The sequence below is a fragment of the Mesorhizobium sp. M9A.F.Ca.ET.002.03.1.2 genome (genome assembly GCF_003952365.1).
GTDB lineage: Bacteria > Pseudomonadota > Alphaproteobacteria > Rhizobiales > Rhizobiaceae > Mesorhizobium.
In genome coordinates this window covers 675,001-731,358 of sequence record NZ_CP034443.1, presented here as the reverse complement: position 1 = coordinate 731,358, position 56,358 = coordinate 675,001, and the positions used below count along the sequence as shown (strand labels likewise).

Annotated in this window: 54 protein-coding genes, 1 tRNA gene and 1 pseudogene (2 of these 56 cut by a window edge); 32 read left to right on the top strand and 24 right to left on the bottom strand. The window is 63.9% G+C overall.

Features of this window, described 5'->3' with window-relative positions; genetic code table 11:
* The 3 genes from EJ066_RS03605 to EJ066_RS03595 form a co-directional block, all read right to left on the bottom strand.
* On the bottom strand, positions 1–531 hold the 5' portion of the coding sequence (locus EJ066_RS03605) for an ABC transporter ATP-binding protein (protein ID WP_126034973.1). The gene continues 552 nt to the left of window position 1, outside the view; 531 of the gene's 1,083 nt are visible here — the first part of the coding sequence; its start codon is at positions 529–531; the stop codon falls past the left edge of the window.
* Complete coding sequence (locus tag EJ066_RS03600; protein ID WP_189644424.1) at positions 528–2,114, bottom strand: iron ABC transporter permease; 1,587 nt, start codon at positions 2,112–2,114, stop codon at positions 528–530. Before EJ066_RS03600 ends, EJ066_RS03605 begins: the two co-directional genes overlap by 4 nt.
* Before the next feature lie 190 nt (positions 2,115–2,304).
* Positions 2,305–3,312 carry an iron ABC transporter substrate-binding protein gene (locus EJ066_RS03595; protein ID WP_126034970.1) on the bottom strand — a complete coding sequence of 336 codons (1,008 nt, stop codon included), beginning with the start codon at positions 3,310–3,312 and terminating at the stop codon, positions 2,305–2,307.
* A 207-nt stretch (positions 3,313–3,519) separates the two neighbouring features.
* Between EJ066_RS03595 and EJ066_RS03590 the strand changes: the two genes are divergently transcribed.
* Together EJ066_RS03590 and EJ066_RS03585 are read left to right on the top strand one after the other, a co-directional pair.
* Positions 3,520–4,071: a sigma-70 family RNA polymerase sigma factor gene (locus EJ066_RS03590; protein ID WP_126034968.1), complete on the top strand. Its 552-nt coding sequence runs from the start codon at positions 3,520–3,522 to the stop codon at positions 4,069–4,071.
* Between the two features lies 1 nt (position 4,072).
* Entirely contained in the window at positions 4,073–4,711 is a 639-nt protein-coding gene (locus tag EJ066_RS03585; RefSeq protein WP_126034966.1) for an NrsF family protein, read from the top strand.
* Between the two features lie 291 nt (positions 4,712–5,002).
* On the opposite strand, the gene EJ066_RS03575 is transcribed toward EJ066_RS03585, so the two are convergent.
* On the bottom strand, positions 5,003–5,830 hold the full coding sequence (locus EJ066_RS03575; protein WP_126034965.1) for an alpha/beta hydrolase: 828 nt from the start codon (positions 5,828–5,830) through the stop codon (positions 5,003–5,005).
* 75 nt (positions 5,831–5,905) lie between these two features.
* On the opposite strand from EJ066_RS03575, the gene EJ066_RS03570 reads away from it, so the two are divergent.
* Positions 5,906–6,538, top strand: coding sequence for a TetR/AcrR family transcriptional regulator (locus EJ066_RS03570; RefSeq protein ID WP_126034963.1), 633 nt, complete (start codon positions 5,906–5,908; stop codon positions 6,536–6,538).
* 383 nt (positions 6,539–6,921) lie between these two features.
* Here EJ066_RS03570 and EJ066_RS03565 read toward each other — a convergent pair whose 3' ends face one another.
* The 7 genes from EJ066_RS03565 to EJ066_RS03535 all read right to left on the bottom strand — a co-directional run bounded on the left by EJ066_RS03565 (position 6,922) and on the right by EJ066_RS03535 (position 12,326).
* Positions 6,922–7,800 carry a 3-hydroxybutyryl-CoA dehydrogenase gene (locus tag EJ066_RS03565; protein WP_126034962.1) on the bottom strand — a complete coding sequence of 293 codons (879 nt, stop codon included), beginning with the start codon at positions 7,798–7,800 and terminating at the stop codon, positions 6,922–6,924.
* A gap of 117 nt (positions 7,801–7,917) precedes the next feature.
* A complete protein-coding gene (locus EJ066_RS03560; protein ID WP_126034961.1) occupies positions 7,918–8,847 on the bottom strand; it encodes an electron transfer flavoprotein subunit alpha/FixB family protein in 930 nt (309 codons plus the stop codon).
* A 23-nt stretch (positions 8,848–8,870) separates the two neighbouring features.
* Positions 8,871–9,620, bottom strand: a complete 750-nt coding sequence (locus EJ066_RS03555; RefSeq protein WP_126034959.1) for an electron transfer flavoprotein subunit beta/FixA family protein — start codon at positions 9,618–9,620, stop codon at positions 8,871–8,873.
* A 179-nt stretch (positions 9,621–9,799) separates the two neighbouring features.
* Complete coding sequence (locus tag EJ066_RS03550) at positions 9,800–10,597, bottom strand: rhomboid family intramembrane serine protease (RefSeq protein WP_126034957.1); 798 nt, start codon at positions 10,595–10,597, stop codon at positions 9,800–9,802.
* Between the two features lie 37 nt (positions 10,598–10,634).
* Positions 10,635–11,216 carry a cob(I)yrinic acid a,c-diamide adenosyltransferase gene (locus EJ066_RS03545; protein ID WP_126034955.1) on the bottom strand — a complete coding sequence of 194 codons (582 nt, stop codon included), beginning with the start codon at positions 11,214–11,216 and terminating at the stop codon, positions 10,635–10,637.
* 28 nt (positions 11,217–11,244) lie between these two features.
* Positions 11,245–11,436, bottom strand: coding sequence for a twin transmembrane helix small protein (locus EJ066_RS03540; protein ID WP_023797244.1), 192 nt, complete (start codon positions 11,434–11,436; stop codon positions 11,245–11,247).
* Positions 11,437–11,459: 23 nt separating this feature from the next.
* On the bottom strand, positions 11,460–12,326 hold the full coding sequence (locus EJ066_RS03535) for an SDR family oxidoreductase (RefSeq protein ID WP_126034953.1): 867 nt from the start codon (positions 12,324–12,326) through the stop codon (positions 11,460–11,462).
* 56 nt (positions 12,327–12,382) lie between these two features.
* Between EJ066_RS03535 and EJ066_RS03530 the strand changes: the two genes are divergently transcribed.
* Positions 12,383–13,234, top strand: coding sequence for a YihY/virulence factor BrkB family protein (locus EJ066_RS03530; RefSeq protein ID WP_126034951.1), 852 nt, complete (start codon positions 12,383–12,385; stop codon positions 13,232–13,234).
* Positions 13,235–13,243: 9 nt separating this feature from the next.
* Here EJ066_RS03530 and EJ066_RS03525 read toward each other — a convergent pair whose 3' ends face one another.
* A complete protein-coding gene (locus EJ066_RS03525) occupies positions 13,244–14,161 on the bottom strand; it encodes a DMT family transporter (protein WP_126034949.1) in 918 nt (305 codons plus the stop codon).
* A gap of 155 nt (positions 14,162–14,316) precedes the next feature.
* Positions 14,317–15,192, bottom strand: coding sequence for a tRNA glutamyl-Q(34) synthetase GluQRS (gluQRS, locus tag EJ066_RS03520; protein ID WP_126034947.1), 876 nt, complete (start codon positions 15,190–15,192; stop codon positions 14,317–14,319).
* 131 nt (positions 15,193–15,323) lie between these two features.
* On the opposite strand from gluQRS, the gene EJ066_RS03515 reads away from it, so the two are divergent.
* Both EJ066_RS03515 and EJ066_RS03510 read left to right on the top strand, forming a co-directional pair.
* Entirely contained in the window at positions 15,324–15,965 is a 642-nt protein-coding gene (locus EJ066_RS03515) for a DNA-3-methyladenine glycosylase (protein ID WP_126034945.1), read from the top strand.
* A 129-nt stretch (positions 15,966–16,094) separates the two neighbouring features.
* Positions 16,095–16,652 (top strand): HNH endonuclease, encoded by a 558-nt coding sequence (locus EJ066_RS03510; protein WP_126034943.1) that lies wholly within the window; start codon positions 16,095–16,097, stop codon positions 16,650–16,652.
* Positions 16,653–17,004: 352 nt separating this feature from the next.
* On the opposite strand, the gene EJ066_RS03505 is transcribed toward EJ066_RS03510, so the two are convergent.
* Together EJ066_RS03505 and EJ066_RS03500 are read right to left on the bottom strand one after the other, a co-directional pair.
* Complete coding sequence (locus EJ066_RS03505; protein ID WP_126034941.1) at positions 17,005–17,523, bottom strand: disulfide bond formation protein B; 519 nt, start codon at positions 17,521–17,523, stop codon at positions 17,005–17,007.
* A gap of 21 nt (positions 17,524–17,544) precedes the next feature.
* Entirely contained in the window at positions 17,545–18,132 is a 588-nt protein-coding gene (locus EJ066_RS03500) for a YqaA family protein (protein WP_126034939.1), read from the bottom strand.
* Positions 18,133–18,443: 311 nt separating this feature from the next.
* Here EJ066_RS03500 and EJ066_RS03495 point away from each other — a divergent pair.
* The 4 genes from EJ066_RS03495 to EJ066_RS03480 all read left to right on the top strand — a co-directional run bounded on the left by EJ066_RS03495 (position 18,444) and on the right by EJ066_RS03480 (position 20,590).
* A tRNA-Leu gene (locus EJ066_RS03495) sits at positions 18,444–18,528 on the top strand.
* Between the two features lie 291 nt (positions 18,529–18,819).
* Complete coding sequence (locus tag EJ066_RS03490) at positions 18,820–19,101, top strand: hypothetical protein (RefSeq protein ID WP_126034937.1); 282 nt, start codon at positions 18,820–18,822, stop codon at positions 19,099–19,101.
* A gap of 180 nt (positions 19,102–19,281) precedes the next feature.
* A complete protein-coding gene (locus EJ066_RS03485) occupies positions 19,282–19,998 on the top strand; it encodes a Crp/Fnr family transcriptional regulator (RefSeq protein WP_126043735.1) in 717 nt (238 codons plus the stop codon).
* A 265-nt stretch (positions 19,999–20,263) separates the two neighbouring features.
* Positions 20,264–20,590, top strand: coding sequence for a hypothetical protein (locus EJ066_RS03480; protein WP_126034936.1), 327 nt, complete (start codon positions 20,264–20,266; stop codon positions 20,588–20,590).
* 94 nt (positions 20,591–20,684) lie between these two features.
* Here EJ066_RS03480 and EJ066_RS03475 read toward each other — a convergent pair whose 3' ends face one another.
* The 3 genes from EJ066_RS03475 to EJ066_RS03465 all read right to left on the bottom strand — a co-directional run bounded on the left by EJ066_RS03475 (position 20,685) and on the right by EJ066_RS03465 (position 24,295).
* Positions 20,685–21,965: a GNAT family N-acetyltransferase gene (locus EJ066_RS03475; protein WP_126034934.1), complete on the bottom strand. Its 1,281-nt coding sequence runs from the start codon at positions 21,963–21,965 to the stop codon at positions 20,685–20,687.
* Positions 21,965–23,365, bottom strand: coding sequence for a lipopolysaccharide biosynthesis protein (locus EJ066_RS03470; protein ID WP_126034932.1), 1,401 nt, complete (start codon positions 23,363–23,365; stop codon positions 21,965–21,967). Before EJ066_RS03470 ends, EJ066_RS03475 begins: the two co-directional genes overlap by 1 nt.
* A 657-nt stretch (positions 23,366–24,022) precedes the next feature.
* A complete protein-coding gene (locus EJ066_RS03465) occupies positions 24,023–24,295 on the bottom strand; it encodes a DUF4242 domain-containing protein (protein WP_126034930.1) in 273 nt (90 codons plus the stop codon).
* A gap of 115 nt (positions 24,296–24,410) precedes the next feature.
* Between EJ066_RS03465 and EJ066_RS03460 the strand changes: the two genes are divergently transcribed.
* Entirely contained in the window at positions 24,411–27,116 is a 2,706-nt protein-coding gene (locus tag EJ066_RS03460) for an AAA family ATPase (RefSeq protein ID WP_245455067.1), read from the top strand.
* A gap of 104 nt (positions 27,117–27,220) precedes the next feature.
* On the opposite strand, the gene secA is transcribed toward EJ066_RS03460, so the two are convergent.
* Entirely contained in the window at positions 27,221–29,953 is a 2,733-nt protein-coding gene (gene secA, locus EJ066_RS03455; RefSeq protein WP_126034928.1) for a preprotein translocase subunit SecA, read from the bottom strand.
* Between the two features lie 250 nt (positions 29,954–30,203).
* On the opposite strand from secA, the gene EJ066_RS03450 reads away from it, so the two are divergent.
* The gene (locus EJ066_RS03450) at positions 30,204–31,121 is read left to right on the top strand and encodes a peptidylprolyl isomerase (RefSeq protein WP_126034926.1); all 918 of its coding nucleotides are present in this window, start codon (positions 30,204–30,206) and stop codon (positions 31,119–31,121) included.
* Between the two features lie 43 nt (positions 31,122–31,164).
* Here the strand turns inward: EJ066_RS03450 and EJ066_RS03445 are convergent, their stop codons facing one another.
* Entirely contained in the window at positions 31,165–31,800 is a 636-nt protein-coding gene (locus EJ066_RS03445) for a TetR/AcrR family transcriptional regulator (protein WP_126034924.1), read from the bottom strand.
* Positions 31,801–31,996: 196 nt separating this feature from the next.
* Between EJ066_RS03445 and argJ the strand changes: the two genes are divergently transcribed.
* The 5 genes and pseudogenes from argJ (at position 31,997) to EJ066_RS03420 (ending at position 35,180) form a co-directional block, all read left to right on the top strand.
* The gene (argJ, locus tag EJ066_RS03440) at positions 31,997–33,238 is read left to right on the top strand and encodes a bifunctional glutamate N-acetyltransferase/amino-acid acetyltransferase ArgJ (protein WP_126034921.1); all 1,242 of its coding nucleotides are present in this window, start codon (positions 31,997–31,999) and stop codon (positions 33,236–33,238) included.
* Positions 33,238–34,017, top strand: coding sequence for a GNAT family N-acetyltransferase (locus tag EJ066_RS03435; protein ID WP_189644422.1), 780 nt, complete (start codon positions 33,238–33,240; stop codon positions 34,015–34,017). The genes argJ and EJ066_RS03435 overlap by 1 nt, the downstream gene beginning before the upstream one ends.
* Positions 34,014–34,435, top strand: a pseudogene (locus EJ066_RS03430) ((deoxy)nucleoside triphosphate pyrophosphohydrolase). Before EJ066_RS03435 ends, EJ066_RS03430 begins: the two are co-directional and overlap by 4 nt.
* Positions 34,436–34,557: 122 nt before the next feature.
* Positions 34,558–34,890 (top strand): hypothetical protein, encoded by a 333-nt coding sequence (locus EJ066_RS03425; protein WP_126034919.1) that lies wholly within the window; start codon positions 34,558–34,560, stop codon positions 34,888–34,890.
* Positions 34,891–34,988: 98 nt separating this feature from the next.
* Positions 34,989–35,180 carry a Flp family type IVb pilin gene (locus EJ066_RS03420; RefSeq protein WP_126034917.1) on the top strand — a complete coding sequence of 64 codons (192 nt, stop codon included), beginning with the start codon at positions 34,989–34,991 and terminating at the stop codon, positions 35,178–35,180.
* An 8-nt stretch (positions 35,181–35,188) separates the two neighbouring features.
* On the opposite strand, the gene EJ066_RS03415 is transcribed toward EJ066_RS03420, so the two are convergent.
* The gene (locus EJ066_RS03415) at positions 35,189–36,073 is read right to left on the bottom strand and encodes a methyltransferase domain-containing protein (RefSeq protein WP_126034915.1); all 885 of its coding nucleotides are present in this window, start codon (positions 36,071–36,073) and stop codon (positions 35,189–35,191) included.
* 53 nt (positions 36,074–36,126) lie between these two features.
* Here EJ066_RS03415 and EJ066_RS03410 point away from each other — a divergent pair, with 53 nt between their 5' ends.
* From EJ066_RS03410 to EJ066_RS03390, 5 genes are read left to right on the top strand one after another with little or no spacing between them, the layout of a single operon-like run.
* The gene (locus EJ066_RS03410; protein WP_126034913.1) at positions 36,127–36,927 is read left to right on the top strand and encodes a ComF family protein; all 801 of its coding nucleotides are present in this window, start codon (positions 36,127–36,129) and stop codon (positions 36,925–36,927) included.
* A 28-nt stretch (positions 36,928–36,955) separates the two neighbouring features.
* Complete coding sequence (grxC, locus tag EJ066_RS03405; protein ID WP_126034910.1) at positions 36,956–37,234, top strand: glutaredoxin 3; 279 nt, start codon at positions 36,956–36,958, stop codon at positions 37,232–37,234.
* A gap of 2 nt (positions 37,235–37,236) precedes the next feature.
* Positions 37,237–38,118: a carbon-nitrogen hydrolase family protein gene (locus EJ066_RS03400; protein ID WP_126034908.1), complete on the top strand. Its 882-nt coding sequence runs from the start codon at positions 37,237–37,239 to the stop codon at positions 38,116–38,118.
* Complete coding sequence (locus EJ066_RS03395) at positions 38,115–38,540, top strand: DUF1178 family protein (protein ID WP_126034906.1); 426 nt, start codon at positions 38,115–38,117, stop codon at positions 38,538–38,540. Before EJ066_RS03400 ends, EJ066_RS03395 begins: the two co-directional genes overlap by 4 nt.
* 9 nt (positions 38,541–38,549) lie before the next feature.
* Positions 38,550–39,245, top strand: a complete 696-nt coding sequence (locus EJ066_RS03390) for a hypothetical protein (protein WP_126034904.1) — start codon at positions 38,550–38,552, stop codon at positions 39,243–39,245.
* Positions 39,246–39,319: 74 nt separating this feature from the next.
* On the opposite strand, the gene EJ066_RS03385 is transcribed toward EJ066_RS03390, so the two are convergent.
* Positions 39,320–39,805, bottom strand: coding sequence for a MarR family transcriptional regulator (locus tag EJ066_RS03385; RefSeq protein WP_126034902.1), 486 nt, complete (start codon positions 39,803–39,805; stop codon positions 39,320–39,322).
* Between the two features lie 102 nt (positions 39,806–39,907).
* Here EJ066_RS03385 and EJ066_RS03380 point away from each other — a divergent pair, with 102 nt between their 5' ends.
* On the top strand, positions 39,908–40,837 hold the full coding sequence (locus EJ066_RS03380) for a DMT family transporter (RefSeq protein WP_126034899.1): 930 nt from the start codon (positions 39,908–39,910) through the stop codon (positions 40,835–40,837).
* Between the two features lie 7 nt (positions 40,838–40,844).
* On the opposite strand, the gene ubiG is transcribed toward EJ066_RS03380, so the two are convergent.
* A complete protein-coding gene (gene ubiG, locus EJ066_RS03375) occupies positions 40,845–41,594 on the bottom strand; it encodes a bifunctional 2-polyprenyl-6-hydroxyphenol methylase/3-demethylubiquinol 3-O-methyltransferase UbiG (protein ID WP_126034898.1) in 750 nt (249 codons plus the stop codon).
* Between the two features lie 312 nt (positions 41,595–41,906).
* Between ubiG and EJ066_RS03370 the strand changes: the two genes are divergently transcribed.
* From EJ066_RS03370 to EJ066_RS03330, 9 genes are all read left to right on the top strand, one after another.
* The gene (locus tag EJ066_RS03370; protein WP_126034896.1) at positions 41,907–43,160 is read left to right on the top strand and encodes an aspartate kinase; all 1,254 of its coding nucleotides are present in this window, start codon (positions 41,907–41,909) and stop codon (positions 43,158–43,160) included.
* 202 nt (positions 43,161–43,362) lie between these two features.
* Entirely contained in the window at positions 43,363–45,633 is a 2,271-nt protein-coding gene (ptsP, locus tag EJ066_RS03365) for a phosphoenolpyruvate--protein phosphotransferase (protein WP_126034894.1), read from the top strand.
* Positions 45,634–45,642: 9 nt separating this feature from the next.
* The gene (gene prfA / locus EJ066_RS03360; protein WP_126034892.1) at positions 45,643–46,722 is read left to right on the top strand and encodes a peptide chain release factor 1; all 1,080 of its coding nucleotides are present in this window, start codon (positions 45,643–45,645) and stop codon (positions 46,720–46,722) included.
* On the top strand, positions 46,715–47,593 hold the full coding sequence (gene prmC, locus EJ066_RS03355; RefSeq protein WP_126034890.1) for a peptide chain release factor N(5)-glutamine methyltransferase: 879 nt from the start codon (positions 46,715–46,717) through the stop codon (positions 47,591–47,593). Before prfA ends, prmC begins: the two co-directional genes overlap by 8 nt.
* A gap of 329 nt (positions 47,594–47,922) precedes the next feature.
* Positions 47,923–48,807 (top strand): DUF4167 domain-containing protein, encoded by an 885-nt coding sequence (locus tag EJ066_RS03350; protein WP_245455066.1) that lies wholly within the window; start codon positions 47,923–47,925, stop codon positions 48,805–48,807.
* A gap of 222 nt (positions 48,808–49,029) precedes the next feature.
* Positions 49,030–51,636: an ATP-dependent chaperone ClpB gene (clpB, locus tag EJ066_RS03345; protein WP_126034886.1), complete on the top strand. Its 2,607-nt coding sequence runs from the start codon at positions 49,030–49,032 to the stop codon at positions 51,634–51,636.
* Between the two features lie 36 nt (positions 51,637–51,672).
* Entirely contained in the window at positions 51,673–52,038 is a 366-nt protein-coding gene (locus tag EJ066_RS03340) for an MmcQ/YjbR family DNA-binding protein (RefSeq protein ID WP_126034885.1), read from the top strand.
* A gap of 150 nt (positions 52,039–52,188) precedes the next feature.
* Positions 52,189–53,655, top strand: coding sequence for a L,D-transpeptidase family protein (locus EJ066_RS03335; protein ID WP_126034883.1), 1,467 nt, complete (start codon positions 52,189–52,191; stop codon positions 53,653–53,655).
* Between the two features lie 147 nt (positions 53,656–53,802).
* On the top strand, positions 53,803–55,356 hold the full coding sequence (locus EJ066_RS03330; RefSeq protein ID WP_126034881.1) for an MFS transporter: 1,554 nt from the start codon (positions 53,803–53,805) through the stop codon (positions 55,354–55,356).
* Between the two features lie 23 nt (positions 55,357–55,379).
* Here EJ066_RS03330 and EJ066_RS03325 read toward each other — a convergent pair whose 3' ends face one another.
* Positions 55,380–56,358: the 3' end of a M23 family metallopeptidase gene (locus EJ066_RS03325; RefSeq protein ID WP_189644421.1), read on the bottom strand. 989 nt of this gene lie beyond the right edge of the window; the window shows 979 of its 1,968 coding nt (coding positions 990–1,968); its start codon lies off the right edge, out of view; the stop codon is at positions 55,380–55,382.

Sequence of the window (56,358 nt, the reverse complement as noted above, 5' to 3'; positions counted from 1 at the left end):
CGCCTTGCGCATCGAGGCGCGCAAGCCCGTGTCGAGCGCCGAGAACGGCTCGTCGAGCAGCATCAGCCGCGGCTTCATGGCCATGGCGCGGGCCAGCGCCACGCGCTGCTGCTGACCGCCGGAGAGCTCGTGCGGCCGCCGTTTCAGGATAGCCTTGTCCAGCCCGACGATATAGGCGAGCTCGACGATGCGCTCGGTGCGCTTGTCCTCGTGGCGTCCCATGCCGAAACCGATATTGTCGGCGATGCTCAGATGCGGGAACAGGGCGCCGTCCTGCGCCACCACGCCGATGCCGCGCCGATATGCGGGCACGGCGGCGCCGCCATTGGCCAGCACCTCGCCGTCGAGCACGATGCGACCCTGGTCGGGCGCCTCGAAGCCGGCGATCAGCCGCAGCAAGGTCGTCTTGCCGCAGCCGGACGGCCCGACGATCGCGGTGCGGCTGCCGCTGGCCACGCTGAGGTCGATGCCGGCCAGTGCTGCCACCGGGCCGTAGTGCTTGTGCACATCGGTGAGTTCGAGGAAGCTCATCGCCCGGCCATCCGCTTCGACTGGACATAGAGCAGCCATGTCAGGGGCAGCGACATTGCCACCATGATGAGGGCGTAAGGTGCCGCCGCCGCGTAGTCGATCTCACCGCTGTGGGACCAGAACGCCATCGCCAGCGTGCGGGTGCCGTTGGGGGCCAGCATCTGCGTGGCGGTCAATTCGTTCATGATGCCGAGCGCCACTAGCGCCATGCCCGCCGCGGCACCTGGCGCCGACAGGCGGATCGTCGTCGACCACAGCGCCTTGAGCGGTGATCGGCCGAGGCTGGCGGCGGCGCGTTCGAGTTCGACCGGCGCCTGCGCGATCGATGCCCTGAGGCTGATCAGAGCGCGCGGCAGGAACATCAGCGTGTAGGCGACCAGGATGGTGAACAGGGTCTGATAGAGCGGCAAGGCGACGCGCACGGTGATGGTGACCAGCGCCAGCGCCACGACGACGCCGGGCAGCGAGCCGGCGATGTAGTTGCAGCCTTCCAGAACGCGCTGCAGCGGTCCCGGCGCGCGGATCGAGATCCAGGCCATCGGCATGGCGGCGATGGTGGCGAGCAGGGCGCCGGCAAGCGCCAGGAGCAGGGTCTGGCCAAGCGCCAGGCCGATCTCGGGGAGCCGCCAGACATCGGCACCGCCGGCCACAAGCCAGCGGCTGATGGTGACGAACGGCACGCCAAGCGCCAGCAGCGCGGCGATGGCCGGCAGCAGCAGGCATGGGATCGTGGCGCGACCGAGCCTTGTGCGTTGCTGCTGGCGCGCCGCGCCCGAGCCGACGCGGGCATAGCGCTCCTCGCCGCGCACGAGCACTTCGATCGCAAGCAGCACGAAGCAGCATGTCACCAGCACGGCGGCCAGCATGTTGGCGGCCGGGCCATTGAAGGTCGACTGGAACTGGTCGACGATCGCCGTGGTGAAGGTGTCGAAGCGGATGAACACGTAGAGGCCGTACTCGGCCAGGAGATGCAGGCCGACCAGCAGCGAACCGCCGCAGATGGCGAGCCTGAGCTGCGGCAGCACGACACGCCAAAACACGCGCCACGGTCCGTGACCGAGGGTCGCCGCGGCATCCTCGAGAGCGGGATCGAGCCGGCGCAAAGCTGCCGCCACCGGCAAATAGAGAAACGGGAAATAGGCGACGACGGAAATCAGGACGCCGGCCCACAGGCCGTGCAATCCCGGCACCAGGCTGATCCAGGCGTAGCTGTGCACGAAGGCGGGGATGGCGAGCGGCGCCACCGACAGCCAGGCCCACAGGCGGGCACCAGGAAGATTGCTGCGTTCGGTCAGCCAGGCCAGCGCCACCGAGAGCACGATGCAGGTCGGCACGGCCAGTGCCACCAGAAGCAGGGTGTTGGTCAGCAGCTCGCCGACGCGCGGCCGGAAGACCAGTGCCGACACGGTTTCCCATCCGGTCTGCACGGCAATCCAGATGATGAAGGCGAGCGGCAGCAGTGAAAAAAGCGAGATGAGGATGGCGGCGAGCGAAATCCAGGATATCGGCCGCCGGCGTGTCGATTGCCCAGCCGCCATGCCGGTCGGCAAGCCTGAACGCGCAAGATCGGCCGCGGACTGCATCAGCTCAGACGCCCCGCCGCTGCGGCCCGGTGGCGGAGACGATCGAAGGGCCGCAAACGCGGCCAAAAACGCAGCTTGTCGTCATGCTGATCGTCATGGGGACGAATGCCACCTCGAAAAACAGAGCGCTCCCGCGGAAAGCGAATTCCCGCAGGAGCGCAGTCGGTTGCCCTTTTAGGACGAACGCGGACTAAAGCAAGCCGGCTGCCGTCATCAGATCGGTCACCTTCTTGGAGTTCAGCGTCGTCGCGTCGACTTTCGGCGCCTGCAGATCAGCCAGCGGCACGAGCGCCGGATTGGACTCCGCGCCCTTGCCGACTGCGTATTCAAAGGAATCACCGGTCTTCAGCACGTCCTGACCGCCTTTGCCGGTCACCCATTTCAGGAACGCCTGGGCTTCCTTCGGGTGCTTGCTCGAGGCCAGCACACCGCCGCCGGAAACCGAGACGAACGCGCCCGGGTCCTGGTTCCTGAAATAGTGGAGTCCGATATTCTTGCTGTTCTCACCGGTCTTGGCCTGGTCGCCGTAGTAGTAATAGTGATAGATCACGCCGCCTTCGACTTCGCCGGCATTGACTGCCTTCATCACCGTGCTGTTGCCCTTGTAGGCGGTGAAGTTCTCCTTCATCGCCTTCAGCCAGTCGGTCGTTGCGGCCTTACCCTTGAGCTGCAAAAGCGCGCTGACGATCGCCTGGAAATCGGCGCCGGAGGGCGAAGCGGCCCAGCGTCCCTTCCAACTCGGATCGGCGAGATCGAGCAGCGACTTGGGCAATTGCTCGGCGGTCAGCTTGGTCTTGTCGTAAACAAAGACGGTGCTGCGCGCGGCGACGCCCACCCATTTGCCGCTGGCCGGCTGGTAATCCTGCGGAACCTGCGCCTGCGTGTCGGCGTCGACCGGCGCGAACAGGCCGGATGACTCGACCAGCGCCATGGCGGGCGAGTTCTCCGTCAGGAACACGTCGGCCGGCGAGGCGGCGCCTTCGGCGACGATCTGGTTGGAGAAATCGCTGTCGCCGCCATGGCGAACGGTGACCTTGATGCCGGTTTCCTTGGTGAAACCTTCAACCCAGGCATTGGTCAGGCTCTCATGCTGGGCGTTGTAGACGACGATGCCGCCGTCCTGGGCCATTGCCGGACCGGCGGTCAGGCTGATTGCAAGCGCTGTGGCACCGGCAAGGGCGGAAAGAGCATATTTCATGGACATCATCCCTCTCGATCTCGATGGTCTTGGTTTAGCACGGCTGCACCTATCAATACATGATCGTCATAGTCAACATTCGTGAGCTGCTTCAATCGGTCGCCCAGGGGTGCAAACTTTCGTATTTCCCGTAGTTTGGCTTGGACATTATTTCGTCGGCCACGTAACAAACCAGCGCCGAGTGCGAATATCGGGGAGTGAACTCTTGTGACCGGCAAGGACGAGGCCGAGCTTTCCCGGCTGATGCGGGCCGCAATCGCGGGAGATGAAAGGGCTTACGCCGACTTTCTGCACCAGACGGCTGCTCTCGTTCGCGGCTTCGCCCGGCGCAAGATCGTGCAGGGCGGGGTCGACCCCGAGGATGTCGTGCAGGAAACCTTGCTGGCCATTCATGTGAAGCGGCATACCTGGCGCCAGGACTTGGCTGTGTTGCCCTGGATCTACGCCATCGCGCGCTTCAAGCTGATCGATGCCTTCCGGCGGCGCGGGCGGCGCATCGAGATCGAGATCGACGGCATCGCCGAGACCCTCGCCGAACCGGAAGCGGAGACGGTCAGCGAGCGCGACATCAACCGGGCCCTGGATGGCCTGCCGCCGGCGCAGCGTTCCGTGGTATCGGCCATATCGGTCGAAGGCCGCTCCATCGGCGAAACGGCAGCGAAATTCGGCATCAGCGAGACGGCGGTGCGCGTGTCGCTTCATCGCGGGCTTGCCGCCATTGCCAAGCGGTTCGGGGCCAAACGATTCGGGCAGGAATGACATGAGGACCGACGATCTCATCAAGGCGCTTGACGCCGATGCCCGCAGCATGGCGATGCCGCTGGGTTTGGCCTGGTGGGTGGCCGCCGGGGCGGCTACCGTCATCGCGGCGGCGGTCTTCTGGCTGGCGATCGGCCCACGCGCCGACATCGCGACCGCCATGCATACGATGCGTTTCCTCGCCAAATTCGTCTTCACGATTGCCCTAGCCGCCAGCGCCTTCGCCTTAGTCCGCGCCTTGTCGATACCGGGTGCATCGACGAGCAGGGCGGCGGCCTGGATGATTGCCGCACCGCTGATGGTGGCTGGGGCCGTGGTGCTGGAACTCTTCGCCGTGCCGTCGACGGAGTGGGGCACGCGTCTGATCGGCAGCAATCTGGTTATCTGCCTGACCTTCATTCCGCTGATCGGCATCGGTCCGCTGGCGATCTTCCTAGCGGTGCTGCGCTATGGCGCGCCAACGCGGCCGGTCCTTGCCGGAACGCTGGCGGGCCTGCTCGCCGGCGGGCTGGCGGCAACTTTCTATGCCGCGCACTGCTTCGACGACTCGCCGCTTTTCGTCGCCACCTGGTATACGATCGCGATTGCCATCCTTACCGTGCTCGGCGCGCTCGGCGGGCGGCTTTTCGTGCGCTGGTAGCGGCGGCCCGCGATCGGAGACCGTGATGCTCCAACGTCAAAACTCATTCATTTCTGAACGACCTGGTTCGACCCATTGCGGAAGTTCGTTCGGCCGTGCCGAATTCACGCCCTTGACCCGAAGGCGACACCCACACGCTGCGAAGATGAACGCGTCGGTGACCTGATAGCAGACTGTTTGGCATAAGCAGCTCCCCAGCAATCGGCGCTTACGGTTCGTCTCGCTCATCTGGTTCTCCGTACGTCGTCATCATTGACTCCTCGCAGCCGGCTGCGTCGCCGCGACCGCCAGCTACTGGTCATCGGTCCGAACCGAGATCGATACCTTGGCTATGAAGGCAAGGACCGTCGCGTTGAATTCGTCCGGACGCTGTAGCGGCGCAAAGTGACTAACGCCGGGCAAAATGATTAATGCGGCCCCCGGAATAGCGTCGGCCAGGTAGTTGGCATGCTCTCGCTTGATGAATTCGTCATGCTCGCCGAGTGCGACGGTGACAGGCACCTCGATGGCGCCAAGGTCCTCTTTGGTATAGTTCGGCTGGGTTCGCATCATCAGCCCCACCGCGCTGACGAACTGGTCGAAGTCGGCTGGCGTGGCGGAGAGCATGGCGTAGTCTTTCCTGTGGCGACTGAAGCAGCGATCGAGAAGCGGACTCGGTTCGATCTGCATTGTGCCACCAGGATCCATGTTGCAGGCAAAAAAGAAGACGCCTGCCACGCGTGCTGGTGCCTTGGAGGCAAGTACCAGAGCGACGCAGGCACCGTCACTCCAGCCGACGAAGGCAGCCTTGTCGAGGGAAAGGTGGTCCATCACAGCCACGACGTCAGAAGCCATGAGTTCATAGGAATATGGCCTGTCATCGCGGGTGCTGCGGCCGTGCCCGCGACTGTCGATCGTCACGACGCGGTGGCCCGCCGCTACCAAGGCCGGCACCTGATATCCCCAATTGCCGCTGTGGCCGAGTCCGCCGTGCAACAGGATGACGGGAGGACCGCTGCCAAATGATGCATACCAGATCAGGGCTCCGTCATGCTCCACGCGATCCTCGCGATCGGGGGCGGGGAGAAGGGCGGCTCCATGCTCGGCAAACTGGGTAAGGTCGTCGTCATATAAATTCATATCGGGTTCCGTGTTTTCGAGAGCTACGCGCGCTCTACTGTTGACACATACCAACCGTAAGGTATGAATATTCGCATGTCTAGGCCAACCAAACATGCTCCCGAGCGCGGTGATGCCCGAACCCGGCTCCTGGAAGCTGCAAGGGACACCATCCGCGCCAAAGGCTTCGCCTCGGCCAGCATTGATGATCTTTGCAGGGCGGCTGAGGTAACCAAGGGGGCGTTCTTCCACAGCTTCGGTAGCAAGGAAGCCCTGGGAGTTGCAGCTGCGGAATTTTGGGCCAGGACCACCTCGGACTTTTTCGCCGCGGCTCCCTATCATCACCCTCCCGATGCGTTGGAGCGGGTGCTTGCCTATGTCGCATTTCGCAAAGCGATCATCACGGAGGATCTGGCGGAGTCCAGCTGTCTGGTCGGAACGATGGCTCAAGAGACCTACATGACCTTCCCCAGCATCCGCGATGCGTGCGGAGCCAGCATGTTCGATCATGCATCGACGCTAGAGGCCGACATTGAACTGGCCCGCCGTGAGCGCGGTGTTACGGATGATTGGACTGCCGAAAGTCTGGCTCGATACACGCAGACTGTTATCCAAGGAGGATTCGTCCTTGCTAAAGCAGGGAATGACGCGGAGCTGGCGCGCGAAAGTCTTGCTCATTTGGAGCGGTATATTCGGCTTCTGTTTCGCGTTGCTGAGGACGAGACGTGAGCGAGATCGATCAGAACGCAATCGAGCGCGTGTTCTGCCGGCTTGAGGATGTCCGTCGCCCACAGCCCGGTGCGACCGCAAACGCCGTCAGTCTGTGAGTCCGAATTCCAAGGCCGAACCAATTTTGTTGATCGAACGGCAAACATGATCGCTGAGCAACAACCAGCCGCATCTCTGTCGGGGAGTGCGCGTCTGCTTGGTCGAACTCAACGTTGGTCTAAATGGCTGGATGACCGCTATTCGCTTTGCGACCTCCGAAGCCGACAGTCCGCTTCCGGCCCCGATGCGGTCTACGATCCGCGGCCACGAAGCTGTCGACAGAACAGCCGCATGGTGTTCACTCAGCGCGACCGCGCGCGATGTCGGTTGGCTCGTATCGCCGGTCAGCGCGTCGGAACGGGATGCTCGCCGCGATAATCGTAGAAGCCGCGCCCGGTCTTGCGGCCGAGCCAGCCGGCCTCGACATATTTCACCAGCAGCGGGCAGGGGCGGTATTTCGAATCCGACAAGCCGTCATGCAGCACCTGCATGATCGACAGGCAGGTGTCCAGCCCGATGAAATCGGCAAGCTGCAGCGGTCCCATCGGATGGTTGGCGCCGAGCCTCATGGCGGTGTCGATCGCGTCGACCGAGCCGACACCTTCATACAGCGTGTAGATCGCCTCGTTGATCATCGGCAGCAGGATGCGGTTGACGATGAAGGCCGGAAAATCCTCCGAGACCGTGATCGTCTTGTCGAGATGGTTCACATAGGCCTTTGCCGCTTCGAAGGTCTGGTCCTCGGTGGCGATGCCGCGCACCAGTTCGACCAGCTTCATCACAGGAACCGGATTCATAAAGTGGATGCCGATGAAACGCTCCGGCCTGTCGGTCTGCGCGGCGAGACGCGTGATCGAGATCGACGAGGTGTTCGTCGCCAGGATGGCTTCGGGATTGAGCTGCGGGCACAGCTGGGCGTAGATCTTGCGCTTGACCGTCTCGTCCTCGGTCGCTGCTTCGATCACCAGATCGGCACCCGCAAGGTCGGCCATGGTGGGCGCCGCCGAAATGCGCGCCATCGCCTGGTTGCGCAGCTTTTCCTCGAGTTTGCCGGAGCCGACCTGGCGGGCCATGTTGCCGCTGATCGTGGCGATGCCCTTTTCGATGCGGTCGGGCGAGATGTCGTAGACCAGCACCTTGTAACCTGAAAGCGCGGAAACATGGGCGATACCGCCGCCCATCTGGCCCGCCCCGATGATGCCGATCGTCTCGATCTTGCTCATTACACCGATCCCGTCAAAAGGCCTTTGCAGCCTGCTTTTTGTGCGGTGCAAACTAAAAGGGCGGGGCGACTTCGTCTACCCCGCCTCTCACAATTTAATACGCTTCAGCAGAAAGCGTCAAAGCGCCTTTTGCAGTTCCGGCAGGATGACGAAGAGGTCGCCGACGAGGCCGTAATCGGCGACCTGGAAGATCGGCGCTTCCTCGTCCTTGTTGATGGCGACGATGACCTTCGAATCCTTCATGCCGGCGAGGTGCTGGATGGCGCCTGAGATGCCGACGGCGATGTAGAGATCGGGCGCCACCACCTTGCCGGTCTGGCCGACCTGCCAGTCGTTCGGCGCATAGCCGGCATCGACGGCGGCGCGAGAGGCGCCGACGGCGGCGCCGAGCTTGTCGGCGATCGGCAGGATGACTTCCTGGAATTTCTCCGAAGAGCCCAGCGCGCGGCCTCCCGAGATGATGATCTTGGCCGAAGTCAGCTCCGGACGGTCGGTCTCGGAAAGCTTGTTCTCGACGAAGCTCGACAGGCCGGGATTGGCCGCCGCATTGACGGTTTCGACCGGAGCGGAACCGCCTTCGGGTGCCGCCTGGAAGGAGGCGGTGCGCACCGTGATAACTTTCTTGGCGTCGCTCGACTGCACCGTCTGGATGGCGTTGCCGGCATAGATCGGCCGTTTGAAGGTGTCTGGCGAGACAACCTCGATGATCTCGGACACTTGCGCGGTGTCGAGCAGGGCTGCCACGCGCGGCGCGACATTCTTGCCCGACGAGGTCGCCGGCGCGATGATCGTGTCATAGGCGCCGGCTATGCCGACGACGAGTGCGGCCAGCGGTTCGGCGAGCCGCTCGGTCAGTTCGTCGGCTTCGGCGAGCAGCACCTTGCCCACGCCCTTGAGCTTGGCGGCGGCATCGGCCGCGCCCTTGGCGCCCTTGCCGGCAACCAGCACATGCACGTCCGAACCGATCTGCAGCGCTGCCGAAAGCGCCTTGGCGGTCTGCTCGGAAAGGGTGGCGTTGTCGTGTTCCGCGATGAGGAGAATAGTCATTTTCTTGTTCCTTTCCCGATCGCTTAGAGCACGCCGGCTTCGTTCTTGAGCTTGTCGATCAGTTCGGCGACGCTCTTGACCTTGACGCCTGCCTTGCGGCCACCCGGCTCCTCGGTCTTGATCACCTTCAGCCGCGGCTTGACGTCGGCGCCGTAGTCGGCAGGGCTCTTCTCGTCGAGAGGCTTCTTCTTGGCCTTCATGATGTTGGGCAGCGAGGCATAGCGCGGCTGGTTGAGGCGAAGATCCGCGGTGACAATCGCCGGCATCTTCAGCTCCACCGTCTGCAGGCCGCCGTCGACCTCGCGCGTCACCTTGGCCTTGTCGCCGTCGAGCACCACCTTGGAGGCGAAGGTGCCCTGCGCCCAGCCCAGAAGTGCGGCCAGCATCTGGCCGGTCTGGTTGGAATCGTCGTCGATCGCCTGCTTGCCGAGAATGACGAGGCCGGGCTGTTCCGCCTCGACGACGCCCTTCAGCACCTTGGCGACGCCGAGCGGCTCGGTCTGCTCGTCGGTCTTGACCAGGATGGCGCGGTCGGCGCCCATGGCGAGCGCGGTGCGCAAGGTCTCCTGCGCCTGCTGCGGGCCGATCGAGACAACGATGATCTCTTCCGCTTTGCCGGCCTCCTTCAGCCGGATCGCTTCTTCGACCGCGATCTCGTCGAACGGGTTCATCGCCATCTTGACGTTGGCGAGCTCCACCGCTGAACCGTCAGCCTTCACACGAACCTTGACGTTCGCATCCACAACCCGCTTCACGGGCACAAGGATCTTCATTTGCCTGTCACCTCTCCTGAGATAGTTGGGCGCGCTATAACAGCGTGCGCCTCTTCAGAGTTGTCGAAAGCCGACATTCCGGACGGAATTCTGTTCTTCAACCGCCTAGGCGGTGGCGGAAACGCTTCCGTAGTTGCGGCAAACCCGCACGTCAATATCCACTAGCTACTCAAATCGGTTCAGTCCGGAGCCGAGGCGCGGCCCCAGCGCGGCGCCGGCTGCGCGGCAGGCGGTTCGCTGGCGACCGGGCCGGCAGGAACCGGCGTCTGGCCGGCTGCCGCCGCGGGCTCCCCGTCAGCGCCGGCAAGCAGAGGTACGCCGCGGTTGCGCAAGATGAGCACCAGCACGGCTCCGGCGATGATGCCGCCGACATGGCAGGCCCAGGAAACCTGATCCTCGCCACCTGCGGCGAACATCACGATCTGGAAGAGGATCCACAGGATGAGCGGGATATAGGCCGGAATGCGCAGCGGAATGCGGGCAAAGGCCAGCACCCATACTTTCACCCTGGGATAGAGGATCAGATAGGCGGCGACCACGCCGGCGATGGCACCTGAGGCGCCGATCAGCGGAACCTGCGAATCCCACGCGACCAGACCCTGGAAGAAGGCACCGGCGATGGCGCAAAGCAGGTAGAAGACGAAAAAGCGGATATGGCCGAGCGCGTCCTCGACATTGTCGCCGAACACCCAGAGGAACAGCATGTTGCCGCCGAGGTGGAAGATATCCGCATGCAGGAAGGAATAGGTGATGTAGCTCAGGCTCTCCGGGATCACGACGAACTGCGGAGCCAGTTCCACGCTGTCGTGGACGACCGACGGGATGAAGCCGAGGCCCAGCACAGCGGCGTTGGAGAACTGCTCGCCGCCAAGCGCGGTGGCGAAGTAGATGAGCGTGTTGAACGCGATCAGGCCGATCGTCACATATTGCTGCTTGATGTGGCGCAACCGGTTGGTGTCGTAAAGCGGGATGAACATGAGGTTCTGACCTGGCCCTTGCCGCTTTCGGCAAAATTCAGCGGTTCTTGCCGGGAACCCATAGCACGTCGGCGTTTCCATTGTCATTGACGGCGCGTGCGGCGACGAACAGAAAGTCCGATACGCGGTTGATGTATCTTATCGCCTCGCGGTTGAGGGGCTCGTTTGGGTCTTGCGCCAGCGCCACCATGACGCGCTCAGCCCGCCGTGCCACCGTGCGGGCGAGGTGAAGGGCGGCGGCGGCCGGCGTGCCGCCGTTGAGCACGAAGGATTTGAGCGGCTGCAGGTCCTTGTTGAGCAGGTCGATGTCCCTTTCGACGCGGTCGGTCTGCGAGGCCACGATACGCAGCGGCTCATAGCCGAGCGGCTTGCCGTCGTCCGGCACGGCCAGATCGGCGCCGAGGTCGAAAAGATCGTTCTGGATGCGGCCAAGCATCGCGTCGATTGCCGGATGTGTTGCCGCAGTGTGGATGCGGGCCATGCCGATGCAGGCATTGGCCTCGTCGACCGTGCCATAGGCGTCGACGCGCAGATCGGATTTCAGCCGCCGTTCGCCGGTGCCAAGGCCGGTGGTGCCGTCGTCGCCGGTGCGGGTGTAGATCTTGTTGAGCTTGACCACGCTCTGCCTCCCGAAATCGCCACCCTCGTCACTTGCGGGTGAAATACACCGCCAGCATGATCAGCACTAACGCCACGAACTGCAGCAGGACACGCGTCTGCATCAGCTTGTTGGAAGTCATGCCGGAGCCGCCGCGCATCATGTTGATGAGGCCGCGGATCAGCACGATCACCACGGCGACCATGACGAGGACAGCGAGGATGTTGAAGACGGTTGCCATAGTGTGTTTCCAGTCGGTTGCGTTCAGGCGCGTTTGGCAAGCAGGCGGTAGAGCATCGCTGCCGGCAGAATGCGTTTGAGGATCACGCCGATCCTGGCCGGCACCGTTACCACATAGTGCGGGCGCGGGCGCCGCGACAGAAGCGCATGGCGCAAGGCCGCATGAACCACCTCCGGCCCGGGCTTCAGCCGTGAGGTGCTGCCGCCGGCCCGCAGCCGTTCCAGCTGCGCCTCGTAGGCAAGGCGATGGACGGAATTCTCATGGTCGATATTCCTGAGGAACCACTCAAGGCCGTTGCTGGCGATCTTCGATCTCACCGGCCCCGGTTCGATCAGCGAGACATGGATGCTGCTGCCTTCGAGTTCCTGATGCATGCACAGCATCAGCCCCTCGATCGCGTGCTTCGACGCCGAATAGGCGCCGCGAAAGCGCAGCGGCGCCAGGCCGAGGATCGAGGAGCAATGGACGAGGCGGCCATGGCCCTGACGGCGCATCACCGGCACGATACGGCGGGTGAGGTCGTGCCAGCCGAAGACATTCGCCTCGAACTGCTCCCTGAGTGCCGCGACCGGCAGGTCCTCGACGGCGCCTGGCTGTGCATAAGCGCCGTTGTTGAACAGGGCATCGAGCCGTCCGCCCGTCCGTTCCAGCACCGACGCCACCAGCGTCTCGATGGAACCGGCTTGGCGGTAGTCAAGATAGAAGGCCTCGATGCCATCGGCTTCGAGGGCAGCGATATCGGCGGGCTGGCGCGCCGTCGCGAACACCCGCCAGCCTTCCGCCTTCAGCGCCCGGGCGCAATAGGCGCCTATCCCGGAAGAGGCGCCGGTGACGATGATGGTGCGCAATTCCTTCGCCGGAGCAGAAGCGGTTTGACTTAGGCTTGTCATTTGCCGCAATCCCTTCCCATATTCGCGGCGTCGAGACAATCGAAGGAACGCGGTTCTTGTTGCGGACGATCGTAGCCGTCAAACGCGTGCTCTACGATGCGCTTGGCCATTTCAATGCGGACGATGGCTGGGCAATGGCCAGCCATCTGGCGATCACGGCGCTGATGGCGCTTTTCCCCTTTCTGATTTTTGCCACGACACTGGCCAGCTTCCTTGGCGCACAGGCTTTCGCCGACACCGCCGTGCATCTCGTCTTCGACACCTGGCCCGAGCAGATCGCCAAGCCGATCGCGCGTGAAGTGCTCAACGTGCTCACCGTCCAGCGCACCGACCTGTTGACCTATGGCGTGCTGCTCGCCGGCTTCTTCGCCTCCAACGGCATCGAGGCGCTGCGCACCTCGCTCAACCGCGCCTACCGGGTTTCCGAGACGCGCGGCATCATCTACCGCCGGGTGCAGAGCATCGCCTTCGTCCTGATCGCCACCGCAGGCTTTCTGGCGATCAGCGTGCTGCTGGTCTTCGCGCCACTGCTGGGCCGGCTGGCCGTAGCCAATTTCGAATGGATAGAACCCTATATGGGCACGATCACGCTGTGGCGGTACATCATCGCCTCCGTCGTCATCGTCGGTGGGCTGTTCGCGGTGCATTTTTGGCTGCCGGCGGGCAACCGCCGGTTCGTCTCGATCATACCTGGCATCATCTTCACGCTGATTGCCTGGCTCATCGGGTCGACCATCTTCGCCGCCTATCTCGACCGTTTTTCGTCCTATGTGACGACCTATGCCGGCCTTGCCTCGATCATGATCGCAGTCGTCTTCCTCTACATCGTCTCGGCGATCTTCATCCTCGGTGGCGAGCTCAATGCCGCGATCAGCCGCTATCTGGAGGCACGCGCGCGAGTTGGCTGAGATTCGTGCTTAAGCATGATCTTTCCGAAAACCGGGTCCCACTTTTCGGGATCCTGCTTTTGTCGGCTGAGCGGTTGCCAGCCCGACGCCGAGCGTCGCGATCGCCATGCCGACGATCTGGACCAGGTTCAACTGTTCGCCGAACAATAGCCAGGCGATGACGGCGGTGACGGCGGGGACCAGATAGAACAGCGACGCGACCTTCGACATCTCGCCGTCGCGGATCATCACCATCAAGAGGAAGATGGCGCCGATCGACAGCACCAGCACCAGCCATGCCATGGCAAAGATCAGCTCGCCATTGACGACGACCGTTCGCGTCTCGAAAGCCAGCGAGGCCAGGACCATCAGCGACGCGCCGCCAACATATTGCCACATGGTGGCCGCCACGAGGTCGCCACCGGAGGCGAAGCGCTTCTGCCAGATCGTGCCGGCGCTCATGCCAAGCACCGAGACGAGCGAGGCGGCCAGCGTCTCGGCCGTCACGCCGCCGCCAAGCGCTCCGAGCTTCGGCCAGAGCACGATGACCACGCCGGCAAGTCCGACAGTGAGGCCGGCCCAATGGCGTGGCAGGATGGCCTCGCCGAGAAACCTGCCCGCCATCACCGCCGTGATCAGCGGCTGCAGCCCGACGATCAACGCCGAAAGCCCGGCCGGCATGCCCCGGTGAATGGCCCAGAACACGCCGCCGAGATAGACGCCATGCATCAGGATGCCGGCGCCGGTCGCATGGAGCGCTTCCGTGCGCGTCGCCCGCCTGGAGCCAAGCGCCATCATCAAGACGGCCAAGAGGACGGCCGCCAGAACGAAGCGCACGGCCAGGAAGGTGAAAGGCTCGGCCCACGGCATGGCATAGCGAGCGCCAATGAAGCCGGTCGCCCACAGGACGACAAAGGAGGCGGGGATGAACCGCTTGACGCTGTGCATTTTCTGGAGGCCGCCCGTGAATCCGGTGAAGGTCGACTGTCGCGCCTGCTGTAATGTGGTTCAACCTGGCAAGCAAAACGAAACGGTTGATCCATAGGCTCATCCGATTTGAAGAGGCGCGCTGGGTCAGTGAGAGTTTCAAGACCAAACGTGATCTAGAACCCAATCAGCCGCCTGACGTCGTCGGGCGACACGCCGGCCTCGCGCAAGGCGGCAAGGCCGGTATCCCTGGCGCTCTTCGACAGTTTTCGTCCGTCGGGGCCGAGGATGAGACGATGGTGGAAGTAGCTTGGCTGCGGCAAGCCAAGTACTGCCTGAAGCAGGCGCTGCACGCCGGTGGCGCAATAGAGGTCCTGGCCGCGCACCACGTGACTGATGTCTTGCAACGCGTCGTCGACGACGACGGCGAGATGATAGCTGGTCGGAATATCGCGGCGCGCGACGATCACGTCGCCCCAGTCCTGCGGGCGGGCTTCTACGGCGTGTGTTGCGGAAAGCCTCTCATCCGAAAATTCCACCCATGACAGGTCCGCGCCGACGCGCGCCATTGCGACATCGACGTCCAGCCGCCAGGCGAATGGCGCATTCTCGGCAATCCGTCGCTTGCGTTCCCTGGTCGGCAACGCCTTGTCGAGGGCGGGATAGAACGGCACGCCGTCCGGGTCGCGCGGCCAGTCGCGCCCGCGTCCTTCGCTGTCGGCAATGAAGGCGCGGATTTCGCCACGGCTCATGAAGGCCGGGTAGACGAGCTCTTCGTCGATCAGCCGATCGAGCACCGCCTGATAGTCCGCGAAATGCTCGGACTGGCGGCGTACCGGTTCTTCCCAGCCAAGCCCGAGCCATTTCAGGTCGCGAATAATGCCGGCTTCGAATTCCGGCGTGCAGCGCGTCGTGTCGATGTCCTCGATGCGCAGCAACAGGCGCCCGCCCGTCGCCTTCGCCAATTTCTGATTGAGCAGCGCCGAATAGGCATGGCCGAGATGCAGTTCGCCATTCGGGCTTGGCGCGAAGCGGAATGTCAGGAGTGTCATCCTTCGGCGGCAATCGGGTTGTGCGGAACTTTCGCCAATTGCTACTTTGCACCTGCAGCGCCGCGCGTCCATCGGTGCGCGCAAGGGACGCTGTGGAACTTGATTTTGCGCGGTCCAGGGAACAAGCAGACATGCAACGCATCGCCACGCTCAACGACATCTCGCAAGGGCTCGACGCGCTTTGCCTGCTCGATCCGCGCCTCGAAAAGGTGCGCGGCATGGCCGGCGAGGTGCCGCTCAGGCTGTCGGAGCCGGGGTTCAGAAGCCTTGCCTCGATCGTCGTCTCGCAGCAGGTTTCCCGCGCCAGCGCCGACGCCATCTTCGGGCGGCTGACAAAACTCGTCGATCCGCTGACGCCGCAAGCGATCCTTGCCGCCGATGAGGCGATTTTTCGCGAGGCCGGACTGTCGCGGCCGAAGCAGCGCGGCCTGATCGCCGTGGCCCAGGCGGTGGTCGACGGGCTCGACCTCGATCATCTCTGCCTGCTCGATGCCGCGGACGCGATCACGGCGATGACCAGGGTGCCCGGCATCGGCCCGTGGACGGCACAAGTCTATCTTTTGTTCGCCGCCGGCCACCCCGATGTCTTCCCGGCGCGCGACGTTGCCCTGCAGAGCGCGGTCGGCCACGCGCTCGGCATCGACCCGCGTCCGCCAGAGAAAACGCTGATCCAGCTCGCCGAATCATGGAGCCCATGGCGAGGTGTCGCATCGCGGCTTTTCTGGGCGTATTATCGCGAATTGAAGGGCAGGGACGCCGCACCCCCTGCCTAAATCCGCAAAAAAGTATGAAAATCATGCATTTTGGGCCCTTCGTTTGATCGACAAGCCGCTTCACATCCCTGTCATGTCGGGCTTACAGTATCCGCGCCGACCGGTTGTAGAGCCAAGGAGGTGAATGACGTGACGGTTGCCGTATCTCCGGATGGGCTTCCAGCGCTGGTGCTGAATGCGGATTACCGTCCGCTCAGCTATTACCCCCTGTCGCTCTGGTCGTGGCAGGACGCCATCAAGGCGGTGTTCCTCGAGCGGGTGAATATCGTTGCCGAATACGAGCACGCCGTGTCGTCGCCGACCTTCTCGATGAAGCTGCCGAGCGTCGTCAGCCTGAAGGCCTATGTGAAGCCGTCGCGGCATCCGGCCTTCACCCGCTTCAATGTCTTCCTGCGCGATCGTTTCCAGTGCCAGTATTGCGGCACGCCGGAGGATCTGACCTTCGACCACGTCATTCCCCGCCATCGCGGCGGCGCGACGACGTGGGAGAATGTCGTCGCCGCCTGCTCGCCCTGCAATCTGAGGAAGGGCGGCATGATGCCGGCGCACGCCAAGATGTGGCCGCTGCAGAAGCCCTACCAGCCGACAGTGCATGACCTGCACAACAATGGCCGCCTGTTCCCGCCCAATCACCTGCATGAAAGCTGGATGGACTATCTGTACTGGGATGTCGAACTGGAACCTTGAGATCGTCCGATAATTCGGGAGGCTGGTCCTATCTCCCCTCCTTCGTCATCCCAGGGCGGAGCAGGAGCGAAGCGACGTCGCGGAGACCCTGGGATCCATGCCGTGACATTTATGGCATACGAAGATGGAGCAGAATCGAGTGCTTTCGCGCCGACAGGCAGCGTTGCTCGTGCCGTTGCGTCTATAGGCTCATCCGAGCCGCTGCAATACTTGGTTGAGGTTACGGCATGGATCCCAGGGTCTGCGCTCCGCTTCGCGTTCGCTCCGCCCTGGGATGACGAGGGCATGGTGGCCTGCGGCAAATCGCCGACGTTGGAGATTGGCGGCTTGGGACTGCCCCGTCTCGCACCGTTCAATCGCCGGCAAACGCACCGCGGAACGCGATGACCGCCAGGACAAAGCTGGCGATGGCGTTCCAGCCGGCCAGCGACAGGCCGAGGATGCGCAGCGCCGCCTTGTCGCAGGAGGGCGGCACGAATTTGTCGAGCGCGTCGAGCACGCCCTTGCCGCCGGTGTCCACCGGTCCTGCCGCCGCGGCACAATCGGTCGGTCCCGCCCACCACGCCCATTCGACGCCGGAGTGATAGACGCCGAGATAGAGGCCGTACACCATCAGCAGGCCGCCGACGGCCAGCAGGCCGCGTGTCAGCCAGGCCGGCCAGCGCAGCACCGACGACAGCGCCGCCAGCAGCATCAGCGGCACGCCGACATAATAGGGGGTGCGTTGCTCGAAGCAGAGCTTGCAGGGGATGTAGCCGCCGAGGTGCTGGAAGGCCAATGCCGAGCCGACGGTTGCGGCCATGGCGATGGCCAGAAACAACGCCGTCAGCGTGCGCTGGCGTCCAGTGTCGGCATTTACGGTCGCTGTCATCGATCTACCGTCCGTTCCCGCTCAGACTGCGTATTTGACTGTTATATAGAGCAAAATCAGGGCGGCTGCGGCGGTGCCCGCGATCATGCCAAGGCGCTTTTCGATGAATTCGCGGATCGGTTCGCCATAGCGGCGCAGCAGCCATGCCAGGAACAGGAAGCGGGCGCCGCGTGCCACGATCGCCAGCACGATGAACAGCAGGAGATTGACGCCGATGACGCCGGACAGGATCGTCACCACCTTGATCGGCGGCAGATGGGCGAGGCCGGAGGTGATCAGCATCAGGATGATGAAGCCGATGCCGGAGGAGAGGCGCAGCGCCTCGAAGTCGTCATACTTGCCGTAGAATTCGAGGATCGGCTTCGCCACCGCGTCATAGGCATAGTGGCCGATGAACCAGCCGGCGATGCCGCCCAGCACCGAAGCGACGGTGGCGACCAGCGCGTAGCGATAGGCGCGATCCGGCCGCGACAGCGCCATCGGCAGATACAGCACGTCGGCAGGCACCAGAAACACCGAGCTTTCGACGAAAGCGATGAAGGCCAGCCACCATTCGGCGGATTTCCTTGCCGCCAGCGACAAGGTCCAGTCATAAAGTCCGCGAAGCATCGGCACCCCTATGTATGTCGCCCAAAATGCGCAGCGGTTTTGGGATCACGACATGCACGAACAAAGACCAAAAGCGCGCCACATGAATCTCTCCAGACGCGACGCGCTTTAATGCGCAGCTTGTCTAGAAAGATTTTCCGCGCCGCACAATGGCCGTGCCTTCACGAAATCGAAGGGCTGGGCACGAAATCGAAGGGCTGGGCACGAAATCGAAGGCTGGGATCGAGCGAAGGTCGGATGTCGGGAATTGGCCAGTTGACGAACAGCCCTCCAACCGTATAGTCCGCGCCCATCCAGGCCGCCCGGCCTGAGCCCCTATGGCGGAATTGGTAGACGCGCTCGACTCAAAATCGAGTTCCGCAAGGAGTGCTGGTTCGATCCCGGCTAGGGGCACCATTTTCTCACAATAGCGCTACCGGCGACCGAGCGGCCTGACGGGAGAGCTGCAGTCGATCGGAGTTCCCTAATCCGACACCGCCGTTCGCGCCGCCTGTGACCACGGTGATGTCAAGGTGGCAGGGGGTGCTACGGCGAATTCGGTATCCCTTGCCTCTGTGTCGAGGCTGCAAACCGGGATAGTATGCCTCGTAAAATACGATCGACCTCTTCCAATCTTGGAACAGCGGTCAACTCGTCGAGGCGTTGTAATTTGAGCCTGTGAACCTTTTGTCCGGTCGAGACGCAATTATGGCAAAAAAAAAATCGCGCACCAGGCCCAGCAGTGACCTTCTGAAGCTGCTTGCGACAAGGCCGAGAGCGGTTGCGCTTGCCGCGCTGCACGTGAGTGAATCCGTGCTGCTGGAACTCGAAGCGTCCGAACTGCTGTCATCAGCAGAGATCAGAGGATTGCTCAAGGACGCATCCATGACGTTACGGAATGCAGCTGATCAGACAGACAACCGAAGCTGTCTCATTGCCAGCGAAATAGTCGATTCCATGCGGGAAAACTTCAGGAGAAACAAAACCTGACCGGCGCCTTCCATAGCGATTTCAAATCGTGGCTTCGGCAAGCCGGCGGAGCCTGTATGGTCAACCAAAAGTGCCATCGCGACATCATCCGATAGTGGTCATCGAAGGATACTCATCGCATCAATTTTGATGTACATTCCGTCCGAGGGTGGAAGCTCGAAGGGACGGGCGTGCTTGCAGATGACCTACACGTCACATCTTTTGCGCGGAAATGAAAATCGTCCATCGTATGTCGGACTTAACGACGACGACACGGCGCTTATCAAGACGCTGGGGTTCACGCCGAAGTCCTATCCGGCGGAGACGGTCATCGTCAGTCAGGGCGAGGACAACGATCGCCTATTCATAGTCGAATCGGGCTGGGGTTGCATTTCCCATGAACTCGCGGGCGGGCAGCGCCAAATATTGGATTTTGCCCTGAGTGGCGATGTCGTCCTGCCTCAGGCCTACGCGGGCAGCGCTCTTGAGACGTTTGTGGCTCAGACCGAACTTTCGGTGCTGGTGGCCTCGACCAAGACATTCACCCTTGCCGCCATGAAGTCGCCCCATCTCTTCTCCCTTATTATCGAGACCGTTGTGCATCGGGGAGCGCTTGTCGCTCAACATCTCACCAATATAGGACGACGCAGCGCCTTGGCGCGGGCGTCGCATCTGTTCCTCGAACTGAGGGCGCGTCTGGAGCGAGTCGGCGCTGTCACCCGCGACAGCTATGAATGCCCTCTCACCCAGTACGATCTCGCGGACGCCCTCGGCCTCACTCCGCTTCATGTCAATCGCGTGCTGCGGAACCTGCGCGAGCGGAGGTTACTCGAATTCCGCCAGGGCCATGTTCGCGTGCTCGATCAAGCGGGCTTGGCGAAGCTTGCTGGATTCGAGCCCGGATATATCGAGAGTTAAGGCGTATCGGCACACGACGCCGGGGCTCGCCCGAAGGTCTCCAACAGAGGAAACCGCGTGCTCCGCGACAGCGGCCGCTTTAACGCGCGCGCAGCCAGCAGTTGTGGTCAGCGCCGGCCAAAGGACACCATTTCCGCAAAGGAGCGTATGGCGACCGCTTTTGGACCGAACCTCGCACGGCGATCACAGGAACTTTTTCTTGAATATACCGTTTTCCAACAGGTCGTTGCTTTGACGAACCTTATGTATAAGGAGGATCTTAGCCATGAAGTACAAGATGATTGTTTTGAGCGCTATGGCCCTGTCCATGGTGAGCGGTGTTTCGCTGGCAGCCGGAGACACGGGAACGTCCGCGTTGGACGCAAAGATGCAGCCTTTCTTTACCGACTCCAGCATGAAGACGTTGCGGTCGGATGACGAGTTCGTGACGGCGTGGAAGGCCCTTACGGACGATGATCGCATGGCCATGACCAAGATGTGCGACGAGGAGGCCGCGAACGCCAATGCTGCGAACACACATCCGGAATTCTGCAGCAGCGTCAAGAAGCACGGCGGCGGTTCCACTGATTCTACTGGTTCCACTAGCAACTGATTTTATTGAGCTATGTGGTGGGCGCCGCAGCCCGCCACATTCTGAAGTGCAAGCGCGTCGCCCATCGCCATCCGCGCGTCGACCGGCATGCGCCCTAGCGCCGCCCCAGTAGGCTGTTCATCCGGTTGCGCAGGATGCGCGCCATGTTGCGGGTTTCGCGGTAGAGGTGAAGCTGCGACGCCGCCTGGCGGGCGAGGCGGTCGGCGTCCGGCGTCAGCCCGATGACCAGCGTCCCGGTCGGCCTGCGCTCCATCCATAGCCGGCTCATCAACGGATGGTCGGGCACGGCGCAGGAATCGGTCGTCATGATGTTGGGATCGTCGAGATGCTGCCTGGTCACCTCGATCATCAGCAGCGTGCCCGGCGAATAGGGGCTAAGCGTCTCGTCATATGCCGTCTTCCAGGTGTAGGCGACGCCGGCCTCGACGAAGACGATCAGGCAGGCGATGGTGCGGCCGTCGAGCGTCAGCGAATGGATGCGGCACAGATCCTGCTCGGCCAATCGATGCACGGCTTCGCGGGCAAAGGCGGCGCGGTAGCGGTCGATGGCCATGGCGGTGCGCTCGCGGCCCTTCCAGCCGGCGACCTCGAGCGTCAGGAAACGTTCGATGGCGTGGCGGATCTCGTCCGGTCCGCGCGCCACCAGATGCTCCAGTTGGCCGAGATCGGCGAGGCGGCGCTTCAGGCGGCGGAATTCGCGATAGTGATGCGAGCGCAGCGAGGCCTTCAGATAGTCCTCGCCGTCGAGCTCGCTTTCGAGCACCGGGCGTTCGGCCTTGCCGGTGGTGACCAGCGTCAGGCCTCGCGTCTCGGCGACGGTGGCCAGCAGGCTGGCCACCGGGCCGTCGAGCCGGATGTCCGGTAGGACAAAGACTTTCGGCAATTTGAGATGCGGCCGCGACAGCATCGAGAAGAAATCCTCGACGACGCCGACGGGATCGTCACGGTCGACCAGCGGCGTGCCGATCGGGCCGAACGGGCTCGACCATGTGCGCATGACCCGTACGCCGAGCGGCATCGCCGGCCGCTCCACCGAGAACGGCACCAGCAGGCGCAGCCGGTTGCGGTATTCGTCGCCGTCGCGGATGACCGCCAGCCGCACCTCGCGGTCTTCCAGCCTCGGCATTGCGGGCGCCAGGAAGCGCGGGTTGAAGAAGACGTTGGGCTCGATCGTGCGGGTGCAGAGGTAGTCGAGTTCCTCGACCAGGTCGAAGCCGGCCGAGGCCGGGTAGATCGCCAGCTTGCGCTCGGGCCGGTCGTTGGCCAGGAGTTCGATATGGGCGGGATCGGCGTCGCGGGCGAGCCCGGCGAGGCCGGATACCATGGCGCCGGCCGGGCCGCCGCTGGTTTCCTCGAGCAACGGGACCGCAGCCATCACGCGGCTCCTTTGGCGGCTACGAAAATGGCCATGACAATGCCGAGTTTGCGCCAGACCGTGAAGGACAGCGCGCTAGCCTCGAAGATCATGGCGAAGGCGGTCGCCATCGCCGCGCCCCACAGGCCGAAAAGCGGGATCAGCATCACGTTGAGGCTGATGTTGAAGGCCAGCGTCATGGCGTAGACGGCGGCGCAGATGTTCTGGTTGCCGCTCATGGTGAGCAGGCTTTCGCAGGGGCCGACGGCGGCCCGCGCCACGACGCCGAAGACCAGCAGGAACAACAGCGGATAGCCGGCGACGAATTCGGCGCCGAACAGGGCCAGCATCGGCTGGCCCAGCAGCAGCAGCAGCAGCGCCATCGCCAGCGACGGCCAGAAGGTCCACGACACCGTCTCGCGGGCGAAGGCGGCGAGCTTTTCAGGCTCGCCATGGGTGAATTGCGCGTAGCGCTGGGCAACGCCCGCCTTGACCGCGAAATAGACGAAATGCACCAGCGCCAGCGTCTTGACCGTGGCGAAATAGACGGCGACGTCGTTGGGCTTCATATAGGCGCCGACCATCAGCACGTCGGCATTGGTGAGCAGGAAGAAGAAGCCTTCGACCAGGAAGATCGGCAGCGACACCACGAACCACTGCGCGAAATGCACCTTCATCGGCCCGGCCGGGATATGCCTGTCTATGCGCGCCGTGACGCCGATGAGCTGGCTGATCGTGGTGGCATAGGTGGCGGCGATCGAGGCGAAGATCGCGGTCCTGGCGTCGGGCGCATAGCCGACCAGAAGCATCAGCGCCATGAACGCCAGGATCAGCACCGGCCGCACCAGATAGGTCGGCGCCAGCGCGAACAGCGCCCAGGAGTTCGCCCGCGACATCCCCTGCAGCAGGTCGGACATGGCGATCATCGGCATGCAGATGACGCCGAGGATGAACGGCACGACATAGTAGTTTTCGATAAAGGGCGAGAGCAGCCAGACGCCGAGCGCGCCCAGCCCGGCGATCGCGGTCGAGGCGATCAGCACGAACAGGCGGCTGGCCAGCACGATGCCGCGCAGTTCGGCCAGCATGTTGCGCTCGCGATATTCGGGAATGAAGCGGATGACCGAGGTGTGGAAGCCGAGGCAGGCGAGGTTGCCGACGATGACCATGGTCACCCAGACGAGGACGAAGATGCCGTATTCGAACGAGCCCATCCAGCGCGCCATCAGCACCTGGCTGACGAAGGCGATAACGGCGCTGACGATGCGGATGGAGAAGGCGATGAGCGACATGCGGCCGGCTTCGCCGCGCTCGTCGGCGGTGAACAGCACGGCGTCGATACGACCAAGCAGCGGCTTTACGCGCAGCGCGAGGCGCTGCGGCAAGAACCGCCCGGCTGTCGTCGCCGCGGAAAAGCGCACCCGATACTCTCCGTTTTCCGCCTCTTTTCTGGGTTTGCGTGTAGCGAAGACAGATTAAGAAACGGTTGGGTGGGCCATCCTTTCCCCCCGCGCCGCCGGTGATGCCGCTGGCGCAAGGGATCGGCGCGCAGCCTTCGGCGGTCGCCATTGATGCGTTCTCAAGCGGCTGTTGGCCGCCCGCACCATATCGGCCAGGGGGTTGCTACTTTGCGCCTGGGCAGCGGTGGCCGCAGCAGTGAGGGCGGCAAGCCGCCCTCGTGCAGAGCGCGACGGTCATGTCTTTCTCCATGGTTGTCGGCGACGCGTGGACAGGCCTGCAACGGGACCTGCCCATCGCAGCGCCCGTGGCGTCGGTGTTGTGGAAGGTCCGGCGGCCTGATCTAGCGATCCCACCCATAGTATTGCCAGTAATCCGGCCTCGGCTCGCGCTCGGGCAGCCCGATGTCGCGCCTCAGATAGTCGTCCTGCGGAGGCAGACGCCGCCGGCGGCTTTCGCAAAGGCGAAAGCAGCGCCGACAGGAGCCGCCTGCCAGGAACGAACCGAACGGGCGCGCCGTCGGCGGCTGCCATAAGGGGCGTCGCGTCGCGATCGAACAGGTCGCCGGGCCTGTCGCCATCGTTGCGAAAGGTGGGGTGATCCGCATCGGCCCGTGGGCCTCAACGATAAAAGTAGGGGTCAAGGACCCGCACCTCCGTAATCTTGTCGACCGGCAGCGAATTCTTCTGAGCCGTGCTGCGGATCGCTTCCGGCGAGGGCGCATCATAGATGCAGAAGCTGCGCATCTTGTCTGGCGAGACGAAGGACTGGACCCAGGTCACACCCTTTTCGGCATTGCGCATAATGACGCCGCCGAGCGCATCGGCGCCGGCGTCGTTCATCGGTACGTGAAGCCCGTCGGGAAATGTGCGTTCGATCAGATAACGAGGCATAGAGACCATCCTTTTTCAATTTCGTCACACCCGAATTGGGTGCGGATGGATGATGACCACGCCGCCGGGAAGCGCGCATCGGGGCATTTCCCCATAATTGACGGGACGATTCCCCATGTTGACGACGTTCGTGACAGGGATCACACTAGCGAGAACTGATTTTGGCCTACCTTGGCAGGCGCGTCGCGAAACCACCTACGGCGGCGAATTCGATCTTCGTGAGCACATGACGACGCTTCTCGAACGGCAGACACAGCTGAAGCAACTGGACGGCCTTTTGGCGGAGGCGGCGGGCGGTCGTGGCCGCGTCGTGGCATTGGCCGGAGAGGCGGGCGCCGGCAAGACCGCGCTGGTCGAGGCTTTTGTCGGCCGCGTCGGGCAAGGCGCGCGCATCCTGCGCAGCGCCTGCGAGGACCTGTCGGTCCCCGATCCGCTGGGCCCGCTCTACGACCTTGCCCGCGACGCGCAATGGGCCCTGCCGCAGGCAATCGACCAGCGGCAGGGGCAAAAGCTGCCGCTGTTTTCCGATGCGCTCGAAATCTTCGAGGCCAAGGCGGGACCCAGCCTGCTGGTGATCGAGGACCTGCACTGGGCCGACGATGCGACGCTCGACTTCGTCCGCTTCCTCGGTCGGCGCATCGTCAATACCCACATCCTGCTGCTCTTGACCGCGCGCACCGACCGAAGCGAGGGGCAGATGCGCGTGCGCCGTGCGCTTGGCGAAATCCCGGCGAGCAGCGCCGTGCGCATAGAGGTTCCGCTGCTCAGCGAAGCGGCGGTGCTGTCATTGGCCGAAATGGCGGGCCGCGATGGCGATGCCATCTACCGCGCCACGGCCGGCAACGCCTTCTACGTCACCGAGTTGCTGTCCGCCGAAAACGGGACCTTGCCGCCGGCCAGCGTGCGCGACGCTGTGCTGGCGCGGGCCGAGCGGCTGTCGGCAGGCGCCCGCTCGATGCTCGATGCTGTGTCGGTGTTTCCGCGCCGGGCCGATGGCTGGGCCTTGCAGGGCCTATGTGGCGTCGCCAGCGCCGGCCAACTGGCCGAATGCGTGTCCAATGGTCTGCTCGACGATCTCGGCGACGGCTATGCCTTCCGCCACGAGATCGCGCGCAGAGCCATCGAAATGACGCTGACGAACAGCCAGAGACGGCAATTCAACCAGCGCGCGCTGACCGCTCTGCTCGAGAAGGGCGACGTTTCCACCGGCCGTCTCGTCCATCACGCGGTCGAGGCGCACAATCTGCAGATGGTGCGCGAATTGGCCCCTGTCGCCGCCAGGGAAGCTTCGCGGGTCGGCGCGCATCGCGATGCCGCTGGCTATTACGAGGCTGCGCTGCGGCAGGTTGACAGCCTGCCGGAAGAAGAGCGCGCCGCACTCTATGAGAAATACGCCTTCGAGTGCCATCTCATCGGCCGCATCGACGCCGCCATCGAGGCCCAGGACCATGCGCGCCGCTTGCATCAGGCCGAGGGCAACAAGACCAGCGAAGGGGACTGCCTCAGATGGCTGTCACGCTTTGCCTATCTTCTGGGCGACCGGAAGGCCGCCGACATGTTCGGCGAGCAGGCAGTGACATTGCTGGAGAACGTGCCGCCCGGCCCCGAACTCGCCATGGCCTATTCCAACCTGGCGCAACTGGCGATGCTGGCCGAGCGTCTCGACGATACGCTTCTGCTTGGCGACAAGGCAGTCGCGCTGGCCGAACGGCTGGACCAGCCCGACATCGTCTGCCACGCGCTCAACAATGTCGGCAGCGCCGAGCAGTGGCTCGATCTGGCGACGGGGCGGCAGCATCTTGCCCGCAGCCTGGAGGTCGCGCTCGAGCAGAATTTCCAGGAGCACGCGGCGCGCGCCTTCACCAATTCGGCCTGCGTCGAGATGAACCAGCTCGACTTTGCCCAGGCTCGGTCGTTCTTGGAGCGTGGCATCAACTACTGCATCGAGAACGATCTCGTCACTTGGCGCGACTATATGCGCGGGGTGCTGGCGCAGTTGCTGTTGCGCCAGGGCGAGTGGGAACAGGCGGCCAGCGAGGCGCTCGATGTGATCGCCAACGATCAGGCGACGATGCTGGTCCGCTATCCGGCGCTGGTGGCGCTGGCGAAGTTGCGGATGCGGCGCGGCGATCCCGCGGCCGAGCCGCTGTTTGCGGAAATGGCGCGTTTCTTGGAGAGGGGAGAGGAATTGCAGCGGCTGTCGCCGTATGCGGCGCTGATGGCCGAACGTGCCTGGCTGGGGCAGGGAGACAAGGATGAGGCGCTCGCCCTGATCGATCTGGCCGAAAGCCTGTCGCCGACACGGGCGGTGTTCGGCGAACTGGCCTGCTGGCGGCAATTGCTGACTGCCGATAGCGGGCCTGGCGACACGGCCGGCATGGCCGCTCCCCACCGCTTGCTGCTTGCCGGCGACTGGCGAGCGGCGGCGGCACTTTGGGCCGATATGAACGCACTCTTCGAGCAGGGGCTGGCGCTGGTCCGGGGCGACGAGGCGGCGTTGCGTCTGGCGCTCTCGATTTTCGAGGAGTTCGAGGCAAGACCGGTTGCGTTCAAGGTGCGTGAGATCATGCGGCAGAGCGGCGTCGGTCACATCGCCAGGGGACCTCGCCAGACCACGCGCGCCAATCAGGCCGGCCTGACGCTCCGCCAGATGGAGGTGCTGCAATTGATCGAGCGCGGTTTCTCCAACAAGCGGATCGCCGAGCATCTCACCATTTCGCCGAAGACGGTCGACCACCATGTTTCGGCGGTGCTGGGTAAGCTCGACGCGGTTTCACGCGGCGAAGCGACCGCCGCGGCGCGCGATTCCGGGTTGTTGTAGACCCGTCCTGTTCTGAGAGGATAATCTCGGAAGCTAACGCTGCCCCTCATCCGCCTGCCGGCGCCTTCTCCCCGTATAGGGACAGGGAGAAGGAAAGCTGAAGCTTACGCAAACGCGCCGTGGCAGTGCTTGTACTTTTTCCCCGACCCGCACGGGCAGGCCTCGTTGCGGCCGATCTTGCCCCAGGTGGCGGGGTTTTTCGGGTCGCGGTTTTCGGGGGCGACGATGGCGTTGGTTTCCTGGCGGACCAGAAGCCCGGTCTCGCCGCCGTTGAAATCGTCCTCGCCGGTGGTGCCGTCGAGATGGCTGCCGAACATGTCGGGCGCCTCGGGCGGCGGGGCTTCGGCGGCCTGGCGGACCAGCTCGACGCGCATCAATTGCGCGGTGACGGCCTGGCGCAGATTGCCCAGCATCGCCTGGAACAGCTCGAACGCCTCGCCCTTGTATTCCTGCAGCGGGTCGCGCTGGGCGTAGCCGCGGAAGCCGACGACCGAGCGCAGATGGTCGAGGTTGACGATGTGCTCGCGCCACAGATGGTCGAGCGTCTGCAGCACCACCGAGCGCTCGACATAGGTCATCACGTCGGGGCCGAAACGCTCGGCACGGTCTTTCGCGGCGGCGTCGGCGGCCTCGGTGATGCGCTCGCGGATGTCGTCCTCGGCGATGCCCTCTTCCTTGACCCAGTCCTCGACGGGCAGGTCGAGATTGAGGAATTCGGCGACCTCGGCCTTGAGGCCGGCGACGTTCCACTGCTCGGCATAGGCGTTTTCGGGAATGTTCTTGGCGACGATCTCCTCGATGACGCCCTCGCGCATCTCGGCGACGGTCTCGGACAGGCCTTCGCCGTCCATCAGCTCGATGCGCTGCTCGAACACCACCTTGCGCTGGTCGTTCGAGACGTCGTCATATTTCAAGAGGTTCTTGCGGATGTCGAAATTGCGCGCCTCGACCTTCTTCTGCGCCTTTTCCAGCGCCTTGTTGATCCAGGGATGGATGATCGCCTCGTCTTCCTTGAGGCCGAGCTTCTGCAGCATGCCGTCCATGCGCTCCGAGCCGAAGATGCGCATCAGATCGTCCTGCAGCGACAGGAAGAATTTTGAGCGCCCGGGATCGCCCTGGCGGCCTGAGCGGCCGCGCAGCTGGTTGTCGATGCGGCGCGACTCGTGGCGTTCGGTTGCCAGCACGTAGAGGCCGCCGGCGGCGAGCGCCTTTTCCTTCAGCCGGGCGACGTCGTCGCGGATTTCCTTTTCCCTGGCTTCGCGCTCGGGGCCGGCCGGCATGTCGCCAAGCTCCTCGGCGATGCGCATGTCGGCATTGCCGCCGAGCTGGATGTCGGTGCCGCGGCCGGCCATGTTGGTGGCGATGGTGATGGCGCCGGGTTTTCCCGCCTGGGCGACGATCGCCGCCTCACGCTCGTGGTGGCGGGCGTTCAGCACCTCGAATCCTTTAAAGCCGTCCTTGCGCAGACGTTCGGCCAGCTGCTCGGATTTCTCGATCGAGGTCGTGCCGACCAGCGTCGGCTGGCCCTTTTCGCGCGCTTCCCTGATCTCCTTGACGATCGCCTTGTATTTCTCCTCGACGGTCCGGTAGACCTCGTCGTCTTCGTCGACACGCACCACCGGCAGATTGGTCGGGATCTCGGTGACCTCGAGGCCGTAGATGTTGCCGAATTCCTCGGCCTCGGTCAGCGCCGTGCCGGTCATGCCGGCGAGCTTCTTGTAGAGGCGGAAATAATTCTGGAAGGTGACGGAGGCGAGCGTCTGGTTCTCCGGCTGGATTGCCACATGCTCCTTGGCCTCGAGCGCCTGGTGCAGGCCTTCCGAATAGCGGCGGCCCGGCATCATGCGGCCGGTGAATTCGTCGATGATGACGATCTCGCCGTTGCGCACGATATAGTCCTTGTCCTTCTGGAACAGCTGGTGCGCCTTCAGCGCATTGTTGACGTGGTGGACGATGGCGACGTTCTCGACGTCGTAGAGCGACTCGCCCTTGAGCAGGCCGGCATCGCGCAAAAGGTTTTCCAGCTTCTCGGTGCCCTCCTCGGTGAAGATCGAGGTCTTCTGCTTCTCGTCGATCTCATAGTCGGCCGGCTCGAGCTTCAGCATGAAGGCGTCGATGGTGTTGTACATTTCCGAACGGTCCTCGAGCGGGCCGGAAATGATCAGCGGCGTGCGCGCCTCGTCGACCAGGATCGAATCGACCTCGTCGACGATCGCGTAGCTGTGACCACGCTGCACCATCTGGTTGCGCTCGTATTTCATGTTGTCGCGCAGATAGTCGAAGCCGAGCTCGTTGTTGGTGGCGTAGGTGACGTCGGCCGCATAGGCGACGCGGCGCTCCTCGTCGGACAGGCCATGGACGATGACGCCGACGGTGAGGCCGAGGAATTTGTAGACGCGGCCCATCCATTCGGAGTCGCGCGTGGCAAGATAGTCGTTGACGGTAACGACATGGACGCCTTTGCCGGCGAGCGCGTTGAGATAGACGGGCAGCGTGGCGACCAGCGTCTTGCCCTCGCCGGTGCGCATCTCGGCGATGCCGCCATTGTGCAGCACCATGCCGCCGATCAGCTGCACGTCGAACGGGCGCATGCCGAGCACGCGGCGCGCCGCCTCGCGCACGGTGGCGAAGGCCGGCACCAGGAGATCATCGAGGCTGGCGCCGTTGGCGACGTCCTGGCGGAATTTTTCCGTGCGGGCCGCCAGCTCGGCGTCGGAGAGCGCCCGCATCTCGTTTTCCATGGCATTGATCGCTTCGACGCGCGGCCGGGTCGACTTGACCCGACGGTCGTTGGAGGAGCCGAAAACCTTACGGGCGAGACCGCCAAAACTGACCATTCAATGGCCCTTTCGATAGCATTCCAAGTCATTGCGATGGTGCCGGCCGGCCCCATCAAATCCACGTGAACGCGGGCGAACGCAAAAAGCGCCCGGAAAACGGTTCTGGACGCAAAGTCGTTGGACAGATAAGAGGGGGCTCAATCGATGTCAACGCCGCGCTCGCCCCGTCGACCGCGCCAAATTCGGCCATAATCGGGCTGATCTGGGAACTCATCCCGCTCTAGCAATCCCCATTGGAGTTAATCGTATGTCCTTATTGTTCCGCCGCGCGTCGCTCGCCAGCTTCGGCCTGGCATTCGGGCTGTCGGCTCTGTCGCTGTCGCCGCTGATGGCGCAGGACACCGCCCCCGCCCAGCCGGCGGCGCCTGCCCAGCCTGCCGCGCCGGTCGACCCGAACGCCGTGGTCGCCACGGTCAACGGCCAGAAGCTGACCGAGGCAGACCTTGCGCTTGCCGAAGGCGAGCTGTCGCAGCAGTTCGCGCAGATGCCGCCCGAGCAGCGCCGCGCCGCGGCGCTTTCGGCGGCGATCGAAATCAAGGTCATGGCGGCCCAGGCGGTCACCGCCGGCCTCGACAAGGATCCCGACTTCCAGCGCCGCATGGCGTTCCTGCAGCAGCGCGCCCTGCATGGCGAAATGGTCGAGAAGGATGTCGTCAACAAGGTCACGGATGCCGAGGTTCGCGCCCGCTACGACCAGGAAATCGCCAACACGCCGCCGACCAACGAGGTGCATGCCCGTCACATCCTCGTGAAGACGAAGGAAGAGGCCGACGCGATCATCAAGCAGCTCGACGGCGGCGGCGATTTCCAGAAGCTCGCCAACGAGCACACCAGCGATCCGAGCGGCAAGGCCAGCGGCGGCGATCTCGGCTGGTTCGGACCCGGCCAGATGGTGCCGGAATTCGACAAGGCGGTCTTCGCGCTGGCGGTCGGCAAATACACCGAGCAGCCGGTGCAGTCGCAGTTCGGCTGGCACGTCATCCAGGTCGAGGACAAGCGTGCCAAGCAGCCGCCGGCCTTCGAGCAGGTCAAGGACCAGGTTCGTCAGGCGGTCATCCGCGACAAGTATATCGCACTGGTCAAGTCGCTGCGCTCCGAGGCCAAGGTCGAGATTCCGGACGAGCAGCTGAAGAAGACGGTCGACGCGCTGGAGAACGCGAAGTAGGCCAACCACTAGGGGAGCAGGGAAGAAGCGCCGCCCCGCTCCCCTATCCCACAATGCGTCGACGCCTTGAACGCTGCCGGATCGCCGGTGGCGCTGGTGGAGCGATGCCTCGTATCACGTAGCGGACCGCTGTGCGTATGGTCGTTTCGTCGTCGTCGAGGCGATTGGTCAAAAGATGCGTCCAGGCGAAGGAGGCGATCAGGTCGGCGACGAGTTTGGGATCGACGTCGGCCGCCACTTCGTCTCTTGCCTTGGCGCGTTCGATCATCTGCCCGGTATGGGCGCGGCGTCCTTTCGCGTATTCGGCAAGGGCGGCGGCGGCGGTCGGGTCCGACTGCGCCTCGGCGACCAGCGATCTGAAGACGCTGCCCGACGGTGTTTCGCGCCAGTGCAAGAACAGGCTGTTCAGGAAACCGACGAGGTCTTCCTCGAGGTTCCCGGTGTCGGGATTGTCGACGCGCTTGCCCCGCTGGTAGACTTCAAGCAACAGCGCCGCCTTGCTCGGCCACCAGCGATAGACCGTAGGCTTTCCCGCACGCGCCCTGCGCGCCACGGCCTCGATCGAGAAGCCGGCATAGCCGCCCTCCATCAGCACCGCCTCGGCGGCGTCGAGAATGGCGTCGGCGCTGTCGGGATTGCGCCGCGGGCCGGTCGATCTGCGTCCCGGATTCACCCCCATCCTGTTTTCCTTGCCGATTTTTTTCGTCCCGCAAACCATATGCGTTTTCTTGACGAAACGAAACGGTCCGTTTTGCCCATCGGAACGGTTCGTTCCGATGCAGCAGAGCGAGCGCCCGGTCGTCAAACGCCCTTGCGCCGGCGCGCCGTATCGGGCAAACCGGCGTTCCCCTTGCGTTTTCCCGCCCGAGGTCTTCATGACAGCCACGATTTCGCCGCTCGCGCCGAAGAAATACCCCAAAATGCCTGCCATCGAGGGCGTGCGCATCGCCACCGCCGAGGCCGGGATAAAGTATAAGAACCGCACCGACCTGCTCGCCATGGTCTTCGACGCCGGCACCACGGTCGCCGGCGTGTTCACCAAGTCGAAATGCCCGTCGGCGCCGGTCGATTTCTGCCGGCAGAATCTCGGGGCCGGCAAGGCCCGCGTCCTGGTCGTCAACTCCGGCAACGCCAATGCGTTCACCGGCCGGAAGGGCCGCACCTCCACGGCAATGACCGGCGAGGCCGCGGCCAAGGCCGCGGGCTGCACGCCCGGCGAGGTGTTTCTGGCCTCGACCGGCGTCATCGGCGAGCCGCTGGACGCCGGCAAGTTCAGCCATTTGCTGGCCGGGCTGGTCAAGGACGGCCGCCCGGACCTGTGGACAGAAGCCGCCAAGGCGATCATGACCACGGACACCTATCCGAAACTGGCGACCGCGACGGTGAAGCTCGGCGACGCCGACGTCACCATCAACGGCATTGCCAAGGGCGCCGGCATGATCGCGCCCGACATGGCGACGATGCTCTCCTTCATCGCCACCGACGCGCCGATTGCGGCGCCCGTGCTGCAGGATCTTCTGTCGCGCGGCACCGCCAAGACCTTCAATGCGGTCACCGTCGACAGCGACACCTCGACCAGCGACACGCTGCTGATGTTCGCCACCGGCACGGCCGCCAGGCGCGGCGCGCCTGACATCACCGATGCCGGGGATGCGCGCCTCGGCGCCTTCCGCCGCGCGCTCGGCAAGGTGCTGAAATCGCTGGCGCTGCAAGTGGTGCGCGACGGCGAGGGCGCCCGCAAGCAGGTCGAGGTCACCGTCACCGGCGCGAAATCGGCCCGCTCGGCCAAGCGCATCGCGCTGTCGATCGCCAATTCGCCGCTGGTCAAGACGGCGGTCGCCGGCGAGGACGCCAATTGGGGCCGCGTCGTCATGGCCGTCGGCAAGGCCGGCGAACCGGCCGACCGCGACCTCCTGTCGATCTGGTTCGGCGACATCAGGCTGGCGCATGAGGGCGAGCGCGATGCAGGCTACTCCGAAGAGGCGACGTCGGCCTATATGAAGCGCGACGAGATCCGCATCCGTGCCGATATCGGCATCGGCCGCGGCAAGGCGACGGTGTGGACTTGCGACCTCACCAAGGAGTATGTCGCCATCAACGGCGATTATCGGAGCTGATGGCGTTGGTTTCCAGACATCCGGCAAGCGTGCTTGCCATCGTGCGCCGCTACGAGGCGGCCGGTTTTCGCGCCTGGCCGGCGGCGGCGGTCCATTATGACGGCACCTGGGTGGTGCGGCTGACGGCGGGCCATCCGGCCAAGCGGTTGAATTCGGTCAATCCGCTCGATCCGGGCGACGTCCAGCACATTGCCGAGCGCATCGGGCGCGCCAGCCGCCGTTTCGACGCCTATGGCCGGCCGCTGACCTTCCGCGTTTCGCCGCTGTCGGGCTCCGTGCTTTCAAAGCATCTCGACAGCGAGGGCTGGAGCAGCTTCGCCGAATCGTTGGTCATGCGGCTGCCGCTGGCGGATGCCCAGCTCGACGCCGCCATGGACCAGATTCCGCTGAAGGACATCAGCCGCTTCATCGGTGCGGCGCTCAAGGTGAGCGGCTCGGACGTGTCGCTGCGGCCGGGCCTGTCGGAGATCATCGGCGCCATCCAGCCGGAAGCCGGGCTGTTCGCGCTCGAAGAGGGCACGGAACCGCTGGCGACGCTGATCTGCGTCCATGATGGCGATCTCGCAGGGCTGTTCGAGATCGCCACCGACAGATCGGTGCGCAACCAGGGCCATGGCCGCCACCTCATCCTGTCGGCGCTGAAATGGGCGCGGCTGCGCGGCGCCCGGGAAGCCTGGCTGCAGGTCGAGGCCGACAATGCGCCGGCGCTGGCGCTTTATCGCTCGCTCGGGTTCGACGAAGTCTATCGTTACCACTATCGCCGGCCGCCCGGCGCATGACCGGCGCGAACCCTGCCGGCAAGCGCCTGCTGCTGGTCGCGGCCTGCGCGCTGGTCGATACCGACGGCCGCGTGCTTCTGGCGCAGCGGCCGCAAGGCAAGCAACTCGCCGGCCTGTGGGAATTTCCGGGCGGCAAGGTCGAGCCCGGCGAGACGCCGGAAGAATGCCTCATCCGGGAGCTGTACGAGGAGATCGGCATCGAAACCGATATTCCCTGCCTGGCGCCGTACACCTTCGCCAGCCACTCCTACGATGATTTCACCTGCTGATGCCGCTGTTCGTCTGCCGTCGCTTCCGCGGCATCGCGCAGCCGAAGGAGGGCCAGGTGCTGAAATGGGTGCGGCCGCGCCAGATGCGCGATTTTCCGATGCCGCCGGCCGACGCGCCGCTGATCCAGTTCCTCATCGATCTTCTGTGATTTGCGCCTTCACGGCCCGAGTTTAAGACAGCGTTAATCGAAGATTTATCTTGCCGTGAAAAATTGAGGGGCGTGGAAATTGAAGCAAGGCCCTGTTCAGGCCTTTGCCGGAGAGCGGTTGCATGAGCCTCGACAGGGACTGGGATTCGATCCGACCCGATCGCAATTATAGCGCCGCCAATGCCGGTATGGGCATATTGCGCATCACGCTGCTGTTCGGGTCGGCCGCGGTGGCGCTGGCCTTGATCGCGACGCCTTTCCTCGACAGCCGGATACGATCGCAGTCCGCCCGCGCCGGTCTTGCCGACCTCGATACGATAAGCACAGGGTCGATTGGAAACAGGGGCTCGATCGGCCGCCGCGACACCTACACGCTGCGCAGGAGCGTGCTGCAGCCGCTGCCCAGTTCGGTCTGCGTGATACGCGACAATGGCAAGCGCAGCGGCGACTGCTGACATGATTTGAAGTCGTTGTTTCATCGCCTGTTAAGCCTGTGCCATTAACCTTTCTTAACAGGTCGGCGCTAGGGTTGCGGCAAGCGGGATCGACGGTCATGAAGACATTGCTGCAACGATTTCTGGAAGACGAAACCGGCGCGACGGCCATCGAATACGGGCTGATCGTGGCCGTGCTGTCGCTTACCATCATAGGCGGCGCCAGCCAGGCGTTCGACGCCATCAAGTGGCTGTTCAGCGACACCAACAGCAGGCTGGTGGACGCTTTCGCGACCACCCCCCAACCATAAGAATCCGGTCAACGCCCGGGATTTTCCAGTATCGTCTTCAGCGAGATCTTCGCCGAGCCCGGTTTCAACGGTTTTTGCTGCGAGGCGTCGGGCGCCCAGCCCGACATCCAGACGATCGGGAAACTCGCCCTGACGCGACCATCGGCGTCCGAAAACCGCTCGGCGTAGATTTCGGCGGCGCGGGCAAACAGCTTTCGTGTAGCCGGTCGCCTGCTGCGGTCGACGAGCGCACTGGTCTCGCCCATCGCCCGCAGATCCGCCATCAGGCCGAACAGGCTTCCGTACCGCACAGTAACCGTCTCGACATCGGCGACCGGCAGGGCCAGGCCGGCGCGTTGCAAAAGCGCGCCGGCGTCGCGCACGTCGGTGAACGGGATGACGCGGGGGCTGGCGCCGCCGTAAAGCTCGGTCTCGGCGGCGAGCAGGCTTTCGCGCAGCTCGGAAAGCGTACCGGCGCCGGCAAAAGCGCCGAGGAAAAGACCATCGGGCTTCAGCGCGCGGCGGATCTGCACCAGCATGCCGGGAATATCGTTCATTGCCTGAAGGGACAAAAGAGAGACGGCGAGGTTGAGGCTTTCCGGCTCGAACGGCACGGTCTCCAGCGGCGCCACCAATCCCGCGGCACCGCCCCCCGTTCCATCGTCCAGGAACGCAGCGTCCGCCTCGACGCGCACGATGTCCGCCACCTTGCCGCTTGTCGCGAGCACGTCGGACACCGCCGGCGTCTGGCAAAACAGCACGGCCGCTCTATCGAATTTGCGTTCGACGGCGCCCAGCCGCTCGGCAAGATCCTCGGCCGCCCGCCGCATCAGGAAATCCGCGCCGGCAGTCGGGTAGGCGAGAGCCCGGCGCTTGTGCGCGAGCCAGAGAGATGTATCGACGATGGGCTGCAACGGCTGGTTCCTGGTTTCCGCCCTCTGATATAGGGTGGCGGAGGACCAACCACGTGGCCGATCCGATGCCAGAGATCAAGCGTATTGAGATCAGGAGTACCGTCCGAACGGCATTGGGCTGGCCGGCGCGCCTCCTGTTTCCGCCGGTTTGCGCCGGCTGCCGGCGGCATGTCTCGCAGCCCGGCGTGCTGTGCGGCGCCTGCTGGCCGAAGCTCAGGCTTCTGGAACGGCCATGGTGCCCGGTGATGGGCACGCCGTTCATCCACCACATGGGCGAGGGGTTCCTGTCGGCCGAGGCGATCGCCGACCCGCCGCCCTTCGAGCGCGCGCGGGCCGCGGTCGCTTACTCCGGCGTCGCCCGCCAGATGGTGCAAGGCTTGAAATACCAGGATCGCACCGACCTGGCGCCGTGGATGGCGCGCTGGATGCTGCGCGCCGGTGCCGAACTGATCGCGGAGGCCGATGTGGTCGTGCCGGTGCCGCTGCACTGGCGGCGTTTTTTCAGGCGCCAGTTCAACCAGTCGGCGGAACTGGCAAGAGCGGTTTCGCAGCTTGGCGGCCTGCCTTTCGCACCCTCCGCGGTCAGGCGTGTCAAACTCACCCGTCAGCAGGTTGGGCTGGAGCGGCGGGAACGCGAGGAGAATGTGCGTGCCGCATTCAGAGTGCCCGAGGAGGCCGAGATCGAGATCGCCGGCCGCCGGGTGCTCTTGATCGACGATGTCTATACCACCGGCGCCACTGTCCGCGCGGTCGCCAAGGCGCTGAAGAGGGGCGGCGCCGGGGCGGTCGACGTGCTGACCTTTGCGCGTGTTCTGCCAGGGGACTTTCGGCCCGACGAGTCCGCGACTATATAGGTTGAGGGAAAGGCAGGATTGCTGACCGATGGTCGACGTGACGATCTATACACGGATGATGTGCGGCTATTGCACGGCGGCCAAGCGGCTGCTCGAACGCAAGGGTGTCGCCTACACCGAGCACGACGCCTCCTTCTCGCCGGAACTGCGCCGGGAAATGATATCCCGCGCGAATGGCCGCTCGACCTTTCCGCAGATATTCATCGGCGACACGCATGTCGGCGGCTCCGACGATCTCCATGAACTGGAGGCGCAGGGCCGGCTGGACGGTCTGCTCGCCAATGGCTCGACGATTTTGAGGACATGACGATGGGTGCTTTCAAGGCGGCGGCGATCCAGATGCGTTCGGGCACCAGCCCGGAGCGCAACGCGGTCGATCTGGAGCGGCTGGTGCGCGAGGCGGCCGGCCAGGGCGCGGCCTATATCCAGTCACCGGAAATGACCGGTGCGCTGGTCCGCGACAGCCGAGCGCGGGCCGCCTCCTTCACGTCCGAGGACAAGGACATCGTCGTCTCGACGTCGCGGAAGCTGGCGAAGGAGCTTGGCATCTTCCTGCATATCGGTTCGACCGCCATCCTGCGCGCCGACGGCAAGCTCGCCAACCGCGCGCTTCTGTTCGGGCCGGATGGCGCCACGATTGCCACTTACGACAAGATCCACATGTTCGACGTCGATCTCGACAATGGCGAGAGCTGGCGCGAATCCGCCGCCTACGAGCCAGGCACCGAGGCCGTCGTCACGGAGATCAGCGGCGCCGGGATCGACGGTGCGAGGCTGGGTTTCGCCGTCTGCTACGATCTGCGCTTTCCGCAGCTCTTCCGTGCCGAGGCGCTGGCCGGCGCCGACCTGCTTTCCGTGCCCGCCGCCTTCACCCGCCAGACCGGCGAGGCGCACTGGCACGTGCTGCTCAGGGCACGCGCCATCGAGAACGGCGCCTATGTCGTCGCCGCGGCGCAAGGCGGTCTGCACGAGGACGGCCGCGAGACCTATGGCCATTCGCTGATCGTCGATCCCTGGGGCCGTATCCTCGCAGAAGCGGCGCATGACGAGCCTGCGGTGATCGTCGCCGAGATCGACCCGGCGCAGTCGGTCGCGGCGCGCAAGAAGATCCCGAACCTGAAAAATGCGCGGGAGTTTGCCGTGAACGCCGCTTCGGCCGAGGGGCCGCGTCTCAGGGGTGCGGCGTCTTGATCCGCTTTTCCCTGATCTGCGAGCACGAGCACGAATTCGAAGGGTGGTTTCGCAGCAACGACGATTTCGACACCCAGAAGAAGCGTGGCTTCGTCGATTGCCCGGCCTGCGGCTCGCACAGGATAGAGAAGGCATTGATGGCACCGGCGGTCTCCACCGGGCGCAGCCAGGAAAAGATCGCGCTCGCCATGGGCGAGGCCCAGAAGCAGGCGCTGGCGCAATTGAAGGCGATGGCCGAGAAGGTGCGCGAGAACGCCGACTATGTCGGCGACAAGTTTGCCGAGGAGGCGCGCAAGATCCATTTTGGCGAGAGCGATCCGCACGGCATCTATGGCGAGGCGACGCTTGAGGAGGCGAAGAGCCTGGCCGAGGACGGCGTCGAATTCATGCCGATCCCAAGCTTCCCCGACGACCGGAACTGAGGAAAATCTTTGCGCCGCTCGGTGAAGACTGAAAGGCCTCGCATTTCAGAAATATTGACGCGTATTGTCGATCGACTAGCCATCAAATCAAGCGACAAAAGAACGATCAACGGAATGGTGATTGTCTATGATGCTGACAAGGGTGGCAGAGACGCAGATCGGGTCGCCGCCGCGCTACAATTGATACAAGAATTTGACCCCGTTAGATATCGACGTCTAGTTCGCGACCTAAAGCAGATTTGGATTACAACTATTCCCGGTGCGGCCGGCCGATTCGTGAAATCGACTTCGACTTGTGAACTCGATGAGCGATTTGTTCTAGGTAAATATACGGTTGTCGAGCAGGTCGCTGGGGCGATCGTGCATGAGGCGACGCATGCACGTCTCGATCAGCGAGGTATTAGCTACGAGGAGAAGTTACGCGACCGGGTGGAGCAGGTCTGCATGGAACGTGAATTGGCGTTCGCGGCGAAACTACCGGATGGCTCGAGAATTCGCCAATGGGTTGAAGCCAGACAAAAAGAACCTTCGGACTATTCCGACGTTGCGTTAGATGCCAGCCGAATTCAGAGCGCGCGCGCTGCGTTGCTCCATCTAAATACGCCAAGTTGGTTTGCAGACATGATCGTCTTTTTTGCGCGGTGGCGACATGAGAGGCATATCAGGCGACAAGAAGCCCAACGGCATTTCGACAAGCGAAACTGACCTCCCTTGTCACCGTTCTGGCGCATTCAGTTCCGAAAATGGCCGATGCGTTCCCGATGACCGTAACTAGCAGGCTAGCCCAAGCTTCCGATCAATTTTCCGAGCAGGCGTGCGAGCGCCTCCCGCTCGGCTTGGGTTAGGCCAGCGAGAATCTGGTGCTCGTTCGCAACGTGAGCGGCGAGCGCCTCGTCGATCAATGCCAGACCCTTCCCGGTGAGTTGCACGACAATCCCGCGCCGATCGTTGGGATGCGGCCCGCGCATGATCAATCCGGATTGTTCGAGCCGATCGAGGCGATTGGTCATGGCGCCCGACGTCACCATCGTCGCCTCATAGAGGGCGGTTGGCGTCAGCGCGTAAGGTGATCCGGAACGGCGCAGCGTCGCCAGCACGTCGAATTCCCCGGATTGCAGCCCGAAACGCGCAAACAGCGGAGCGAGGCGTTCTCGTGCTATCAGCGACGAGGCCTCATTCAACCGTCCCAGCACGGCCATCGGAGAAACATCCAGATCCGGCCGTTCCCTGTTCCACTGCTCGATGGCTCTCGCTGCGCGATCCATCTATCTCACCGTTAAATATCTTGACGTTAAGAATCTTTGCATTATCTTACCTCAAGATACGATGCTGGCCAAGAGCCGCAAAATAGGCGACAGGGCTACGAAATGAAATTTCTCTGGGATTCGGCATTCGGCCTTTTGGTCATCACCGGCGGCCTGCTCGGCCTGACGCTGCCGTTCGGCAAGATCGCGACGGCAGCAGGCGTTCCCGCCATGGTCTGGGCGCTCGTCATCTCGCTTGGCGCCGGCGGCGTGCTTTTGTGCGCCTTGCTGCTGCGCGGGCAGGGCATCCGGCTTACCCCGCACAGGCTGCGTTATTTCTTCGTCACCGCGGCGGTGTCCTACGCTTTTCCCAATCTCTTGATGTTCTCGGCCATTCCGCATCTTGGCGCCGGCTACACCGGCATCATGTTCACGCTGTCGCCTGTTATCACGCTGGTGTTTTCGATCCTGCTCGGCGTCCGGCGCCCCAATCTGCTTGGCGTGGTCGGCATTGCCGTCGGCTTCGCCGGCGCGGTGATGGTGGCGGTGACACGCGGCGAGGCCGGCCAGCCGGCCGAATTCTTCTGGGTGGCGGTAGGGCTGCTCATCCCGGTCAGCCTTGCCGTCGGCAATATCTACCGCACGGTCGATTGGCCCAAAGGGACCGGGCCGATCGAGCTTGCCGTCGGCAGCCACCTGGCAGCGGCCGCGCTGCTTTTTGGCGGCATCCTCACGCTGCAAGGCGGCGGTTCGCTCGCCCTGCTCGGCGGCGTGCCGCTGGTGGTCGTCGGGCAGGTCGCATCGGCCGCGGCGATGTTCGCCTTCTTCTTCCGGCTGCAGGCGGTGGGCGGTCCCGTCTATCTCAGCCAGATCGGCTATGTCGCGGCTGCGGTCGGGCTGTTTGCCGGCACGATCTTTCTCGGCGAGCACTATCAATTGCTGACCTGGGCGGGTGCCGTCATCATCACCGCCGGCGTCCTCATCACCACGAAAGCGCAAAGCCAGACCGCCACAAAGGCGCAAAGCCAGACGGGTGAGAAGGTGGCGGCGTGAGAAGGGTTCAGACGGGTGCCTTCTCCGCCAGCACCATGTAGTTGACGTCCATGTCCTTCGACCGCTGCCAGCGGTCGGCGAGCGGATTGTAGGTGACGCCGGTGCGGTCGATGATGGCCAGGCCGGCGCCGGCAAGCGCCTTTTCCAGCTCGTCCGGCCGCACCAGCTTGCCGAACTGGTGAGTGCCGCGCGGCAACCAGCGCAGCACATATTCGGCGCCGATGATGGCCAGGCCCAGCGCCTTCAGCGTGCGGTTGATGGTGGCGACGAACATGACGCCGTCCGGCTTGAGCATCTCGCCGCATTTGGCCACGAACAGGTCGATGTCGGCGACATGCTCGACCACTTCCATGTTGAGGATGACGTCGAATTTCTCGCCGGCGTCGGCCAGGTCCTCCGCCGTCGTGGCGCGGTAGTCCACCGTCACGCCGACCTCCGCCGCATGCAGCTTGGCCACTTCGATGTTGGTGGCGGACGCGTCGGCGCCGATCACTTCGGCGCCAAGCCGCGCCATCGGCTCGCACAACAGCCCGCCGCCGCAGCCGATGTCCAGGAACCGCAGGCCCTCGAACGGCCGCGCCGCACGCGGGTCGCGGCCGAAGCGCGACGCCACCTGGTCGCGTATATAGGCGAGCCGGATCGGATTGAACTTGTGCAGCGGACGGAACTTGCCGTTCGGATTCCACCATTCGGCGGCAAGTGCGGAAAAGCGCTCCACTTCTCCGGCATCGATCGTCGATCGTCGGGGCTCTGGCATCGATTGGTCTCCCGAAGGCTCAAAAGTTCAGAGCGCGATCGGACGCAAAACCGGTTTTGCTGATCGCGCTCTGGTGGGTTAGGAAGTCGGGCGCGAGGCAGCGAATGTCAAGACGGGAAATTCGGCTGCTGACAGAGCAGCGCTCGTGGATGCCGGCAAGCGCCCGATATTGACGGCCGCGTTCGCCGTCGCTTGCGAAGCTTGGCTGTTTTGGCTAAGGAGGCCGCGCATTCAGCGGCCGGCCCAGCCGGACGCTCTCTTTTCCGTTTTTCGGCCGTCGGCACGGCACCCAGTCAAAGGCATTTCGCTTCCATGGCGCGCATCGTGATGAAATTCGGCGGAACCTCCGTCGCCGACATCGCCCGCATCCGCAATGTGGCGCGCCATGTCAAACGCGAGGTCGATGCCGGCCATGAGGTCGCGGTGGTCGTCTCGGCGATGGCCGGCAAGACCAACGAACTCGTGCAATGGACGCGCGAAGCCTCTGCGATGCACGATGCGCGCGAATATGACGCCGTCGTCGCCTCCGGCGAGCAGGTCACTGCCGGCCTGCTGGCGATCGCGCTGCAGAACATGGGCGTCCATGCCCGCTCCTGGCAAGGCTGGCAAATCCCGATCAAGACCGACAATGCGCACGGCGCGGCGCGCATTCTCGACATCGACGGCGCCTTCCTGATCAAGCGCTTCGGCGAGGGCCAGGTGGCGGTTGTCGCCGGCTTCCAGGGCATCGGGCCGGACAACCGCATCGCGACGCTCGGCCGCGGCGGCTCCGACACCAGCGCCGTCGCCATCGCGGCGGCGGTCAAGGCCGACCGATGCGACATCTACACCGATGTCGACGGGGTCTACACCACCGACCCGCGCATCGAACCGAAGGCGCGGCGGCTGGCCAAGATTTCCTTCGAGGAAATGCTTGAAATGGCCTCGCTCGGCGCCAAGGTCCTGCAGGTGCGCTCGGTCGAGCTTGCCATGGTGCACAGGGTGCGTACTTTCGTGCGGTCGTCCTTCGACGATCCCGACGCGCCCGGAATGGGGGATTTGCTCAATCCGCCCGGAACGCTTATTTGCGACGAGGAAGAGATCGTGGAACAGCAGGTCGTCACCGGAATTGCCTACGCCAAGGACGAAGCGCAAATTTCGTTGCGTCGTGTCGGTGACCGGCCGGGCGTTGCCGCCGGCATTTTCGGGCCGCTGGCCGAGGCCAACATCAATGTCGACATGATCGTCCAGAACATTTCCGAGGACGGCAAGTTCACCGACATGACCTTCACCGTGCCGTCCGGCGATGTCGACAAGGCGCTTGCCGTGCTCGAGCGGCTGAAGGCCACGATCGGCTACGATGTCGTGCAATCGGAAGCCGGCATGTCGAAGGTCTCGGTCATCGGTATCGGCATGCGCAGCCATGCGGGCGTTGCCGCCACCGCCTTCAAGGCACTGGCCGACAAGGCGATCAACATCCGGGCGATCACGACCTCCGAGATCAAGATTTCGATCCTGATCGACGGTCCCTACACCGAACTTGCGGTTCGTACTTTGCATTCCGTCTACGGTCTGGATAAGCAGTAGCAGACTGCATCGGCCCGAAAATCGGAGTCGATCTTTGCTGCGCTGACCTTCGGTTCGGAAAGCACGATGCAGCGGATCGAAAGTCTTAGAGTGTCCTTTGTGAGTCCAATTGGACGCACGGCGCTCTAATTGAGTTGTTGCGTGAGCGCCGGCCGCGGGAGAAACTGCGGCGGGCAGAATGTCCATTGGAGAACAAGCCGCGATGCGTGATACGGCCAGCGGCCCGCGCGTTTTGCTGAAACGGCTCCGCGAGCTCATGCAGGAGCCGCTGGAGCCGCAGGAGCGGCTCGACCGCATCGTCCGCGACATCGCCTCCAACATGGTCGCCGAAGTGTGCTCGCTCTATGTGCTGCGCGCCGATTCGGTGCTCGAACTCTATGCCACCGAGGGCCTGAACCCGAACGCCGTCCATCTGGCGCAGCTCAGGCTGGGGGAAGGCCTCGTCGGCACGATCGCGGCGTCGGCACGGCCGCTCAATCTCTCCAATGCGCAGGAACATCCCGCCTTCGCCTACCTGCCGGAGACGGGGGAAGAGATCTACAATTCCTTCCTCGGCGTGCCGGTGCTCAGGGCAGGGCGCACGCTCGGCGTGCTGGTCGTCCAGAACAAGACCATGCGCCACTACCGCGACGACGAGGTCGAGGCGCTGGAAACGACAGCGATGGTGATCGCCGAGATGATCGCCACCGGCGACCTTGCCCGGTTGACCCGGCCCGGGCTCGAACTCGACCTGCGCCGCCCGGTGAGCTTTACCGGCCTGTCCTTCAACGAGGGCGTCGGGCTTGGCCATGTCGTGCTGCACGAGCCGCGCATCGTCGTCACCAATCTGTTCAACGAGGACAGCGAGGAGGAGATCAAGCGCCTCGATGCCTCCCTCGGCTCGCTCAGGCTCTCCATCGACGACATGCTGGAACGCCGCGAAGTCGCCTTCGAGGGCGAGCATCGCCAGGTGCTCGAAGCCTATCGCATGTTCGCCAACGACAGCGGCTGGGTGCGCCGGCTGGAAGAGGCGATCCGCAACGGCCTGACGGCGGAAGCGGCGGTGGAAAAGGTGCAGAGCGACATGCGTGCCCGCATGCTGCACATGACCGATCCGTATCTGCGCGAGCGGATGAGCGATTTCGACGATCTCGCCAACCGGCTGCTGCGCCAGTTGATGGGACGCGGGCCGGACGATGTCGCAGCCTCGCTGCCTAAGGATGCCATCGTCGTCGCCCGCTCGATGGGCGCCGCCGAACTGCTCGATTATCCCAGAGACAAGCTGCGCGGGCTGGTGCTGGAGGACGGTGCCGCGACCAGCCATGTCGTCATCGTGGCGCGGGCCATGGGTATACCGGTCGCTGGCCAGATGAAGGGCGCCGTTTCCATGGCGGAAAACGGCGACGCCATCATTGTCGACGGCGAAGAAGGCACGATCCATCTGCGCCCTCAGCCCGATCTCGAAGCCGCTTATGCCGAAAAGGTCCGCTTCCGGGCCCGGCGGCAGGAGGTCTACCGCGAACTGCGCAAGAAGCCGTCGGTGACCAAGGACGGCATCCAGGTCGATCTTCTGATGAATGCCGGCCTGGCCGTCGATTTGCCGCAGCTTGCCGAGGCGGGCGCCGCCGGCATAGGCCTGTTCCGCACCGAACTGCAATTCATGGTCGCCTCGACCTTTCCGCGTGCGGAAGCCCAGGAACGGCTCTACCGCGACGTGCTCGATGCGGCGCGCGGCAAGCCGGTGACCTTCCGCACCATCGATATCGGCGGCGACAAGGTGCTGCCCTACTTCAAGGACGCGGCCCAGGAAGAGAACCCGGCGCTCGGCTGGCGCGCCATCCGCTTGACGCTCGACCGGCCGGGCCTGTTGCGCACACAGATCCGCGCGCTTCTGAAGGCCTGCGGTGGGCGTGAACTGAAGCTGATGCTGCCGATGGTCACGGAGCTCGGCGAGATCGCGCAGGCGCGCGAAATCATCGATCGCGAGGTGCGGCATCTGTCGCGTTTTGCCCATCATTTGCCGACCAGCCTGAAGCTCGGGGCCATGCTGGAAGTGCCTTCGCTGCTGTTCCAGCTCGACGAGCTGATGAAGGCCGTCGACTTCGTCTCGGTCGGCTCGAACGATCTGTTCCAGTTCGTCATGGCGGTCGATCGCGGCAATACGCAGCTCTCCGACCGCTTCGATGCGTTGTCGACGCCGTTCCTGCGCGTTCTGAAGCAGGTTGCCGACGCCGGGGCGCGCAACCAAACCCCGGTGACCTTGTGCGGTGAACTGGCCGGCAAGCCGATCTCGGCGATGGCGCTGGTCGGCCTTGGCTACCGGTCGATCTCGATGTCGCCGGCCTCGATCGGTCCGGTCAAGGCAATGCTGACGGAACTGCCGCTGGCCGAGCTGCAGGCGTTCTTCGACGACAACCTCATGGCGCCGGCTCAGAAATCGCCGATGCGGGCGCTGCTGCAAGCCTTTGCCGACGATCGCTCAATCCCGCTATAGACTTTCGCCATGATCAACCTGCCCCGCGACCGCATGGACCAAGTCGTCAAGCGTTTCGACATGCTCGAAGCGCAGATGTCGGCCGGGCCGGCGCCGGACGCCTATGTCAGGATGGCGTCGGAATATGCCGATATCCAGGACATGGTGGCAAAGATCAGGGCGCTGCGCACCGCCGAGCATGAACAGGCCGATCTGGAGGCGATGCTTGCCGACAGAAGCACCGATGCCGAAATGCGGGCATTGGCCGAGGCCGATCTGCCCGAGGTCAAGGAGCGCATCGAAGCGCTGCAGAAGGACATCCAGATCCTGCTTCTGCCCAAGGATGCCGCCGACGACAAGAATGCCATCCTCGAAATCCGCGCCGGCACCGGCGGCGACGAGGCGGCTCTCTTCGCCGGCGACCTGTTTCGCATGTACGAACGCTACGCAGCGGCGCGCGGCTGGCGTTTCGAGACCGCGTCGGCCAGCGAGGGCGAGGTCGGCGGTTACAAGGAAATCATCGCCACCATTTCGGGCAAGGGGGTCTTTGCCCATCTGAAATTCGAGTCCGGCGTGCATCGAGTGCAGCGCGTGCCGGCGACCGAGGCCGGCGGCCGCATCCACACTTCGGCGGCGACGGTTGCCGTGCTGCCGGAGGCCGAAGAGGTCGACATCGACATCAGGGCCGAGGACATCCGCATCGACACGATGCGCGCCTCGGGCTCGGGCGGCCAGCACGTCAACACCACCGATTCGGCGGTGCGCATCACCCATCTGCCGACCGGCATCATGGTGGTGCAGGCGGAAAAGTCGCAGCACCAGAACCGGGCGAAGGCCATGCAGATCCTGCGGGCCAGGCTTTACGATCTCGAGCGCGGCAAGGCTGACGAGGAACGCTCCGAATCGCGCAAATCGCAGGTCGGTTCGGGCGATCGCTCGGAGCGCATCCGCACCTATAATTTCCCGCAGGGCCGCGTCACCGACCATCGCATCAATTTAACGCTCTACAAGCTCGACCGGGTGATGATGGGCGAACTCGATGAGATCATCGACGCGCTGGTCGCCGATCACCAGTCGAAGCTGCTCGCCGATATCGGCCTCGATGGCTGACAGTCTGCCGGGTAGGCTAGGGCCGCTGCTGAAAGCGGCGCGGGCACGCCTTGCCGCGGCCGCGGTCGCCGATCCGGCGCTGGATGCCAGGCTGATCGTCGAACATCTTTCCGGCACGACCCGCACGCAAGCCATCGCCGATCCCGAACGCAAGGTCGATGCCGGCGCGATTGCCGCGATCGATGCAGCCCTGAGGCGACGCATCGCCGGCGAGCCGGTGCATCGCATCCTCGGCCATCGCGAATTCTACGGCTTGCGCCTTTCGCTGTCACCGGAAACGCTGGAGCCGCGACCGGATACCGAAACGCTGGTCGAAGCGGCGTTGCCCTTGGTGAAGGCGACAGCGGCGCGGCAAGGCGAATGCCGCATCCTCGACCTCGGCACCGGCACCGGCGCCATCGCGCTGGCGCTGCTAAGCGCCGTTCCGGCGGCGATCGCCACCGGTGTCGATATTTCACAAGGCGCGCTGGCGACCGCCATGCGCAATGCCGGGGAATTGGGGCTGGCCGGCCGGTTCCAGGTGCTCGAATCCGACTGGTTCGAAAAAGTTTCTGGCCGATACCATGTAATTGTCGCAAACCCGCCCTATATAGCGTCCATAGACATTGAAAATCTGCAGGACGAAGTCCGCGATTTCGATCCACGCCAAGCCCTTGATGGCGGCGTGGATGGTCTGAGTCCCTACAGGATCATCGCCGCCGAGGCGGCAGGGTTTTTAGAAGCCGAGGGCAGGATTGCGGTCGAGATCGGCCACACGCAACGCAAAGAGGTCACGGATATTTTCTCCGCAGCCGGCTACACACCGGCGGGGATATTCCGCGATCTTGGCGGAAACGACAGGGTTCTGATCTTCGAACTGACAAAGCCGTGATGCAGTGCGAAAAAACGCTTGGCAATGCCGGGGAATGCGGCTAGGGTCGCCTCAACCGGATGAGACGAAGCAGGCAGTGCTCTTAGCGATTCGGTTTCCTTAGAAATAGCTGCCTTCTTGCGCAAACGACGCCCAAGCTTCGTGCGGGAATCGTCCGACAAGTGATGTAACCGGAACAGGATGACACGTGGCGCCAACGCAATCGATGCGGGCGAACGCCGGTGAAGAAACGAAACGGCTGGCTGCATGAGCGCCTCCGTGCGTGAAAAGTTTTCGAAAAATTTCAAAATGAAGAGAGTCGAATGAGGCCACAACAGCAGAACAGGCGCATGCGCGGTCGCAACAACAGCGGCGGTGGCAACAACAACAACCGCAAGGGCCCAAATCCCCTGACGCGCAATTACGAGAGCAACGGTCCGGATGTGAAGATCCGTGGATCGGCTCAGCAGATCGCCGAAAAATACGCAACCCTTGCCCGTGACGCGCAAAGCTCCGGCGACCGGGTGATGGCGGAAAACTATCTCCAGCACGCTGAGCACTACAATCGCATCATCGCTGCCGCGCAGGCGCAGATACCGATCCAGAACGCTCAACAGAACCGCGACGATTTCGACGATGACGGCGACGACGATCGCGATCAGTTCGACAATACCGGCAACAGCAACGTCGGAGAGGCTGCAACTCCTGTGGTCAACCACGGTGCCGGTCCACAGCCGGTCATCGACGGCACGCCGGCAGAGTTGGCGTTCAACCAGGAAAATGGCCGCGACAACGGTGGGCGTGACAGCAATGGCCGCGACAACAATGGCGGCCGCCATCGCGACCGTCGCCCCAATGGCGGCTACGGCCAGAACGGCCAGCGCAGCGAGTATGGGGCGCGTGGCGAGCAGCGCGGTGGTCAGAATCAGCGCAGCGAGACACCGGTACAGAACGAGACGCCCGTGCAGGCGGAAGCGGTTTCTGCGGCCGAACCCGCACTGCCGCTCGAAGACTTTTCGCCGGCGGGTCTCGCCGCCCAGGCCGAGATGAAGGAGGCAGCCGCCGAAAGCGGCGCTGCCCGCCGCCCCAGGCGTCCGCGCCGTCCGCGTGTCAATGCGGAGCGTGGGGCCGATCAGGTGGATGGCGGTAATGACAATGCCGGCGCCGATAAAGTGGATGCAGCGCCGGCGGAAGACGCTGGTGGCGAGCCCGCCATCGTCGACGTCAACAACTGATCGAGCAAGGCTTTCAGATTCTTGGACGGCGGAGAGAAATCTCCGCCGTTTTCGTTTTGCGCGCCTGTGGAATATTATGAGTTGACCGACATCAAGGCGTCTTGAGAGACCGTGGCCTATGCACCATATCTCGCGTGAACAGGACCCGGCTCGAACGGGCGGGTCCGTCACCGCAATCTGATCCGGTGCCGCAAAGCGGGCTGGTGACGGAAGGAGACAGATATGAACCTTGAAAAATACTCCGAGCGCGTGCGTGGTTTCATACAGTCCGCGCAGACCATGGCGCTCTCGCGCAACCACCAGCAATTCACCCCAGAACATATATTGAAAGTGCTCGTCGATGACGACGAGGGCCTCGCCGCCTCGCTGATCGAGCGCGCCGGCGGCAGCGTTCGCGACGTCAAGCTCGGGGTCGAGACGGCGCTCGAGGCAATGCCCAAGGTGGAAGGCGGCAACGGCCAGCTTTATCTGGCGCAGCCGCTGGCCAAGGTGTTTTCGACCGCCGAGGAACTGGCCAAGAAGGCCGGGGACAGCTTTGTCACGGTCGAACGGCTGCTGACGGCGCTGGCGGTCGAGAAATCCGCCAAGACCGCCGACATCCTGGCCAAGGCCGGCGTCACCGCGCAAGCGCTGAACCAGGTGATCAACGATGTCCGCAAGGGCCGCACCGCCGATTCGGCGAGCGCCGAGCAGGGCTATGACGCGCTCAAGAAATACGCGCGCGACCTGACCGCCGACGCCCGCGCTGGCAAGCTCGATCCGGTCATCGGTCGCGACGACGAGATCCGCCGCACCATCCAGGTGCTGTCGCGCCGCACCAAGAACAATCCGGTGCTGATCGGTGAACCCGGCGTCGGCAAGACGGCGATCGCCGAAGGGCTGGCGTTGCGCATCGTCAATGGTGACGTGCCGGAATCGCTCAAGGACAAGCAGTTGATGGCGCTCGATATGGGGTCGCTGATTGCAGGTGCCAAATATCGCGGCGAGTTCGAAGAGCGGCTGAAGGCGGTGCTTTCGGAAGTTACCGCTGCCGCCGGCGGCATCATCCTGTTCATCGACGAAATGCACACGCTGGTCGGCGCCGGCAAGGCGGACGGTGCCATGGATGCGTCGAACCTGCTGAAGCCGGCGCTGGCACGCGGCGAGCTCCACTGCGTCGGCGCGACGACGCTCGATGAATACCGCAAGCATGTCGAGAAGGACGCGGCCCTTGCTCGCCGCTTCCAGCCGGTTTTCGTCGACGAGCCGACCGTGGAAGACACCGTTTCGATCCTGCGCGGCCTGAAGGAAAAATACGAGCAGCACCACAAGGTGCGCATCTCGGATTCGGCGCTGGTCGCGGCGGCGACCCTGTCCAACCGCTACATCGCCGACCGGTTCCTGCCGGACAAGGCGATCGACCTTGTCGACGAGGCCGCGTCGCGGCTGCGGATGCAGGTCGATTCGAAACCCGAGGCGCTGGACGAGATCGACCGTCGCATCATGCAGCTCAAGATCGAGCGCGAGGCGCTGAAGGTCGAGAAGGACGAGGCGTCGAAGGATCGGCTTGCCCGCCTCGAGAAGGAACTCACCAATCTGGAAGAAGAATCGACCGAGATCACCTCGAAGTGGCAGGCCGAGAAGCAGAAGCTCGGGCTCGCCGCCGACCTGAAGAAACAGCTCGACGAGGCGCGCAACGAACTCGCCATTGCCCAGCGCAAGGGTGAATTCCAGCGCGCCGGCGAGCTTGCCTATGGCAATATCCCGGAACTCGAAAAGAAGCTGACGCAGGCGGAAGCCCAGGACGGCAAGGCCGGCATGGTCGAAGAGGTGGTCACCCCCGACCACGTCGCCCATATCGTGTCGCGCTGGACCGGCATTCCGGTCGACAAGATGCTGCAAGGCGAGCGTGACAAGCTGCTGCGGATGGAAGACGAGATCGGCAAGCGCGTCGTCGGTCAGGGCGAGGCGGTACAGGCGGTATCGAAAGCCGTCCGTCGTGCCCGCGCCGGCCTGCAGGATCCGAACCGGCCGATCGGCTCGTTCATGTTCCTCGGGCCGACGGGCGTCGGCAAGACCGAGCTGACCAAGGCGCTCGCTAGCTTCCTGTTCGACGACGAGAGCGCCATGGTGCGCATCGACATGTCGGAGTTCATGGAAAAGCACTCGGTCGCCCGGCTGATCGGCGCGCCTCCCGGCTATGTCGGCTATGAGGAAGGCGGCGCGCTGACCGAAGCGGTCCGGCGCCGGCCCTACCAGGTCGTGCTGTTCGACGAGATCGAGAAGGCGCATCCGGATGTGTTCAACGTGCTGCTGCAGGTGCTCGACGACGGCCGCCTGACCGACGGGCAGGGCCGCACGGTCGACTTCCGCAACACGCTGATCATCATGACGTCGAACCTTGGCGCCGAATATCTGGTCAGTCTGGGCGAGGACCAGGACGTCGACGCCGTCCGCGACGAGGTGATGAGCGTCGTCAGGGCGTCGTTCCGGCCGGAGTTCCTCAACCGCGTCGACGAGGTGATCCTGTTCCACCGGCTGCGCCGGCAGGATATGGGCCGCATCGTCGAGATCCAGCTCAAGCGGCTGGAAAACCTTCTCGTCGATCGCAAGATCACGCTTTCGCTGGACCAGGAGGCGATCGACTGGCTGGCGGCCAAGGGCTACGATCCGGCCTATGGCGCGCGGCCGCTGAAGCGGGTGATGCAGAAGGACCTGCAGGATCCGCTGGCGGAAAAAATCCTGCTCGGCGACATCCTCGACGGCTCGACCGTCAAGGTTACCGCCGGTTCCGACCGGTTGAACTTCCGCTCGAAGCCGGCGGTCGTGGCGACCGAGGCGGCGGCCTGATTTCGAGGCCGCCTCATGTATTAACGGCGGGCGCGGATGACGCTGGACGACTACAACAGCTTCTGCGCCTCGCTGCCTTCGGCGACCCATGTCGTCCAGTGGGGCGGCGCCCATGTCTGGAAGGTCGGAGCCAAGGTCTTTGCCATCGGCGGCTGGACTGAGGGCAAGGAGCCGTTCGTCACTTTCAAATGTTCCGACATCGCCTATGACGTCCTGAAGGAACAGCCGGGTCTTCGGCCCGCGCCCTATCTTGCGTCACGCGGCATGAAATGGATCCAGCGCCAGACAAGCCAGAGCATGGACGATGACGCGCTGAAGGACTATCTGCGCGAAAGCCATCGCCTCGTCGTGCTGAAACTGACGAAGCAGGCGCGCAAGGAATTGGGACTCTCCGCCAGCTAGTTTTGTTGCTCTCACCGCCAGAAATCCGCCATCTTCATGCCCGGTTCATGTTGGAACCTTATGCTCGGTAACTGATTTGCTGGCGAAGGGGTTCGCCGCATAGGGGCAATGCCGGGCGGCGGCAATTACGGACCGGAGAATTTGGCCAACATGTTCCGCACGATCTTCACCCTTTCGGCGTTCGCCGCCGGGCTGCTTTCTTCGAGCGCAATGGCCGCGCCGACGGAAGACATCGCGCCGCGATCAGCCCATGCAGGCGATGCCGGTGGTGTGCTGGTCGCCCAGAACGGCGATTTCGACGTCTACTACGATGCCAGGGGAAACCGCGTCATTGTCGATGCGGAAACCGGCAAGGTCCTCGCCATCCAGCCGCCGCAGACCAGGTTCGACCGCCGTACGCTCCGCCGCGACCGCGCGCGCAACCTCGGACCGGTCGAGGACGACCGCTATTATCTCGACGACCCGGAAGACGCGGCGCGCTTGCGCCGCAGGCAGTTGGAAGAGGAAGGGCTGGTTGTCGTGCCGCCGGCCGACGAATACGATTCCTATAACGACAATTCGGTGGAGGCTTTTCCCGAAGCACCGCGCGATGACGGCAGCTATGGCAATGATTATCCGGAAGCGCCACAGCCGGCAGAGCCGCGCACCGTCGAGCGCCAGCCGCTCAACGAGGCTTCGATCGAACCGGTCGAGCCGACGGCGCCGGGCGACCAGGCGGCACTGCCGCCAAAGATCGGCGGCAAGACCGTCGCCGATCCGTCGCTTTCGCTCGGTGCACGCGAGGATGTTGCTGCGTTGCAAGTGCTGCTCGACCGCGCCGGCGCTTCGCCCGGCGTCGTCGACGGGCGCTTCGGCTCGAATGTCGACAAGGCGCTCGCCGCCTACAACGAGATCACCGGCAGCAACCTACGATCGACCGATGCGGTCGGCATCCAGGCGGCCCTTGAGCAAACCGGCGGCGATGCCTTTGCCTCCTACGAGATCACGCCCGAGGATGCGGCCGGTCCCTACGTTGCCTCGGTGCCGGAAGACTACGGCCAGAAGGCGCAACTCGACCGGCTGAGCTACATCTCCGTCACTGAAGCGCTGGCCGAACGTTTCCACATGGACGAGAAATACCTGAAGGCGCTCAATCCGGAAGCCAATTTCAACCGTCCCGGCACGATCATCAAGGTCGCCAATTTCGGCAAGCTGGTGGCGAAGCCGGTGGCGCGCATCATCGCCGACAAGGGCAACAAGCAGGTCCGCGCCTATGACGCGTCTGGCAAGCTGGTCGCCGCCTATCCGGCCACCATCGGCTCGGCGGACACGCCATCGCCGTCAGGCCTGCATACGGTGTCGCGGGTCGCCTTGGACCCGAACTACACCTACAACCCAAAGATCAATTTCAAGCAGGGCGAAAACGACAAGGTCCTGACCATTCCGCCGGGTCCGAACGGCCCGGTCGGCTCGGTCTGGATCGCGCTGGACAAGCCGACCTACGGCATTCACGGCACGCCAGATCCCTCCAAGATCGGCAGGACCGAGAGCCATGGCTGCGTGCGGCTGACCAACTGGGACGCGCGCGAACTGGCCAAGGTCGTGTCGCCGGGCGTCACCGTGGAATTCGTCGACTGAACGCCATCGCCTGGGTCGTCCAATAATTCTTCGCAAGAGATGGAGCCGTGGGTCCGGTGGCATAGAGGTCCTGATCCTGTTCTGGTGTCAGCGACAGCAATCCTCTGGCCGGTTGTTGCCGGCGCATAGGAGGTCTAAGCAGGCTCCATGAAGTCTCCAAGCGAAGCCGCCGCCATCCCCCCGGCCAGCTCTCTTCCAGCCGATACGTTCTGCCCGCAGTCGCGGCGCAGGTTTGTGCTGATCGCGGCGATCCTGGCTTCCGCGCTCGGCTTCATCGACGGCTCTGTCCTGGCCATAGCCACACCGGCGATCCGTGTCGATCTCGGCGCCAGCCTCGCCGAGGCGCAATGGATTTCCAATGCCTATGCGCTGACGCTTTCGGCGCTCATCCTCGCCGGCGGCGCCGCTGGGGACCGATTCGGTCTGCGGCGCGCCTTCGTGGCGGGCATAGTCCTGTTCGTTGCCGCCTCGCTGGCCTGCGCGGTGGCACCGAACCCGGCGGTGCTTATCGCGTTCCGTTCACTCCAGGGCATTGGCGCTGCCATCATGGTGCCCGGCAGCCTCGCCATCATCGCCAAGGCCTATCCGAAGAAGGAGCGTGGCAGAGCGATCGGCATCTGGGCGGCGGCCTCGGCGCTGACGACGGCACTTGGCCCGGTGCTGGGCGGCCTTGTCTTGTCGGCCTTCGGCGACGGCATCTGGCGGGCGATCTTCGCCATCAACCTGCCGCTTGGTCTTGTCTCGATCTATCTTCTGCTTGCCAAGGTCCCTGCCGATGCGCCGACGGAGAAGCGCAGCCTCGATCTTGGCGGCGCCGGACTGGCGACGCTGGCGTTTGGAGCGCTCGCCTACGGCCTGACCTCGATGAGTGACAAGGGCGAAGGGCTTATATCGGGGCCGAGCATTGCTGTGGGCGGGGTGCTGCTCATCGCTTTCATCGTCTTCGAGCGCCGGCAGCGCGAGCCGATGATCGATCTGTCGCTGTTTCGGATCGGCGCGTTCGCCGGCGCCAATGTGGCGACTTTCTTCCTATACTTCGCGCTGTCGGCCAATCTGTTCTACCTGCCGATGCTGCTGATTGCCGGATGGGGACTGAGCGCGGCAGAGGTCGGCTTCATCTTCCTGCCGCTGTCCGCGCTGATCGCGCTGTTGTCGGGGCCGGTCGGGCAGTGGTCCGACCGGATCGGTCCACGGTTTCCGATCGCCAGCGGCAGTCTCGTCGTCGCTGTCGCCTTCGCCGGGCTTGCCTTGCTCGCCTATGCCGGCATCCACAATTTCTGGATGGGGGTATTTCCGATGATGGCGCTGATGGGAATCGGCATGGCGCTGGTCGTGTCACCGCTGTCGACGGCGATCATGACGGCGGTCGAGGACAAGGATACGGGTGCTGCTTCGGGAATCAACAATGCCGTCTCGCGCATTGGCGGCCTGATCGCGGTGGCGGCGATGGGGTCGCTGGCGGCCGGCGTCTATGCGGCAGTGCTGAACGGCGGCGCCGGCATTCCGGGTTTCGGCGAACCGGCGCCGGCCGGCCTGGCACCGGATCTCGATGCAGCAAGGCTTGCCGCCAGCGACGTGGCGTTCGCCGCCGTCGCCTTGGTCACCGCGCTGCTTTGCCTGCTCTCGGCGATCGTGGCGTGGACGACTGTTTCCGGCGAGCGACTGCCATGGTCGCGTGGATCTGAGAATCCGCAGAGCTGAGGCCAGAAAGGCTCGAAGCCGGCTCAGCCTTCGATCTTGGCGCTCGCGACCTTCAGCGAATCACTGTCTTCCTGCTTGAGCAGATCATCGATGCGCTCGCGCTCGCGCTTGAAGGCAACGAGGTCGTCGCCCTTCAGCACCTTGCCGACCGGCAGGCGGACGCGCATCGAGTCGACCTTGGTGCCGTTGACGATCAGTTCATAATGAAGATGCGGACCGGTGGAGAGGCCGGTTGAGCCGAGATAGCCGATAACCTGGCCCTGGCGAATGCGAACACCCGGCGCGATGCCCTTGGCAAAGGCGCTCTGGTGATTGTAGGACGTCTCGTAGCCATTGGCATGGCGGATGATGATCTGCTTGCCATAGCCGCCGGCCCAGCCCGCCTTTTCGACGACGCCGTTGCCGGCGGCAATGATCGGCGATCCGACCGGAGCTGCCCAGTCGGTTCCGGTATGCATCTTCACATATCCCAAAATGGGGTGACGCCTGGCACCGAAACCAGAGGTAAATCTGCCATTGGGCAGCGGATTGCGCAGCAGGAATTGCTTAGCGCTGCGGCCGTTCTCGTCGAAATAGTCGGTGCTGCCGTCCTGCATCTGGAACCGGTAGAAGTTGCGAGTCGTACCGCCGAAGATCGCCGAGACGTAGAGAAGCTCGGAGTCGTCGGATGCCCGGTCGTCGCCGTCCGGCTGCGAGAACAGCACCTCGATGCGGTCGGACGGATTGAGCCGCGACTGGAAGTCGACACCGGACGCCAGAAGCTTGATCAGCCGTTTGGACATCGCCTTGGACATGCCGTAGGAATAGGCGGCGCGGTAGATGCCGTCATAGACGTTCGGCAGATTGCCGCGCACCACCACTGGCGGCGAATCATCGAATGCGGTCAGTAATTCTGGATTGGGCTCCGGCTCCTGTGCCGGCACATATTGGCCGCGATCATCGAGCGCGATGGTCACGATATGCTGGGTCCTGTCGTAGATGCCGGTGCGAACGACCTTGGCG

Bases quoted from the DNA above. Each gene is read 5' to 3' on its own strand.
- EJ066_RS03600 (WP_189644424.1), bottom strand. From the start codon at position 2,114: ATGCAGTCCGCGGCCGATCTTGCGCGTTCAGGCTTGCCGACCGGCATG.
- EJ066_RS03595 (WP_126034970.1), bottom strand. From the start codon at position 3,312: ATGAAATATGCTCTTTCCGCCCTTGCCGGTGCCACAGCGCTTGCAATC.
- EJ066_RS03585 (WP_126034966.1), top strand. From the start codon at position 4,073: ATGAGGACCGACGATCTCATCAAGGCGCTTGACGCCGATGCCCGCAGC.
- EJ066_RS03575 (WP_126034965.1), bottom strand. From the start codon at position 5,830: ATGAATTTATATGACGACGACCTTACCCAGTTTGCCGAGCATGGAGCC.
- EJ066_RS03570 (WP_126034963.1), top strand. From the start codon at position 5,906: ATGTCTAGGCCAACCAAACATGCTCCCGAGCGCGGTGATGCCCGAACC.
- EJ066_RS03565 (WP_126034962.1), bottom strand. From the start codon at position 7,800: ATGAGCAAGATCGAGACGATCGGCATCATCGGGGCGGGCCAGATGGGC.
- EJ066_RS03560 (WP_126034961.1), bottom strand. From the start codon at position 8,847: ATGACTATTCTCCTCATCGCGGAACACGACAACGCCACCCTTTCCGAG.
- EJ066_RS03555 (WP_126034959.1), bottom strand. From the start codon at position 9,620: ATGAAGATCCTTGTGCCCGTGAAGCGGGTTGTGGATGCGAACGTCAAG.
- EJ066_RS03550 (WP_126034957.1), bottom strand. From the start codon at position 10,597: ATGTTCATCCCGCTTTACGACACCAACCGGTTGCGCCACATCAAGCAG.
- EJ066_RS03540 (WP_023797244.1), bottom strand. From the start codon at position 11,436: ATGGCAACCGTCTTCAACATCCTCGCTGTCCTCGTCATGGTCGCCGTG.
- EJ066_RS03535 (WP_126034953.1), bottom strand. From the start codon at position 12,326: ATGACAAGCCTAAGTCAAACCGCTTCTGCTCCGGCGAAGGAATTGCGC.
- EJ066_RS03525 (WP_126034949.1), bottom strand. From the start codon at position 14,161: ATGCACAGCGTCAAGCGGTTCATCCCCGCCTCCTTTGTCGTCCTGTGG.
- gluQRS (WP_126034947.1), bottom strand. From the start codon at position 15,192: ATGACACTCCTGACATTCCGCTTCGCGCCAAGCCCGAATGGCGAACTG.
- EJ066_RS03515 (WP_126034945.1), top strand. From the start codon at position 15,324: ATGCAACGCATCGCCACGCTCAACGACATCTCGCAAGGGCTCGACGCG.
- EJ066_RS03505 (WP_126034941.1), bottom strand. From the start codon at position 17,523: ATGACAGCGACCGTAAATGCCGACACTGGACGCCAGCGCACGCTGACG.
- EJ066_RS03500 (WP_126034939.1), bottom strand. From the start codon at position 18,132: ATGCTTCGCGGACTTTATGACTGGACCTTGTCGCTGGCGGCAAGGAAA.
- EJ066_RS03490 (WP_126034937.1), top strand. From the start codon at position 18,820: ATGGCAAAAAAAAAATCGCGCACCAGGCCCAGCAGTGACCTTCTGAAG.
- EJ066_RS03485 (WP_126043735.1), top strand. From the start codon at position 19,282: ATGACCTACACGTCACATCTTTTGCGCGGAAATGAAAATCGTCCATCG.
- EJ066_RS03480 (WP_126034936.1), top strand. From the start codon at position 20,264: ATGAAGTACAAGATGATTGTTTTGAGCGCTATGGCCCTGTCCATGGTG.
- EJ066_RS03475 (WP_126034934.1), bottom strand. From the start codon at position 21,965: ATGGCTGCGGTCCCGTTGCTCGAGGAAACCAGCGGCGGCCCGGCCGGC.
- EJ066_RS03465 (WP_126034930.1), bottom strand. From the start codon at position 24,295: ATGCCTCGTTATCTGATCGAACGCACATTTCCCGACGGGCTTCACGTA.
- EJ066_RS03460 (WP_245455067.1), top strand. From the start codon at position 24,411: ATGTTGACGACGTTCGTGACAGGGATCACACTAGCGAGAACTGATTTT.
- secA (WP_126034928.1), bottom strand. From the start codon at position 29,953: ATGGTCAGTTTTGGCGGTCTCGCCCGTAAGGTTTTCGGCTCCTCCAAC.
- EJ066_RS03450 (WP_126034926.1), top strand. From the start codon at position 30,204: ATGTCCTTATTGTTCCGCCGCGCGTCGCTCGCCAGCTTCGGCCTGGCA.
- EJ066_RS03445 (WP_126034924.1), bottom strand. From the start codon at position 31,800: ATGGGGGTGAATCCGGGACGCAGATCGACCGGCCCGCGGCGCAATCCC.
- argJ (WP_126034921.1), top strand. From the start codon at position 31,997: ATGACAGCCACGATTTCGCCGCTCGCGCCGAAGAAATACCCCAAAATG.
- EJ066_RS03435 (WP_189644422.1), top strand. From the start codon at position 33,238: ATGGCGTTGGTTTCCAGACATCCGGCAAGCGTGCTTGCCATCGTGCGC.
- EJ066_RS03425 (WP_126034919.1), top strand. From the start codon at position 34,558: ATGAGCCTCGACAGGGACTGGGATTCGATCCGACCCGATCGCAATTAT.
- EJ066_RS03420 (WP_126034917.1), top strand. From the start codon at position 34,989: ATGAAGACATTGCTGCAACGATTTCTGGAAGACGAAACCGGCGCGACG.
- grxC (WP_126034910.1), top strand. From the start codon at position 36,956: ATGGTCGACGTGACGATCTATACACGGATGATGTGCGGCTATTGCACG.
- EJ066_RS03400 (WP_126034908.1), top strand. From the start codon at position 37,237: ATGGGTGCTTTCAAGGCGGCGGCGATCCAGATGCGTTCGGGCACCAGC.
- EJ066_RS03385 (WP_126034902.1), bottom strand. From the start codon at position 39,805: ATGGATCGCGCAGCGAGAGCCATCGAGCAGTGGAACAGGGAACGGCCG.
- EJ066_RS03380 (WP_126034899.1), top strand. From the start codon at position 39,908: ATGAAATTTCTCTGGGATTCGGCATTCGGCCTTTTGGTCATCACCGGC.
- ubiG (WP_126034898.1), bottom strand. From the start codon at position 41,594: ATGCCAGAGCCCCGACGATCGACGATCGATGCCGGAGAAGTGGAGCGC.
- EJ066_RS03370 (WP_126034896.1), top strand. From the start codon at position 41,907: ATGGCGCGCATCGTGATGAAATTCGGCGGAACCTCCGTCGCCGACATC.
- ptsP (WP_126034894.1), top strand. From the start codon at position 43,363: ATGCGTGATACGGCCAGCGGCCCGCGCGTTTTGCTGAAACGGCTCCGC.
- prfA (WP_126034892.1), top strand. From the start codon at position 45,643: ATGATCAACCTGCCCCGCGACCGCATGGACCAAGTCGTCAAGCGTTTC.
- prmC (WP_126034890.1), top strand. From the start codon at position 46,715: ATGGCTGACAGTCTGCCGGGTAGGCTAGGGCCGCTGCTGAAAGCGGCG.
- EJ066_RS03350 (WP_245455066.1), top strand. From the start codon at position 47,923: ATGCGCGGTCGCAACAACAGCGGCGGTGGCAACAACAACAACCGCAAG.
- clpB (WP_126034886.1), top strand. From the start codon at position 49,030: ATGAACCTTGAAAAATACTCCGAGCGCGTGCGTGGTTTCATACAGTCC.
- EJ066_RS03340 (WP_126034885.1), top strand. From the start codon at position 51,673: ATGACGCTGGACGACTACAACAGCTTCTGCGCCTCGCTGCCTTCGGCG.
- EJ066_RS03335 (WP_126034883.1), top strand. From the start codon at position 52,189: ATGTTCCGCACGATCTTCACCCTTTCGGCGTTCGCCGCCGGGCTGCTT.
- EJ066_RS03330 (WP_126034881.1), top strand. From the start codon at position 53,803: ATGAAGTCTCCAAGCGAAGCCGCCGCCATCCCCCCGGCCAGCTCTCTT.